Source organism: Pseudomonas sp. NY8896, from assembly GCF_039634505.1.
In genome coordinates this window covers 1,461,882-1,516,728 of the sequence record NZ_CP132350.1, presented here as the reverse complement: position 1 = coordinate 1,516,728, position 54,847 = coordinate 1,461,882, and the positions used below count along the sequence as shown (strand labels likewise).

Genomic DNA, 54,847 nt, shown 5'->3' with positions numbered 1-54,847 from the left:
ACCCCCGGTGTGCGCTACGAGATGATCGACTCCGAGCAAAGCAACAAGCTCAACGGCCAGCGCTACCAAGGCAGCTACAACACCGCGCTGCCGGCGCTGAACGTGATGTACCACCTGACCGACAGCTGGAACTTGTACGCCAACACCGAGGGCTCGTTCGGCAGCGTGCAGTACAGCCAGATGCCCAACCGGGTCAGTAGCGGCGAAGTGAAACCGGAAAAGGCGCGCACCTGGGAAGTGGGTACCCGTTATGACAATGGTGACCTGCAGGCCGAGATTGGCGCGTTCCTGATCAACTTCGACAACCAGTACGAAAGCAACCAGACCAACGACTCGGTGATCGCCCGCGGCGAAACTCGCCACCAGGGCATCGAGACCAGCGTGCGCTACGCGCTCGACGGCCTGAGCCCCGCCCTGGCCGGTTTCGATGTGCATGCCAGCTATGCGTTCGTCGACGCCACTATCCGCGAGGACGGGCCGAACAAAGGCAACCAGGTGCCGTTCTCGTCACGCCACAAGGGCAACCTGGGCGTGGGCTACACCGATGGCCCTTGGCAGCTGAACCTGGACGGCAGCTTCCAGAGCAGCCAGTACGCAGACAACGCCAACACCAGCACCGAAAGCGCCGACGGCAGCACCGGGCGCATTCCGGGCTACATGCTGGTCAGCACCCGCGCCGGGTACGACTTTGGCCCGCAGCTGTCGAACCTGAAAGTGGCGGTTGGGGTGAAGAATCTGTTCAACCGCGAGTACTACACGCGCTCTTACGATGACAACAACAAAGGGAAGTACGTGGGTGAGCCGCGTACCTTGTATGTGCAGACGTCGGTGGAATTCTGATCGACTGCAAATGGGGGGCCGCTTTGCCGCCCCATTTGCAACAAGACATTTATTTTCAAAAAGGGCTTGAATTCGTTTCGTGGTTGCCTGACCTTAGAGTCAAGAGGCGCAGAAATTCCAAGGGTCTCAAGGGCCTAGGCGCGCCTCCATGCGAGCAAGCTGAATAAGGATTGAATCATGCAAATCCAGGTCAACAGCAGCAACCATTTCGAAGGCAATGCCCGGCTTGATCAGTGGGTCCGCAGCACACTGCAGAACTCGCTGGAACGTTACGAAGAAGACCTCACCCGCATCGAGGTTCACCTGCGCGACGAGAACGGCGCCAAGCCCGGACCGCATGACAAACGCTGCCAGATGGAGGCTCGCCCCAAAGGCCACCAACCGATTTCGGTGACCCACACCGCCACGTCGCTGGACCAGGCAGTGGACGGTGCAGCCACCAAGCTCAGCCACGCGCTGGAACACTTCTACGGCAAGCTGCGCAGCAAGCGCGGCGCCCTGGAACTGAGTGACCCAGACGCCTGATTGGCAATGCAAAACGCCCGGCCTAGAGCCGGGCGTTTTTATTTGCAGCGATCAACGGCACTGAACCAACCCGCCGTTTTGCCAGTCAACTTCTGCACTCATTCGCTGCAGAAGCCTGAACATGAACAACCCATTCGAACTCATCAGTGCCGCATTTGCCCCCGAATACCGGGTCAACCTGAGCATCGAAAACCTCGATGGCAGCATCATGCTGACCCTGTCCGACGACGCAGGCGTGGTCGCCAAGCGCCTCATCACCCAGGCCCAGCGCAACGACCCGGTGCGCCTGCAACGGGTAATCGACAGCATCCGCCTGGGCCTGGCCATCGAACTCAGCCAGAACCCCATGCAGGTGCTGGCCGCATTGACCCGCGATGCCCGCCACCACCCACGCCATGTCGTGGCCAACTGAAGGCTACTTGCCCTCCTCCACTTCCTTGCCGTTGGCATCCAGCACCTTGGTCGAGGGGTAGCGGTACGAGGCGTAGCGCACCACCAGAATCGAGAAGGCCAGCAACAAGATGCCGCCGCACAGGTACAACAGCCCTTCGTCCGGCGCCTTGTGGTGCGAGACATCGCCGATCAGCAGACGGGTCAGCGCGGTAATCGCCACGTACAACAGGAAGCGGATCGGCATGTGGTTGGTCTTGAAGTAGATACCGACCATCGCCCCCAGCTCCAGGTAGATGAACAGCAGCAGGATGTCATCGACACTGACCCCACCCTTGCCAAGCATGTCCAGGAAGGTCACCACTGCCGCATAGGCGGTAATCGCGCCAATGCCGAACAGCGCCAGGTAATGGAAGGCCTCGACGCACAGGTTGCCCAGCGAGTCCGCCGAGCCGTGCAGGCCCTTGCGCAGCTTTTCTGCCCACTTGATGTTCACGATGTTCCATTCCCCGATACGTCTTTAAGGATGATGCGTCACCGATGTGACGCTTGTGCCATGCAGTTAAAGGGCCAGGCCCTTGGCTTGGAAGGCGACCGATTGCCGCAAGGCACCTGTGTACTAGGCTTTTGCCGTGAGAATCTGGTTGCGTGGTGATGGCAAATGCCATTACTGTATATAGATACAGTAACCAGCAACACAACCAGCAAAAAGGCATAGAGGTGATGAATGGCCGTCGAAGTGGTGTACCGCAGCAGCCGCGACCCGGAGCGCTTGTTCATGGATAAGGCCGAAGCAGACCGTCACGACAAGATGCTCGAACTGGCCGAGCGCCTGGCCGAAGTGCTGCACAAGGCAGTGCCGTCGCTGAGCGAGCAACAGGTCGAGGAAGCCGGTATCTACATGGCCAAGAACCGCGATGTGTTCGCTCGGGCCTTCAAAAGCCAGCCGGATGCCCTGGCCGAGTTGCTAGAGGGTGGCGCTGCCGAGTGATAGCGACGTTGCTGCTTCGCGGGTAAACCCGCGAAGAGGCCAGTAGAGCCAACATCAACAGTCAGCCGTAGAGCAACCGCTCCGCCAACATCTGCGCCACCCGCGCCGGCGAACGTTTTTCCGCCTGCGCATGGCCAAACACTTCGGTCAGCCGTGACGGTATCCGCGCCAGGTGCGCGGTGATGGTGCCCAGGTCCTCGCCACGATGGGTCAGCGCCACGTAGATCAGCCCACCGGCATTGATAACGTAGTCAGGCGCATACAGTATCCCCCGCGACTCCAGCTGGTCTGCCACCTGCAAGGTGGTCAGCTGGTTGTTGGCCGCCCCCGCCACTGCCGCGCAACGCAGTTGCATCACGCTCTGCCCGTTCAGCACCGGCCCCACACCGCAGGGGGCGAAGATGTCGCAAGGGGTACTGATCAGTGCATCGTTGGTCACAGGCTTGGCATCGAACTGTTCCATCGCCAGCCGCACCCGCCCGGGGTCCAGGTCGCTGACCAGCAGTTCCGCGCCCACCGCATGCAGTTGCTCGGCCAGTGCATAACCGACATTACCCAACCCCTGCACCGCCACCCGCAGGCCCCTGAGGTCATCGCTGCCCAGGCGGAACGAGGTCGTGGCGCGGATGCCAGCGAACACCCCCATCGCCGCATGCGGCGAAGGGTCGCCCGAGGCAGTGGTGCTGGTCACATGGGGAGTACTCTGGGCGATGCAGTCCATGTCCAGGGTCGAGGTGCCGCTGTCCACGGCGATGATGAAGCGCCCATGCAAGGTATCGATGAAGCGGCCAAAGGCCTCGAACAGCGCGGCACGGTTTTCCACGTGCGGGTTGCGCATGATCACCGCCTTGCCGCCACCTAGCGGCAAGCCGGCCAATGCCGCCTTGTAGCTCATGCCTTGGGCCAGGCGAATGGCGTCGGTCATGGCACTTTCGTCATCGGCGTAAGGCAGGTAGCGGCAACCGCCCATGGCCGGGCCCAGGTGCTCACTGTGGATCGCCACCACCGCCTTAAGGCCCGTAGGTGGGTCGTTGAACAAATGCAGTGACTGGGTCCGGGTACTTTGCATCAGTGCGAACATCGACAGGCTCCCCCACGAGGTGCTCCTTCCAGTATAGGCACGGCCCCGGCATTGACGCCGCTGCCGGACCACTGGACGAAACCACGCGTCACAGCTAATACTCAAACGTGTGTGGAGATGCCCCATGAAGCCACGTCAAGCCTGCCTGGCCTGCCTGGAACGCGAGCCTGTCGCCCTGCTGGAAGCCGCATTGTGGATTGCCGCCGAGCACGATCGTAGTGTCGAGCCCGCGGCCAGCCTTGCCACCCTGAACGAGCTGCAGCGCGAGATAAGCGCCAACCTGCCGATGCTGCCAGTGTGCGAACTGGCCCAGCCACTGCTGCGCCAACTGATTGCGCTGGGCTTTCAGCAGGATGAATACCACCCGTTACGCCCGCATGCGGCGATGATGGACAAAGTACTGCAGCGCCGCCGCGGCCAACCGCTGACCCTGGCCATTCTTTCCCTGGAGCTGGCCCGGCGCTTGTCCATACCGCTGGAGGGCGTGGGCTTTCCTGGCCATTTCCTGCTGCGCGTGCCGGGTGCCGACCACCTGCTCGACCCCTGTGGCGGTCGGCGCTTGTACCCGAGTGACTGCCGCGAACTGCTGGCACGCCAGTTTGGCCCACATGTGGCGCTGACGGCAGAGCACATGCGCAGCGCTACGCCGCTGCAGATGCTGCAACGCCTGTCGCGCAACCTGCGTCAACTGCACATCAGCAACGATGACCACCTGGCCGCGCTGATCGACGCCGAGCGGGTCATGCAGTTGGGCCCGGTGCAAGTCAGCGATTACGTGACCCGCGCTTCGCTCTACCAACAACTGGATTGCCCGCAGGCCGAGCGCTTCGACCTGGAGCATGCGTTGCTGCTGACGGAAGACCCGGTCCAGCGCCTGAAGCTGTCCGAGCGAATCGGCAAGCTTCCGGCGGCGAACCGTTCACTTCACTGAGCCGGGCTGTCCGGCTGCTGGGCGGGGTGGGCCTTGGCGAACGCCGGGTGCGCGGCCGCCAGTGCGGCAACCCGCAGGATGCGCGGGAAGCTGTCGAGGTCGATGTTGAAGCGCTCGGCCGCATACAACTGCGGGATCAGGTACACATCCGCCAACCCAGGCGTATCGCCAAAGCAGAAGCCGTGATCGCCAATCAGTCGCTCCACTGCTGCCAGCCCCTGGCTTATCCAGTGACCGATCCACTGATTGACCTGCCCTTCGTCCTGACCCGCCTGGCGCAGCCGGTTGAGCACGCTGACGTTGTGCAACGGGTGAATGTCGCAGCCGATGATTGCCGCCACACCACGCACCTTTGCCCTTTCCACGGCCGTGGTCGGTAGCAACGCAGGTTGTGGATAAACCTCTTCCAGGTACTCGATGATGGCTGGCGACTGCACCAGCAACTCACCGCCGTCAGTGCGCAAGGCTGGCACGCGGCCCTGCGGGTTGACGGCGGTATAGTCCGCACCGCGCTGCTCCCCCTGCAGCAGGTTGACTGGCAGGGACTGGTAAGCCAGCCCCTTCAATGCCAAGGCAATGCGCACCCGGTAGGACGAGGTGGAACGGTAATAGGTGTACAGCTCCATGCCCCTGCCTCCTTAGTTGGCCGCGATGACCGTGCCACGGCATTCGCCGAAGCCGATGCTGGCTACGCCGTCACGCGTGCAGCGGGCACGCAGGATAATTTCGTCGCCGTCTTCGAGGAACTTGCGCACCTCGCCGCTGGCCAGCTCAATCGGCAGCTTGCCGCCTTCGGTGATCTCCAGCAGGCTGCCGAACGAACCCGGCGTAGCACCCGACAGCGTGCCCGAACCGAACAGGTCGCCCGGCTGCAGCTGGCAGCCGTTGACGCTGTGGTGCGCCACCAACTGCGCCACGGTCCAGTACATGCTGCGGGTGTTGCTCAGGGTCAGGCGGTGCGGGGCAACACCTTGCTCGCGCATGCGCTCGGTCAGCAGCAACACTTCGAGTTCAATATCGAATGCACCGGCGGCCTGGTCACGCTTGTCCAGCAGGTACGACAGCGGCTGCGGGTCGCCTTCCGGGCGTGCAGGCTGGGCGCAGCGGAACGGCTCCAGCGCTTCGGCGGTAACCACCCAGGGCGATATGCTGGTGATGAAACTCTTGGACAGGAACGGCCCCAATGGCTGGTATTCCCATGCCTGGATATCGCGCGCCGACCAGTCGTTGAGCAGGCACAGGCCCGCTACGTGTTCGGCGGCATCGCCAACCGGGATCGCCTGGCCCATGTCATTGCCCTGGCCAATCCAGATGCCCAGTTCCAGTTCGTAGTCCAGGCGTGCGCATGGGCCGAAACTTGGCTCGGTGTGCCCAGCCGGGAGGGTCTGGCCTTTTGGCCGGCGTACATCGGTGCCGGACGGGCGAATGGTCGAGGCACGGCCGTGATAACCGATCGGCACATATTTGTAGTTGGGCAGCAGCGGGTTGTCGGGGCGGAAAAGCTTGCCCACGTTCTTGGCGTGCTCGATGCCTACGTAGAAGTCGGTGTAGTCCCCGACCTGCGCTGGCACATGCAGTTGGCAGTCGCTGGCTGGATACAGTGCCGGCTGCAGAGCAGCCTGGTGCTCGCTGTGCTCGCCAAGCAGCACCTGCAGACGCTCGCGCAGGGCGACACGGGCGCTGCGGCCCAATGCGAAGTAAGCGTTCAGTGCCCCACCCCGAGTAGCCTCGACGGCGGCCTTGGCTTCCCCCGCGAACAGGCCGGCGGCCAACACCGCTTCCAGGTCGAGGATCGCGTCGCCGATGGCCACGCCACAGCGCCGGGCTTCACCCGGCCGGCTGAAGATGCCCAATGGCAGGTTCTGCAGCGGGAAGTCGCTGTGCCCGTTGGCGTGCTCGACCCAGCTACGGGCATTGGCAGTGTGGTTCATCGGTTATCTCCGGTTCGGGTTGAAGGTGCTTGGCAAGGTTGCCCAGCAACTATCGTAGTCGGCCTGCAATTGCGGGCATTCAAGGGCTTGCAGGCTCGGGCGCAGCACCTGGCTGGTCTCGAACATGAAGGCCATGGTGTTGTCGATCTTGTGCGGCGCCAGGTCGGCGGCAATGGCTTTTTCGCAGGTTTCGGCGTCGGGGCCGTGGGCGCTCATCACGCCGTGCAGCGAGGCACCGCCAGGCAGGAAGCCCTCGGCCTTGGCGTCGTAGGCACCATTGATCAAGCCCATGAACTCGTTCATCAGGTTGCGGTGGAACCATGGCGGGCGGAAGGTGTTCTCGGCCACCATCCAGCGTGGCGGGAAGATCACGAAGTCCATGTTGGCCAGGCCATGCACGCTGGTCGGCGAGGTCAGCACGGTAAAGATCGAAGGGTCCGGGTGGTCGAAACTGACCGTGCCGATGGTATTGAAGCGGCGCAGGTCGTATTTGTACGGCACGTTGCTGCCGTGCCAGGCCACCACGTCCAGCGGCGAGTGCTGCAGCTCGCAAGCCCAGTGTTCGCCCAGGAATTTCTGCACCAGTTGCACCGGCGCTTCGGCCTCTTCGTAGTGCGCCACCGGGGTGAGGAAATCGCGTGGGTTGGCCAGGCCATTGCTGCCGATCGGGCCCAGGTCTGGAATACGCAGCGGCGCGCCGTGGTTTTCGGCGATGTAGCCACGGGCCTGGCCGTCGAGCAGTTCCACACGGAACTTCATGCCACGCGGGATCACCGCAATTTCAAGCGGCTCGACTTCCATTACGCCCAGTTCAGTGGCAATGCGCAGGCGGCCCTGTTCCGGTACCAGCAAAAGTTCACCGTCGGCGTTGAAGAACACCCGCTCCATGGAACGGTTGGCGCGGTAGATGTAGATGCTCACGCCAGCCGGTTTTTCCGCTGCGGCGTTGGCCACCATGGGCAACCAGCCCTCGATGAAATCGGTCGGTTCGGCGGGAATCGGCTGTGGGCTCCAACGCAGGCGGTTGGGGTTGATGCCCCCCAGCGGCCCGCTCAGCGGCTGACGCGCCAGGCGCTCGAAACGAGGGTGCAAGGCAGACGGGCGAATGCGATACAGCCAGGTGCGACGCAGCTCGCTGCGGGCCATGGTGAACGCCGTGCCCGAGAGCAGCTCGGCATACAGCCCATAGGGTGCCTTCTGTGGCGAGTTCTGCCCGACCGGCAAGGCCCCTGGCAGCGCTTCGCTGGCAAACTCGTTGCCGAAGCCGCTGAGGTAGTGAAGGTCGGGTGAGGTGTCGCGATTCATCGATGCCTCCGGGCTCTGGCCGAGCCGTTGCGGGCAGCTGGCTGCTGGCCCGATGTGGGGTGGCAGCGCGTCTGCATTGTTTTTATCGTAATCAGATTACGAATAACGTAATTTGCTCCACGCATGGCGTCAAGCTATAAAGGCCCGACTTGAAGAATCCAGAAGAAGATGTCCATGACCAAAGCCAGCTCCCCCGCCGACAACGGCAAGCAGAAAGTCCGCTCGGCGGAGGTCGGCACCGACATCCTCAAGGCCCTTGCCGAGTTGTCCCCGTCCACCTCGCTGTCACGCCTGGCGGAACATGTGCAAATGCCGGCAAGCAAAGTGCACCGTTACCTGCAAGCGCTGATCGCCAGCGGCTTTGCCGAACAGGATGCCGCCACCAACCATTACGGCCTGGGACGCGAGGCATTGCGGGTGGGGCTGGCGGCGCTGGGCAGCATCGATGTGCTGAAAACTGCCGCACTGCCGCTGTCGCAACTGCGCGACGAACTTAACGAGAGCTGCTTCATTGCCGTGTGGGGCAACCAGGGCGCGACCGTGGTCAGCATTGAACCGGCGGTGCGTGCAGTTACCGTGGTGACGCAGATGGGCTCGGTGCTGCCGCTGCTCACCTCCTCCACCGGCCTGGTGTTCGCCGCCTACCTGCCCGAGCGCGAAACCGTCGAGTTGCGTGACCGCGAACTGGCCGCCCTGCAGCACCACGCCGATGATTACCAGCCGGTGCTGGCAGGCATTCGCGAACGTGGCCTGCACCATGTGCACGGCCTGCTGATGCCGGGCGTGGATGCCCTTTCGGCGCCGGTGTTCAATGCCATGGGGCAGGTGGCGGCGGTGATGACCGTGGTCGGGCCGACTTCGATCTTCCACGCCGACGAACATGGCCCAGCGGCGCAACGGCTACTGGCGGCAGCGCGGGAAACCAGCTGGCGCATGGGCTATTCTCCCGCTACCTGAGCGCTAGCGACACTATTGCCCGATACGTAAAGGTGAATGTCATAAGCAGCTATTTTTCCCAGCGGATCAAGCGCTTATTCTTAACTCACTGGCCGGCATGAAGGGCTCTCCCCCCCGCCTTTCAGGCCTGCGAGGTTCACCGACGTAGATTTTGAAGCTCCTTGATCTAACGTCTCGATTGGCCGCTGCGGCTTGCAGCGGCCTTTTTTATTTGAGCGGATAAATCTTCAGCCCAGCGGGTATTTCTGCAGGTTCGCCATCATCTGCTGCAATGCCTGCAAACTGTCCTGAGGATGCACCGCCCCGTCAAAGTCGCCGATTTGCGCCCAGTGCTCCGCCACCTGCTCCGGGGTAAACCCCTCGCGCGGATCAAAACCCACTCCCAGGCTGCGCTCCCAACGCACCTTGCCCACCCAGCCGCCGCCCACCTCGAACAGCTCCCCCGTGCCCTGGCACTGCTCGCTGCCCAGGTAAACCACCAGTGGGCTGACCAGCTCGGGCTTGAGCCGCTCGAATACCTGGGGTGGGATCAGCCCCTCGGTCATGCGGGTACCGCCCGTGGGAGCAATGGCGTTGACCAGGATGCCGTGCTTGCGCCCTTCGATGGCCAGCGTGCGGGTCAACCCGTACAGGCCCAGCTTGGCCATGCCGTAATTGGCCTGCCCAAAGTTGCCGTAGATACCCGAGGTGGAAGCCGTGAAGATCACCCGCCCCCAGTTTTGCTCGCGCAAGTGTGGCCAGGCGGCGCGGGTGACTTTGAAGGCCCCTTCGACATGCACCTGGTACACCTGCTCCCAATCGCTGTCGTCCATCTTGTGAAAGGTCTTGTCGCGCAGGATGCCAGCGTTGTTCACCAGCACATCGACCCGGCCGAACGTGTCCAGCGCCTGCTCGACGATACGTGCACCGTGGCTGACCGAGTCATGGTTGGCGATGGCGCTGCCACCGGCGGCGCGGATCTCCTCCACCACCCGGTCGGCGGCCGAGGCGCTGGCACCTTCCCCGTGGGTAGAACCGCCAAGGTCGTTGACCACCACCCTGGCACCCCGCGCGGCGAACAGCAGCGCGTGGGCGCGGCCCAGGCCGCCACCGGCGCCGGTGACGATCACCACGCGATCTTGCAAATGGACGGGCTCGCTCATGCTCATGGCTCCAGGCAGGTTCAGGTCAGCCGAGTGTCCGCCGCCAGCGGCAGGCGGACAATCAAGCTCACGCAGGCTGAATGCCTGGCAATAACGCAGGGCGATGAGGCCCCGTCAGGACCACGCCACTTTCGGCTGGTAGTAGCTGGACGGTTGTTCGCGAAAGGCCAGGTAGTGGCGCAGCACCTGCATCGGCGCTTCGGTATGGGGGTAATGGCCAATGCCGTGCAGCTGCACGGTGTCCGGCTCCGGCACCAGTTGCCGGTAACGCTCGAGCATGTGCCCGCCGGACAGTGGGTCGACCACGCCATTGATGAAGCGCAGTGGTACGCCTTTGCGCTGCATCGCCCCGACCCAGCGTTCACGGTGCAACCTGCGCTCGGGCATGTAGCCCACCAACTTGTGCAGGATGCGTGTACCCCGGTTGGTAGCGATCAGGCTCCAGAAGTCATCCAGCGCGCTCTCACTGGGGTGAGTGCAGGGGCCATAGACCTGGGTCACATTGCGCACCAGGTCGTCACGCCCGAACGAACGCCCCACCAGCCAGCCAAAGCGGCTGAGCAGCAGCTTCTGGATCAGCAGCATGCGGCAGCTTTCGGGGAACAGCCCGCTGTTGAGGAACACGCAACTGGCGATGTCGGCGCGCTGCTCATGATGGCGCGCCAACAATTCCTGGGCCACGCTGCCGCCATAGTCATGGGCCAGCAGATGCACCGGCTGCTTGACCTGCAGGTGGGCAAGCAAGGCCTGCTGCAGGTCCGCTTGCTCCATCAGGCTGTAGGCATGATCAACCGGTTTGGCCGAATCGCCAAAACCGAGCATGTCGCACGCGATCACCCGGAAACGTTGGGTCAAAGGCCCCCACAGGTAGTGCCAATCCCAGCTGGCAGTGGGAAAACCGTGTAACAGAAGCAGGGGCTCTCCTTGCCCTGCGGTCCAGTAGCGGATGCTCTGGCCCCGGAAGATGAAACTCTGTCCCCGGGTACGCCAGACGCACAATGGAATTTCGGCCATAGGCATCAGAGCGGTCCCGGAGAAGTGGTGTTGACGGAATAGGGCAAGGCTGCGGTCATTGCATGTCACCTCGGCACATACATGTGCTCTCTATGTCGAGGCAGAGTCTAGCCAGCAGCCCGTTGGCTGGAACTTGCGTTGCCAGCCAGCTTGATGACTGAGCGAGTCAGTGGCACGAACGGTCAGAGCAGCATGGCCAGCAGCGGCGCTGCGAACAGGTTGAGCAGCCCAGTCAGGACCATGACCAGGCCGGCCACCGAGCCTTCTTCGCGGCCCACCTCCTGCGCCCGGCTGACCCCGGCGCCATGCGCGCCAACACCAAACAGCGCACCCCGTGCCAGCGGTGTACGCAGCGGCAACCAGCGCAGCAGCACGCCGCCGAACATGGCGCCGAGCACGCCAGTGAACATCACGAACACCGCCGTCAGTTCCGGCACGCCACCCAGGTCGTGGGCCAGCGGCATGGCGAAGGGCGTGGTGATCGAACGCGGCACCAGCGACAGGCTGGTTGCGCTGTCCAGCGCCAGCAGGTGCGCCAAGCCCCAGGAGCTGGCAATCGAGGCACAGCTACCAGCCACCATGCCCACCATCAGGGCTGGCCAATGGCGCGCCAGCATGGCCCGCTGCTGCCAGATCGGCACCGCGAAAGCCACGGTCACTGGGCCGAGCACGCTCATCAACCAGTGGGTGTTGCGGGCATACTCGGCATAGGCTGTATGCAGCGGCACGGCCACCGCCAGCAGCAAAACCGGCACCAGGATCAATGGCGACAGCAGGTAGCGCTTGCTGCGCCGGTACAGCCAGCGGCTACCCAGGTAGGCCAGCAAGGTCAGCGCCAGCCAGAACAGCGGCATGGGTTCAAGGCTCATGGCGTAACCTCCAACGGCACACCAGTTCCACGGTCAATGCCGTCACCACCATCACCATCAACGTGCTCACAGCGATTACCAGCAAGATGCGCCAGCCCTCTTCACGGATCAGCGAGCCGTAGTCCAACAGGCTCATCAGCGCCGGGATGAAGAACAGCAGCATCTCGGCCATCAGCCAGCCGGCGCCCAATTGCAACATGGCCGGCTTGAGCACACCCGAAGCGAACAGTATCAACAGCAGGGCCAGGCCCATCACGCCGCCGGGAATCGGCCAGCCCAACCAATTGGCGAGCTGGCCGCCGAGCAGGAACAGGGCACAGAGGATCGCCAACTCGATGAGCAGGCGCAGGGCTTTTTTCAATAAGGCGGGTTTCATGGCGGGTTTCCTCGACAGGCCCTCATTTTAAGATTCGACTGCCTAGGCCAGAAGCGAATTGTTAGACTGATCGCCATTCCATAATGGAATCCAAGCATGGAATTCAAACAACTGCGCAGCTTTATCGAAGTGGTCCACCGGGGCGGTTTTACCCAGGCCGCACAGACGCTGCACATCAGCCAGTCGGCGGTGAGCAAGCAGGTAGCCCAGCTGGAGCAAGATGTGGGCCAGCCGCTGCTGGAGCGTCAGGCCTCGCAACTGCACCTGACCGCTGCCGGGCGCATCGTGCTGGAGCGTGGCGAAGCCCTGCTGCGTCAGCGTCAGGCGTTGCTCAACGAACTGGACGATCTCAGCCTGATGGAGCGTGGCGAACTGCGCTTGGGTTTACCGATGCTAGGCAGCGACGCCTTGTTCGCCGGCCTGTTCGCCGAGTACCGACGGCGCCACCCGAACATCGCCATCCAACTGCTCGAAGGCGGTAGCCGCAGCGTCGAACAGGCTGTCAGAAGCGGCGAGCTGGAACTGGGCGGCAGCTTGACGCCCAGTGACGAGGCATTCGACTACCAGCCGTTCTGCAACGAACCCCTGGACGCCTTGCTGCCGGCTGGGCATGCCTTGTCGGGCTTGGCCGGAGTGGACCTGGGGCAACTGGCCGATACGCCGTTCTTGCTGTACCAGCGCAGCTTCGTGCTTAACGATCGGCTGTTGAAGGCGTGTCAGCAGCAGGGCTTTACCCCGAAAGAAGGCGGGCGCAGTGGCCAGGCAGATTTTTTGGCGGCGCTGGTGGCGGCGGGCCAGGGTGTGGTGTTGCTGCCCCGGGTAGTGGCAAAAGCGCTGGAGCGCCCCGGGGTGGTGCGTGTGCCGCTGCGTTCGCCGGAAGACCTGCGGTGGGATATTGCGTTCATCTGGCGACGCGGGGCCTATCTGTCACGGGCGGCTCAGGCGTGGCTGGCCTTGTTGCGCGAGCTCAACGCCTGACACTGCCCCTGTAGGAGCGGCTCTACCTTCGGACTCAGGCTTTGAAGGCACTCGCCAACTCAGCCAACCACGGCTCGGCATCTGCCTCCGGGGTCACTGTCTCGCTCGCATCCAGGCGCAGCATCGGCTGCACTTCGCGCACGCCCAGCTCGGCAAACAGCTCGCGCATCTGCTCGCCACCACCACAGTAGGTGTCACCATAGCTGGAATCGCCCAGCGCAATCACTGCGCCCGGCAGGCCGCGCCAGGCCGCAGGCAGGGTGTCACGAATGGCGCTGTACAGCGGCATGAGGTTGTCCGGCAGCTCGCCCATGCCGGTGGTCGAGGTCACGGCCAGCAAGGCGTCGGGGGCAAAGCCTTGAAGATCCTGAAGGGTGGCGCGGGCCGCATGCCAGGCCTCCAGCCCCGCTGCCTTGAGCAGCGATTCAGCGTGACGTGCGACTTCTTCGGCGGTGCCGTAGACCGATCCGGAAATAATGACGACTTTCATCGGGAAGAGGATTCCGAAACTGAGTGAAAACGTAGGATACTAGCATCCAGCGATGGCAAAAGGCCGCCTCTACCAAAGTCGCCGCCTTCAGCCCTGCTTCGCCCCTTCTTGCTCAATGGCCCGAACATGATCAACGCGCAATTGCTGCAATCGATGGTCGATGCGTCCAATGACGGGATCGTGGTCGCCGAACAGGAAGGCGACGACACTATCCTGATCTACGTGAACGCCGCCTTCGAACGCCTGACTGGCTACAGCCGCGACGAAGTCCTCTATCAGGATTGTCGCTTTCTGCAGGCCGACGACCGTGACCAGCTTGGCCGCGCGCGCATCCGCAAGGCCCTGGCCGAAGGCCGCCCGTGCCGCGAAGTGCTGCGCAACTACCGCAAGGATGGCAGCGCCTTCTGGAACGAACTGTCGATCACGCCGGTGAGAAGCGACGCCGACCAGCGCACCTACTTCATCGGCATCCAGAAAGACGTCAGCCGCCAGGTCGAACTGGAACGGGAACTGGCCAAGATGTGCGCTCGTCCGAAAACCGACGAACGCGCCTGAACCAAGTACGCCACGCACGGTCAACCCCGTTGAAGAAATCGCCACCACCGAGTTCGATCATGCAAGCAGACGTGCTCCTGACCCAGGACGAGCTGGACTTCATACAGAACATGCAACACTCGCCGCAATTGAACCTGGCCGACTCCATGTCGAGCCTGCTGGTCAATGGCGACCGCCGCATCCAGAACTTGCTCACCCAGCTGGTGGCCAACGAGCAAGTGACCTTGCAGGCCCAGTTCAATAACCAGCAGATCAGTTTCCCGCTGCAACTGGTCGAGGACGAGTTTCACGCCCTGCACTTGCAACTGGGCTCACCGGAAATCTACGAAGATGGCCCCATGCTGCGCCCTTGGCGTCTGTCGATGGACCAGCCGAGCGCACTGCTTGATGCCCATGACCAGACCAGCGGCCTGTGGGTGCGTGATATTTCCTTCAAAGGTGTGTTGCTGGAAATCCGTGATCTGCCAGCGGCACCCGCCCGCTTCGAGCTTCGCTTCGCCCCAGGCGGCATCAGCCCGATCGAACTGCATGGCGTATTGGGCCGGCGCATCGGTCCAAACCTGGCGGCCTACGACCTCAGCCAAAGCCCGGCCGAAGAAATCGAACGGTTGCGGGACTACATCCTCCAGGCCCATCGCCAGGCCCATCCCGAGCTGCACACTCAGGTATCGAGCTGACCGGCCAGGAACTGCCGCAAACGCTGGCGCATCACACTACCTTGCGCCCCCAGGCAAGCGACAAGGCTGCCAGCCAAGCTCTCCTGTGCCACTTCCGCCGCTTCGCCGGCCAGCAACAACGGGCATTCCAGCATCGCCGCCAGGCGCGTAACGTGCCGGGTAGTTTCTGCTGTCGGTGCCTGATGAGAAAACAGCACCAGAGCGTCCGGCCTCAGACGTTCGCAGACCAACGCCAGTTCTCGCAGCGGCTGCCCGCTCGCCAGTAGGGTCACACCTGTTTCCTCGCTGCTCAGGAGCAGGCTGGTTACCAGCAACTCAAGTTCATGACACTGCCCCGGCAATGGCGCCAACAACACGTTACGGCTGCGCGGCACATGGGCAAGCTGCAGACGGGCGAACACCCGACCGCGCAGGAACTGGTCAAGGAACAGCCATTCACTGGTCTGCCCGTAGCCGCCTTGCCGCACGGCCATGTCGTGCCACACAGGCATGAACACTTCGGCGAAAACCTGATCCAGGGTGCTGGCGGCAAATACCATCTCGTAAAGGCGATCCAGGCCTGCCAGATCGAAGCTCTGCACCGCTAGACGAATCTGGTGCTGCCAACGCTGCCAGGCATCTGTCGCGCCACCCGCCTGCCCGGCAAGGGCATGGCCTCGCGCGAGAATACTACCCACCTTGCTGACCGACACACCGCGCTCCAGCCAGCCAAGGATACGGCGGACCTCGTCGATGTCGGCCTGTGAGTACAGGCGGTGGCCACTGTCGGTGCGAATTGGCTGGATCAGGCCATAGCGGCGCTCCCAGGCACGCAGGGTCACGGCGTTGACGCCAGTCAGGCGGGAAACTTCACGAATCGGAAACAGCTCCTGCTGCTCGAAGCTGGCATCGATAACCGGACTACGTCCCTGTTCGTTCATCTGCACGGTGTACCCTGGGTGCGGAAGTTGAACACATAGTCTACTACGACAGCACCCGCCGCAGGGTGCAGCCATTTGCCGGCTGACATTTGCCGGTGATCGCAACTGCGCGATAATCCGCGCCCGATTCTTGCATGCACGCCTGCGTCGCCCACCACCCCGGGCCACGCAGCCAAAGGGGCCAGCTACCCGCCAGCCCCGTTGCCAGGAGATACACGATGTCTACCCCACCCGTCACCTTGATGGTGTCGCGCCGCGCCGCCCATGGCCGCTACCAGGACCTGCTGGCCTGGCTGCACGAAGGCGAGCAGCTGGCCACCGACTTCCCCGGTTACCTCGGCTCGGGCATCCTCGCCCCGCCACGCGATGGCGACGAATTCCAGATCATCTTCCGTTTCAGCGACGAGCCCACCTTGCATGCCTGGGAACATTCCGCTTCGCGGCGGGCTTGGCTGCAGCGCGGCAACGGCCTGTTCGAGCGCCCCAAAGAGGCGCGCGTAAGCGGCATCGATGACTGGTTTGGCACCAACATGGTGCAAAAACCACCGCGCTGGAAGCAGGCCGTGGCCATCTGGCTGGCGTTCTTCCCGGTATCGCTGGCATTCAACCTGCTGTTCGGCCACTGGTTGTCGGCACTCGACCTGATACCCCGCGTACTGCTCAGCACGTTGGCCCTGACGCCGCTGATGGTGTACCTGTTCATCCCGTTGTCCACCCGCTTGCTAGCCAGTTGGCTGCTGGCCTCCCCGGCCACCACTGGCGCCTTGCGCAGCCGCTGAGGCCAGGCCATACAACAGGGAAACAGTTCGGGTATGCTGGGTGGCAACCAAAGGACAGACAAGTTGACCGCCCCGAACATGAACAGCCCCATTCTCGTTACCGGAGCCAGCCAGCGCGTCGGGCTGGCCCTGGCCCTTGAACTGGCACAGGCCGGCCATACGGTGGTCAGTGCCAGCCGCAGCATCCAGCCACAGGCGGCCCACCCGAACATCGTGCAGTTCCAGGCCGACCTGTGCCAGCCAGCCGACCGCCAGGCCCTGATCGACCACCTGCACACCCATTACGACGGCTTGCGCGCCATCATCCATAACGCCTCGCTGTGGCTCGACGATGGCCTCGACAACCTCGACACCATGTTCCGCCTGCACGTCGAAGCGCCCTACCACCTCAACCTGGCCCTGGGCGACCTGCTGGCCAAGGTGGAAAAGGCCGACATCATCCACATCTGCGACGAAACCTCTTCGCGCGGCAGTAAAAGCCACATCGGCTACGCCGCCACCAAGGCCGCGCTGCAGAACATGGTGCTGTCATTTGCCGAAAAATATGCGCCCAAGGTGCACGTGAACGGTATCCTGCCCGGGCTGCTGATCCTCAAGGAAGGGGGTGACGAAGCCTACCGCCAGCAAACCCTGAAAAAGGCCCTGCTGGAATTCGAACCCGGCGCCGGCCCGCTGATCGAGACAGTCAAGTACCTGCTCGCCAGCCAGTACAGCACCGGCAGCCAGGTGGTCATCAACGGTGGCCGCCACCTGAAGAACCGCATGACTTGAGAGACACCCATGACGCCACAACAACAGCTCGAACTTGAGGCCGCCGCGTTCCGCCGCCTGGTCGAACACCTGCAAAAGCGCACCGATGTACAGAACATCGACCTGATGAACCTGTCCGGTTTCTGCCGCAACTGCCTGTCCAAGTGGTACAAGGCCGCGGCTGACGAGCGCCAGCTCGACCTGAGCCTGGATGATGCCCGCGAAGCGGTGTACGGCATGCCCTACGCCGAGTGGAAAGCCCAACACCAGAAAGAAGCCAGCGCCGAACAACAAGCGGCGTTCGAAAAAGGAAAACCTCGTGACTGATCTGAACACCCTGCGCGCCAGCCTGGCCAGCGGCCAACATGTCTTTGCCGATACCCTGGCGTTCATTGCCGACAACTACAGCTACCAGCCTCAGGCGTTCAACAATGGCGGCGTGGAGAATGCGGCCGGGCAAAACGAAGGTTCGTGCAAAACCCTGGGCCTGGCTTTGCTGGAAGGGCTGAGCGACCAGGAAGCGCTGCTGGCCTTTGGCGAGCACTACCGTGACGTGGTGGCCACGCCCGAGGGCAGCGACCATGGCAATATCCGCGCGCTGATCAAGCAGGGTCTGGCGGGCGTGAAATTTGCCGGGCAGCCCCTGTCGCGCAAGGCTTGAGATAGCCCGGGCCACTCCCATAAGGGGCGCATACCTCCTGTGGGAGCGGCCTTGTGTCGCGATGGGCTGCAAAGCAGCCCCAAAATATCGATCCCACCCTCAATCCATGATGGTTCCAGGCCCCCCTTCTTTCAGCTCTCCCTGCTGCAGCCACTGCAAGGCCACCGGCCACAAGCTTTCGCGAAACCGGTCATGGAAAAACGCGAAATGGCCAATTTCGTCGACCGAGATATCCACAGGCGCGATACGCAGGTGCCGGGCACCCTGTAGATAACCCAACAATCGCTCGGTCGCCGCCACGGTGCCAAACGGGTCGTCAGTGAGGCTGATGGCCAGCGTCGCCGCCCGCACCTGAACGAACGGAAGCGTCGCCAGCGCCCGAGCGCTGGGGCGATGCTCGTAACGTGGGGTACGTGTGGTCCAGTCGTGCACCACGCCGGATGGCGTGTCTTCAAGCCAACCCAGGCGTTTGCCGGGGAAGTAGCCGAATATCCGGGTCAGTAGCGGCATTACCACATGCCACTTGCCGAGCAGCTGCCAGCGCTGGCCGACCGCGTAGTCGCGCCAATAGGCAAACTGCGCGCCCACCATCACTACCCGGCGTACCTGGCCTGCCGACGCGGCCAGCCCTACTGCGCAGCCGCCGAAACTGTGCCCCACCACGTCTACTGGCTGACCGGGGAAATGCTCTGCCGCATGCGCCAGCATCGCTTCGAAATCCAGCCTGCCCCAATCGCTCCACGAGGCCTGGAAGCCGCGCAACGAAGCTGGGCGGGACTCGCCGATGCCACGGTAATCGTAGGTCAGCACATCGCAGCCCTGGGCAAACAGGTAGTCGGCAAAGCGGGAGTAATAGCGGCAGCGTACCGAAGTGGCAGCGTTGATGATCACCAGCGGACGCTGGGGGTCAGGGCGAGCGTGGCGCCAGCAGAAGCCGCCGAGGCTGTAACCGTCGGCTGTGGCCTGGCGAAAGGGGGCGGCGGGTTGGGTGAGGCTACTCATGGCGCATTCCCTGTTGTTGTGCGCCAAAGCTAGCAAAGATTTTATAGCCTGTACCGGCCTCTTCGCGGGTTTACCCGCAAAAGGGCCGGTGCAGGTTAACTACGGTTACAGCTCGATGCAGTCGAACTTGACATCGGTGGCCACGTCTTCGTCGTAGTTGACGTCAGCGCGCTCGAAACCGAACAGGTTGAGGAACTGCTTCTTGTAACCGGCGTAGTCGGTCAGCTCGAACAGGTTCTCGGTGGTCACTTGTGGCCACAGGGCCTTGCAGGCGGTCTGAACGTCGTCGCGCAGTTCCCAGTCGTCCAGGCGCAGACGGCCCTTCTCGTCAACGTCGGCCGGCGCACCGTCGGCACGGTACATACGGTCGCGGTACATGCGGTCGAGCTGGTTCTGAGTACCTTCGTGAATGCCTTTCTCCTGCATGATCTTGAAGACCATCGACAGGTACAGCGGCATCACCGGGATGGCCGAGCTGGCCTGGGTCACCACCGACTTGAGCACGGCCACGTTGGCGCCGCCTTTCACTTCATCGGCCAGTTTCTGGTCCAGACGCAGGGCGGTTTCGTCCAGGTCCTGCTTGGCCTGGCCCAGGGCACCGTGCCAGTAGATCGGCCAGGTGATATCGCTGCCGATGTAGCTGAAGGCCACGGTGCGAGCGCCTTCGGCCAGCACGTTGGCGCCTGCCAGGGCATCGATCCACAGCTGCCAGTCCTGGCCACCCATGACGGTGACGGTGTCGGCGATTTCCTGCTCCGTGGCCGGCTCGATGCTGGCCTCGATGATGGTGTCCTTGTTGGTGTCGATGGCGGTCGACTTGTACGGCTCGCCGATCGGCTTGAGTGCCGAGCGAATCACTTCACCGGTCTGCGGCAGCTTGCGCACAGGCGATGCCAGCGAGTAGATGACCAGGTCGACCTTGCCACCCATTTCGTTCTTGATCAGTTCGATGACCTTGGCACGGGCTTCGTCAGAGAAGGCGTCACCGTTGATCGACTTGCTGTACAGGCCTTCGGCCTTGGCAAACTTGTCGAAGGCTGCAGAGTTGTACCAGCCAGCGGTGCCGGCCTTGGTCTCAGTGCCAGGCTTTTCGAAGAACACACCCAGGGTGTCGGCCTTGAAGCCGAACGCCGCGGTGATGCGAGCTGCCAGGCCGTAGCCGCTGGAAGCGCCAATGACCAGGACCTTCTTCGGGCCATCCTCGCGCACGCCCAGCTTGCGGGTGGCTTCGATCTGGTCACGGACGTTGAGCTCGCAGCCCTTCGGGTGAGTCGTGGTGCAGATGAAACCGCGAACCTTAGGATGAATGATGGCCAATGTCTGTACCTCGTCAGGTTTATGCCGGGGAAGCGCCGCTTGGGGCGATTCCGATTGATCAGAGGGTGAGACTACCCCCGCAGGTTATCCGACACATATTACGGGGTGATCATGGGGATGCAAAACCGAGGTTCTTGCGTGCCGGCATCAATCCAAGGCCAACGCGGCTCTCAACCAGTCCAGAAACTGCCGGGCCAGCGGATCCTCCTGACTCTCCCGATGCACCAGGCAAGCCCACGCAGGCCCCCGCACCCGCTGCGCCGACAACGCCTGCAAACGCCCCTCTTGCACGGCCCGACGCGCCAGCAACTGGCTGACCAACGCCACCCCCAACCCCTCGCTCGCCGCATCCAGCAACAGCCCCGGGTCGGAAAAATTCAGCCCCTTGCCCTGCTGCCCAACATCCTCGCCGCCCTCCAGTTGCCAATGGCTCCAGTCCATCTCCCGTTCGCCGTGCAAGGTCGTACGCGCGGTTGCAGTCGCCAGGGAAGGATGGCAAGCCGGGTACAGCTGGTCCTGATGCAGCACGCTGAAGCTGCACTCAGCCTGGGCACTGAGATCATCGCGGATAGCCAGGTCGATGGTCTCGGTGGCCATGTCCGGCACCTCGAAACTGGTAAACAACCACAAGTCGACCTGCGGACAGCGCTGGTGAAAGTCCGCCAGCCGCGGCAGCAGCCAGTGCCTGGCAAAAGCCGGGCTGGTGTTCACCACCAGCTGATTGGGCTTGCGGTACTGGTCTAGCCGGCGAATGCCTACGGCCAGGTGCTGCAACAGCGATTGCGTGGTGCTGAGCAGGTCGTGCCCGGCGTCGGTCAGGCTCACGCTACGGCCACTGCGATGAAACAGCGGCTGCTCCAGGTAGGTTTCCAGGCTGCGAATTTGTTGGCTGATGGCCGACTGGGTCAGGTTCAACGCCTCGGCGGCCTTGTGGAAGCTGCCTAGCCGCGCAGCGGCCTCGAAGCCGCGCAGGGCATTAAGGGGTGGCCAGTGTTTGAGCATGATTGATAAGACCCGCTAATCAGATATGCGCTAAATCTATCGTTTGTCGCCAGCCAAACCTAGCCATAGCATGGACACCAACACCCGCGACGGCGGGCTTCGTTGATAAAAATCCTTAATAGATCGGAGTTCACTATGCACCTGTCCCTCAACAGCGGCTGGCGTATGCCTGCCGAATGGGCCCGCCACGCGGCAACCTGGATGGTCTGGCCACACAACCAGGCCGTATGGGAAAGCGGCTGGCACGTGCGCCTGGCCGATGTACAACAGGACTACGCCCGTGTCGCAGCGGCCATCGCCCGTTTCGAACCGGTAAAGATGGTGGTCGACCCCTCCGCCATGGCCAGCGCCCGCGCCTTGTGCGGCGCCAATATCGAGCTGATCGAACTGGCCGTGGACGACAGCTGGTGCCGTGACAGCGGCCCAAGCTTCGTCTGCCACCCACAGCATGGCCTGGCCGGCCTGAGCTGGCGTTTCAATGCCTGGGGCGGCAAGTCGCACCACAGCCTGGACCGCAGCCTTGGCCGACGCATGCTCGACCAGCTGGGCCTGGACGGTTTCAGCACGTCCCTGTGCAACGAAGGTGGGGCGATCCATGTGGATGGCGAAGGCACACTGATCACCACCGAATCGGTGCTGCTCAACCCTAACCGTAACCCAGGCATCAGCAAGGCTGAATTCGAGGCCTGTTTCGCCCGCTACCTGGGCATCAGCAAGACCATCTGGCTGCCGGGTGACCCGCAGTACGTCACCAGTGACATGACCGACGGCCACGTCGATGGCGTATGCGCCTTCGCCCGCCCAGGCGTGCTGCTGGTCGACGCCACCCATGAGCAACACTCGGTGTACGCCGAGGTGGTGCGGGAAAACCGCCGCGCCCTGGAACTGGCCACCGACGCCCAAGGCCGCCATTTCGAACTGCTCGACCTGTACGAGGCCAGCGCCGCCGTCGATCAGAATGCCGAGGTGTTCTGCGCGTCCTACACCAACTTCTACATCGCCAACGGCGCGATCATCATGCCGGCCTATGGCATCGCTGCCGACCAGGAGGCCGCTGCGCAGCTGGGCCACGCCTTCCCAGGCCGGGAGATCGTGCCGGTGCGCATTGACCACATCGCCTACGGCGGTGGCGGCATTCATTGCATCACCCAGCAGCAGCCCGAGGTGCAGCCATGAGCCAGTTGCGTATCGCCACCACGCAGATGCCGTGCAGTTGGAACCTGCCCGACAACCTCGACCGCGCCGAGCAACTGGTACGCCAGGCCGCTGCCAAGGGCGCCCAGGTGATCCTGCTGCAGGAGTTGTTCGCTACCCCGTACTTCTGCATCGAGCAGAATCACCAGCACCAGGCCCTTGCCCAGCCCTACCCCGACAGCCCGATCCTGCAGCGCTTCGCCGCGCTGGCCGGCGAGCTGGGCGTGGTTCTGCCGCTGAGCTGGTACGAGCGCGCCGGCAATGCCTTCTTCAATTCGCTGACCGTGGCCGACGCCGATGGCCGCCTGCTCGGTGTGTACCGCAAGACCCACATCCCCAACGCCATCGGCTACCAGGAGAAGGAATACTTCAGCCCTGGCGACACCGGCTTCAAGGTCTGGGATACCGCCTTCGGGCGCTTGGGCATCGGTATCTGCTGGGATCAGTGGTTCCCCGAAACCGCTCGCTGCCTGGCCCTGATGGGCGCCGAGGTGCTGCTGTTCCCCACCGCCATCGGCTCCGAGCCGGGCTGCGCCGAACTGGACTCTCGCGACCATTGGCAGGTCGCCATGCGCGGCCATGCCGCCGCCAACCTGCTGCCGGTGGTGGCAGCCAACCGCGTGGGCGAGGAAGTTGCCGCCAGCGATGCAGCGCTAGCCATGCGCTTCTATGGCTCATCGTTCATCTGCGACCACAAGGGCGCCATGCTCGCCGAAGCCGACCGCGACAGCAGCGGCATCTGGCTGCATGACCTGGACCTGGCCGGCATGCGCGAAGACCGCCTGAGTTGGGGCATCTTCCGTGATCGCCGCCCGGAAATGTACGCAACGCTGCTGACCCTGGACGGTACACACCCACACAGCCTGAGGGCCTGAGCATGAAACACCACGTTCTAGCCGCATTGGCACTGGCCGCCTGCGCTGGCCAGGCACTGGCCGAACAGCCGGTGCTGCGCCTGTACAACTGGGCCGACTATTTTGCCGAGGACACCCTCAAGCAGTTCACGGCCGAAACCGGTATTCAGGTGATCTACGACGTGATGGACGGCAGTGAAGTGCTCGAAGCCAAGCTGATGTCCGGGCGCAGTGGTTACGACCTGGTGTTCCCCGGCGATACCGTTGCAGAGCGTTTGATGCGCGCTGGCAGCCTGCAGCCACTGGACCACAGCCGCCTGGAGGCGCTCGACGATATCGAGCCCGGCCTGCGCAAGCTGCATGCCCAATACCCCAAGGCCAGCCAGGCCACGGTGCCCTACACCTGGGGCACCATCGGCCTGACGGTGAACGCCGACAAGGTTCGCCAGCGCATGCCTGGTGCACCGCTGGACAACCTCGACTTGCTGTTCAAGCCGGAGCTGGCGGCCAAGTTCGCTGACTGTGGTATCTCGGTCATCGACTCGCCCGATGAAGTGCTGGCCGTAGTACTCAACTACCTGGGCCGCGAACCACGCAGTGCCAAGCGTGAGGACCTGGCCGCCGCCAGCGAACTGCTCAAGGCGATACGCCCGTATGTGCGCAAGTTCCAGTCCCAGCCGGTGACCGAATTGGTCAACGAGAACTTGTGCCTGTCACTGGGCTACAGCGGCGATGTGATCCAGGCCCAGCGTACCGCCGAGTCCGCTGGCAAGCACCTCGACTTCCAGTACCGCGTACCGCGCCAAGGCACCACGGTGTGGATGGACACCATGGCCATTCCGGCCGATGCCAGGCACCCGGAATACGCCTATCGTTTCATCAACTTCGTCATGCGCCCGGCGAACATGGCTGCCATCAGCAACTTCACCGGCTACCCCACGGCCAGCGCCAAAGCGCGCCAGGCGGTGGACCCACGCATGCGCGACAACCCCGATATCTATCTCGACGAAGCCACCTATGCCCGGCTGATTCCGGGCCGGGATATTCCACAGGCCGACATGCGGGCACGCATGCGTGTGTGGACGCGCTTCAAGACTGCACAGGACTGAACCATGCCAAGCCGTAGAACCTTCCTGCAACTGTCGTTGGCCGCCGGCCTCGGCGCTGGCCTTGGCCTGCCCCTGGGGCTGGCCCGTGCCGAAGAACCGGGGCGCTGGTTCATGCCTGACGAGGGCGAATTGCAACAGCGCGCCTTCATCGCCTTTGGCGCCCAGGATGCGATCTGGGAGGACTTCACCGCCGACGTGCAAGCCGCACTCGGTCGCATTAGCCAGGCCATCGCGCGTTATCAGCCGGTGACCGTGTTCTGCCGCGCCAGCGAGCGCCAGCTGGCCGAGCAGCACTGTGGCCACCACAACACACATTTTGTCGAATGCCAACTGGATGACATCTGGATGCGCGACATCGGTGCCAATTTCGTCGTCGACGATGACGGCGCCCTGGCGGCGGTGGACTTCAACTTCAATGGCTGGGGCAACAAGCAGCGCCACCGTAACGATGCCCAGCTGGCCAAACGCGTTGCCACCCTGGCCAACGCGCGCTACCAGCGCAGCGAGCTGGTGGGGGAAGGGGGCGCCATCGAGGTGGACGGGCACGGCACCGGCATCATGACCGAGAGCAGTTGGGTCAATGCCAACCGCAACCCGGACTGGAGCAAAGCCGAGGTCGAGGCCGAGCTGAAGGCGCGGCTGGGCCTGAGCAAGATAATCTGGCTGCCGGGCATCGCCGGGGAAGACACCACTGATGGGCATGTGGATTTCTACGCCCGCTTCGTGCGGCCGGGTGTGGTGATTGCCAACCTGGACAACGACCCGGACTCCTATGACCACGCCGTGACGCGTAAACACCTGGAAATCCTGAAGCAGGCCACCGATGCCGAAGGCCGTAAACTGCAGGTTCACGTGGTGTCACCGCCGCTGCGCGGGCGGCGTAACAAGTTCAGCAAAGGTAATGACGACTTTGCAGCGGGGTACATCAATTACTTCGTGATCAACGGCGCGATCATCGCACCGCAGTTCGGTGATGCGCAGGCGGATGAGAAGGCCCGAGCACTGCTGGCGGCGTTGTATCCAGGGCGGGATATCGTGCAACTGGACATCGATGCCATCGCGGCTGGAGGTGGGGGGATTCACTGTGTGACCCATCAGTGCCCGGCCGTTTGAATGAGGTTGCCTGGCCTGGCCTCAATCACGACGCCGCCGGCGCCCGGTGATCATCGACAACGGCAAGTTTTCGCGCAGCAGCACGCTTTCGTAGATGGCCGCCAGCACATGCACACACACCAGCGCCAGCACCGCATTGGCCAACCAACCGTGCAGGTCGGTCGGCCAATCGGCGCCCCACAGTGCATCCACTTCCTGCGACGCCCAACCAGTCAGGCCCAGGCCAGCGATACCCGCCAGCATCAACAGCATCACCAAGGCGCCAATCGGCGAGTGCCCCAGACGATGGCAAGGCTCCCCACGCAGCACCTTGCGCGCGTGCCCGGCCACGCGTGCCGGGGTTGGCCAGAAGTCGGCCCAGCGCGCACTGGCTGGCCCGACAAAGCCCCAGACCACGCGCACCACGACGCACGCCAGTGCGTAGTAGCCCAGCCACTGGTGCCAGTCATCGCCCTCTTCGTTGAAAAAGTAGTTGGCGAAGAACACCGCTGCGATCGACAGGTGGCACAGCCGCAGGAGGGGATCCCACAGCCGCACCATGCCGTCGCTGTTCAATCGTGGTACTCGGACTTGACCGCTTTGCCGGTCACCGGGTCATGATAAATCTCGACCTTGCGACCGTCCTTGTCGAACCCATAGATCTCGTAGCAATTGCCCTTGGTAACCTTGAACTTGTTGATCTTGTAGCCCTGCTCCTTGAGCTGGGCCTGGAACTTTTCCTGGTCTTGCCAGGTGCTTTTATCCGCGGTGGTGCATTGGGTGGCGGCGAATGCTGTGCTGCTGCCGATCAGGAGGGTCAGTGCGATCAGGATGCGCATGGGTATGGGCTCCATTGGGTTGAGTGAAACAGCACGAAATTCAGCTTAGTTGGGGAGGACGCCAAGTGCCCATTGATTTGTTTTTCATATCAATCCGAAAGAAAAACAAACTTAACAAATAAGCCAAACCCGCCGATGCTGGTGGCACTACGCCTATTGCCCGGAGAACAACAACATGAACGACGTGGTTATCGTCGCCGCAACCCGTACCGCCATTGGCAGCTTCCAGGGCGCCCTGGCCTCCGTGCCTGCGGTCGACCTCGGCGCCGCCGTGATCAAGCGGCTGCTGGAGCAGACCGGGCTGGACCCGGCGCAAGTCGACGAAGTCATCCTCGGCCAGGTGCTCACCGCCGGCGCCGGGCAGAACCCGGCGCGCCAGGCTGCGATCAAGGCCGGCCTGCCCTTCAGCGTACCGGCCCTGACCCTGAACAAGGTCTGCGGCTCGGGCCTCAAGGCCCTGCACCTGGCCACCCAGGCCATCCGCTGCGGCGACGCCGAGGTGGTGATTGCCGGTGGCCAGGAGAACATGAGCCTTGCTCCCTACGTGATGCCCTCGGCCCGTACTGGCCAGCGCATGGGCCATGGCCAACTGATCGACAGCATGATCACCGATGGCCTGTGGGATGCGTTCAATGACTACCACATGGGCATCACTGCCGAGAACCTGGTGGACACGTACAGCCTCACCCGCGAACAGCAGGATGCCTTTGCCGCCGAATCGCAGCGCAAGGCGGTGGCGGCGATCGAGGCCGGCCGCTTCGACGCGGAAATCACCCCCATCCTGCTGCCACAGAAAAAGGGCGAGCCCAAGGTCTTCGCCCGTGACGAGCAGCCACGCCCGGACACCACCGCCGAGTCCCTGGGCAAACTGCGCCCGGCCTTCAAGAAGGACGGCAGCGTCACTGCGGGCAATGCCTCCAGCCTGAATGACGGCGCCGCCGCCGTGTTGTTGATGAGCGCGGCCAAGGCCAAAGCCCTGGGCCTGCCAGTGCTGGCGAAGGTCGCCGCCTATGCCAGTGCCGGGGTAGACCCGGCGATCATGGGTATCGGCCCGGTTTCGGCGACCCAGCGTTGCCTGGACAAAGCCGGTTGGCAGTTGGCCGAACTGGACCTGATCGAAGCCAACGAAGCCTTTGCCGCACAGGCGCTGGCCGTGGGCAAGGCGCTGGAGTGGGATGCCGCGCGGGTCAACGTGAATGGCGGAGCGATTGCCCTGGGCCACCCGATTGGTGCTTCCGGGTGCCGCGTGCTGGTGACCTTGCTGCACGAGATGATCAAGCGCGATGCCAAGAAAGGCCTGGCGACCTTGTGCATTGGCGGTGGGCAAGGTGTGGCACTGGCGATCGAGCGCTGATCTCAGATTGAGTAGAACAGGCTAGGCCCTTTCGCGGGGTTACCCGCGAAGAGGCCGGGCCTGCTTGAACACCACTCTCAGGCTTCAGAACCGCTCATCGGCAATCGCCGGCAAGGTCAGCTCCCGCACATAACTGGCCGCCGAAAGCTCCAGCAGCGTGCGCACCATCAGCACCACATCGTGCAGCGGTATCAGCCCCCCTTCCCCACGCGCGGCAGCCTCTTCCACCGGCACATCCAGGCCGTCTTCGGTATTGAGGTACCCAAGGTTCAGGCACGTCACCCCAAGGCCTTGCCCTCGATAGCCTTCACGCAATGCTTCGGCGATGCCGCGCAGGCCGAACTTGGAGGCAGCGAAGGTCACTTCTGGGCGACCGCTTTGGGGCAGGCCGGAAGTGGAACCGGTCAGGATGATCCGTGGTTTTTCGCTTTCGAGCAGCAGCGGCAGCAGCCGTTTGACCAGCAGGATGGTGGCGGTGATGTTGCAGTCGACCATGCGCTGCAGCGCTGCGTCACAGTCATCAAGGAAGCTGTAGTGGTCTTCGAACGCTTCGGCCTCCCACAGGCCGAGGTTATAGATCAGCGTATCCACGCCACCCTCAGCCAGCACTCGGGCTATCGACTCTACTGCAGCGGCAGGCTGGCCTAGATCGGCCTCGATCCACTGGGCGTCAATACCCTTGCCGACATTCACTGCCGCGGGTTTGCTGCGCGACACCCCAATCAACGTATCGCCGGGTTTGCCCAACCCTTCCATGAAAGCCTTGCCCAGGCCTTTACTGGCGCCGACTACCAGAACACGCATCGCATCACTCCCTGTCGATTTGATCGGAGTCGGCATTCTAGGGGGTTTTAAGCGCCCGTGGCGATGATCAAGCCGCAGCTCGGTTTTCGTCCAGCGCAGCTGCCAGCACGGCCACTTCCTGGCACTTCTGCACGGCCACTTCCACCGGGCTGCGCGACAACGAGCAGGCCGGCGCCAGCCATAGCCGCTCCCCCAGACGCTCATGGGCATCGTGCAGCAGGCCCAGGGTTTCTCCCAAGTCGCAAGCAGCTGCAGTGCGGCCGTCGACCAGGCCCAGCGACAACACCTTGTAGGTCGGTAGGCGGTCCAGAAGGGTCTGGTACTGCTCGGGTGCCTGTACCAGGTCGACATGCAGGCCATCGACAGGCAGGTTCACGGCCAGGCCGAGGTTGCCGTCAAGGCCACCGTAGTAGGTGGCAATCAGCTTTTTCAGCGGCGCGCGCTGAAGAATGTTGTAGACGCGCTCGTAAGCGTTTTTCCAGTCCTGCGGCAGGTCTTCGGCGAGAATCGGTTCATCGATCTGCACCCACTCCACGCCCATTGCAGCCAGGCGGTTGAGGTACTGATCGTACAGCGGCAGCAGGCGCTCGAGCAGTTCCAGCGTTTCGATGCTGCCGTTGTTTTCGCCCTGCCACAGATAAGTCAACGGGCCGATCACCACTGGCTTGACCGCATGGCCCAAGGCCTTGGCTTGTGCCACTTCATCAAAAAGCTGCGCCCAGCTCAGGTCGAACGGTTGATCATGCCAGGCAAAGTCACCCACTGGCAGCAATTGGATGCCGGCATCACGCTGAGCCTGCCAGTGACGGGCACGCGCCTCGCGGTCACCGCTGATGTGTGGAAAGCCCAGGTTGTGTGCCAGTGCCATGTTTTGTCCCTTAACCTGCATAAATGAATGAGAGGGATTTTCCGGCGGATAAACGCTTGAGACAAACTCATTAAATTTGAGATGAACCCAAGATTTCTTCATGATCATGCTGATGTCTCATTCAGAGCATCACCCTGCGCATTCGGACATGACCCCGCCCGCCTTCTGCCGCACAATGCCACCCTGACCACACCGGGTGCCCAGCCACATGAGCCTGCTGAAAACCGCGCTGCGCGAAAAGAACTTCGTCTGCGTCATGGAATTCGTCCCCAAGCCTTCGGCTGAACGCTTCGCCGCCATGGAAGCGATCTTGGCCCGTGCGCACCTGTGCGGCTGGCCGATGACCGTGGCCATCGGCGATCGCGTCGGCAGCCCGCTGGACATGTCGCCGCTGGACGCCCTCGCCTCGTTCGCCAACCCTGTGCCTGCCCTGCCGCATTTTTCCGGCAAGGATCGCGAACGCCATCACCTGCTCGCGCAACTGCAGCGTATGGACGCCGCAGGCCTCGATCAGCTGTTGCTGCTTACCGGCGACCGCCTGCCCGGCCATGAACCAGGCCTGCGCCCGGTGCGCTACCTGGAATCGGTCGCCGCCCTGCAGATTGCCCGCCAAGCCTGTCCGCACTGGCTGCTGGGCGCGGCACTGAACCCGTTCAAGTACCACGAGGAAGAAGGCGGCGCCCAGTATTTCAAGGCCGAGAAAAAGCTGGCGGCTGGGGCTGACTTCTTCACCCTGCAACTGGGCTTTGATGCCGCCAAGCACCAGGAAGCCATGCTTTGGATGCGCCGCCAGCCCACGCCCAAGCCCATGCTGGCCTGCCTCATGAGCCTCACCCACGGGCGCGCGACGATGCTCGACCATGTGGCCGGCGTCACCGTCACCCCGTCCATGCGCGACATGCTCGAAGCGGAGACCGCGCTGTCCAAGGTATTTGCCCAGGCGCGCAGTGTTGACCGCCTGGCCTTGCAGATCATCGGTGTAAAGCTGATGGGCTACGCCGGTGTGCACCTCTCAGGGGTGCACGAACTCAAGCAGTTGCTGGCCCTGGAAGCCCGTATCGAGCACTGGCAAACCCGGGTTCACACGCTGGAGCAATGGGCGCCCGCCTGGCAGGCCAGCTGGCAGATGCCCGGCCTGCCGGCAGTGATCTTCCATCCGCCGCAGGCGAGCTGGCGCCAGGGCGAGTCACAGGTCGATGCCACGTTCAAGGAGAAAGCGCGCTATCACCTGATGCACGGCATGCATTCACTGCTGTTCAGCCGCCGCAACGGCCTGAGCAAGGCATTTGGCTGGGCGGTGCGCCAGCCTCTATGGGCTACGCGCCTTGGCGCACTGGTGCTGCACAAGGTGGAGCGTGCTGTGAAACGGCCACTGGTGGGTTGCGATACCTGTGGCCGCTGCCGCCTCGAAGATACCTTGTACGTCTGCCCAGAAACCTGCCCCAAAGGCCTGGCCAATGGCCCCTGCGGTGGAACCGCCCTGAACCGCTGCGAGTTCGGCGACCGCGAGTGCATCCACAGCGTCAAGTACCGCACCGCCAAAGCCGTGCGGCAAACTGCCGTGCTGACCGAGCGGCTGATCCCGTGCATCGAGGTCGAAACCCGCCACCGCAGCTCCTGGCCGCAGTGGTTCGCAGCGCAGACGCCGCGGCGGCTCAGCCCGCAGCCAACGCCTCGAAGCCAGCCCGAATCGTAGCTTCGGGTAATTCATCGGCGATGAACACCATCACACTCTCGCGCGTTTCGCCAGCGCCCCACTCGGCGTCCCAATCGAAGCCATAGAGCTTGAGCACACCTTGGAATACCAGCTTGCGCTCTTCGCCGGCAATGTTCAGCACGCCCTTGTAGCGCAACAGTTGTGTGCCGTGGGTTTCCAGCAGTTCGTTCATGAAGCCGCTGAGGCGATCGATATCCAACGCAGTGTCCGTGCGCAGCACCATCGTGGAGATACGGTCCGGCGTGGCGGGTTTGAGCACCGGGCGCAGTGTCAGTTTCAAGTTCGCACCCAGGTCAGGGTTGAGGTTGAAACCTCGCACATCCAGTAGTTCAGCCAGGTCGATGCATCCGTGTTCAACCACCCGGATCGCGGCCCGACCATTGATGCGGGCCAGGCGCTCGCGCAGCGCGTCTACCGCAGCCGGCTCGACCAAGTCTGTCTTGCTCAGCAGCAAGCGATCGGCAAAGCCGACCTGGGCCTGAGCGATGGTCTGGGTCAGGTGCAGTTCGGCATGCGCGGCATCGACCAGGGTGATGATGCCGTCGAGGATGTAGCGCTCACGCAGTTCCTCGTCGATGAAGAAGGTTTGCGCTACCGGCGCCGGGTCGGCCAGGCCGGTGCATTCGATCACCAGGCGGTCGAAGGCGATTTCCCCGGCATCCAGGCGCTCGAGCAGCAGGTACAGGGCGCGGGTCAGGTCGCCATGGATGCTGCAACACACACAACCGTTGGCCAGGGTCATCACCTGCACCGGCTGGTCGCCCAGCAATTGGCTGTCAATGCCGGCCTCACTGAATTCGTTTTCGATCACCGCGAGCTTCAGGCCGTGCTCGGCCTTGAGCATGTGCTTGAGCAAGGTGGTCTTGCCGGCACCGAGGAAGCCCGTGAGGACGGTTACGGGAATAGGCGTCTGCACGCAGAAAGTCTCCTGAATCTGAAAATGACTGTGGGAGCCGGTTACCCAGGCTCCCACAGGTTCACACGTGTCGCAGGCTCAACAGCACTTGGGCCCGGACTTGCCGCCGTAACGCGCTTCTTGCCGTTCGCGGAAGAACGCTTCGTAGCTCATCACCGGCTTGTCCGGGTGCGTCTTCTGCATGTGCTCGACATAGTTGTCGTAGTCGGGCATGCCGACCATCAGGCGGGCTGCCTGCCCCAGGTATTTTCCCAGTCGACCCAAGTCGTTGAACATAACTGCAGTCCTCTCGATTACGCGTCAGGCAACGCCTGGAACGGGGTTTCCTTGTCGGTGCGCTCCTTGCGGCCCAGGGCGGCGTAGCCGACCTTGATGGCGAAGAACAGGATGCTGAAGACCACCAGCAGGAACAGAATCGTCAGGCCCGCGTTGGTGTAGGCGTTGAAGATCACGTGCTGCATCTGCCCGATGTCCTTGGCCGGGGCCAGCACTTGGCCTGCGTCCAGCGCGGTGCTGTACTTCTTGGCCAGGGCCAGGAAGCCAACCGCCGGGTTCGGGTCGAACAGCTTGATCAGGCCAGCAGCAGTGGTGCAGATCAGCAGCCAGACGGCCGGCAGCAGGGTGACCCAGATGTAGCGCTGACGCTTCATCTTGATCAGCACCACGGTACCGAGCATCAAGGCGATACCGGCCAGCATCTGGTTGGAGATGCCAAACAGCGGCCACAGGGTGTTGATGCCGCCCAGCGGGTCGATCACGCCCTGGTAAAGCAGGTAGCCCCAGAGTGCCACGCAGCCAGCGGTGGCGAGCAGGTTGGCACCCCACGATTCAGTGCGTTTGAGTGCTGGCACGAAGCTGCCCAGCAGGTCCTGCAGCATGAAGCGCCCGGCTCGGGTACCGGCGTCCACTGCGGTGAGGATGAACAACGCCTCGAACAGGATCGCGAAGTGGTACCAGAAGGCCATGGTGTTTTCACCTGGCAACACCTGGTGCAGGATCTGCGCGATACCGACCGCCAAGGTAGGCGCACCACCAGCACGGGCCAGGATGGTGTGCTCGCCGATGTCACGGGCGACGGCTTCAAGCTGCTCGGGTGTAATCAGGAAGCCCCAGCTGCTGACTGTCTGCGCCACCGACGCTACGTCTGCACCGACCACGGCAGCCGGGCTGTTCATGGCGAAGTACACGCCAGGCTCGATCACCGAAGCGGCGACCATGGCCATGATGGCGACGAACGATTCCATCAGCATGCCACCGTAGCCGATGTAGCGGGCGTTGGTTTCGTTATCCAGCAGCTTGGGGGTGGTCCCCGAGGAAATCAGCGCGTGGAAGCCGGACACCGCACCACAGGCAATGGTGATGAACAGGAACGGGAACAGGGTGCCCTTCCACACAGGGCCCGTGCCGTCGGTGAACTGGGTCAGCGCCGGCATTTTCAGCTCGGGGGCAATGATCAGGATACCGATGGCCAGGCCCACGATGGTGCCGATCTTGAGGAAGGTCGACAGGTAGTCACGTGGTGCCAGCACCAGCCAGACCGGCAGCACGGCGGCGACAAAGCCGTAGCCCACCAGCATCCAGGTGATCTGCACCCCGGTGAAGGTGAACGCCGGGCCCCATACCGGGTCCGCAGCGATCACGCCGCCCAGCCAGATAGACGCCAGCAGCAGCACTACGCCAACCACCGAGATCTCGCCAATGCGGCCCGGGCGGATGTAGCGCATGTAGATGCCCATGAACATCGCGATCGGGATGGTCGCCATCACCGTGAACATGCCCCACGGGCTTTCGGCGAGGGCCTTGACCACGATCAACGCCAACACCGCGAGGATGATGATCATGATCAGGAAGCAGCCGAACAGGGCGATGGTCCCCGGAATGCGGCCCATCTCCTCGCGCACCATGTCGCCCAGCGAGCGACCATTGCGGCGGGTAGACATGAACAGGACCATGAAGTCCTGCACCGCACCGGCCAGCACCACGCCGGCAATCAGCCACAACGTGCCGGGCAAGTAGCCCATTTGCGCGGCAAGTACCGGGCCGACCAAGGGGCCTGCGCCCGCGATGGCGGCGAAGTGGTGACCGAAAAGAATGTGTTTGTTGGTCGGAACGTAGTCCAGACCGTCGTTGTTGAGCACCGCCGGGGTGGCACGGCGAGGGTCGAGTTGCATCACCTTGGTGGCGATGAACAAGCTGTAGTAACGGTAGGCAACCAGGTAAATGGCCACCGCCGCGACCACGATCCACAAGGCGTTGATTGCCTCGCCGCGACGCAGGGCAACCACACCCAGCGCGCAGGCCCCTATGACTGCCAGCGCCAACCACGGAATGTGGCGTAGCAGGCTATTATTGTTGTTCATGGTTAGCTTCCAGCTGGTGGATTGGAAAGACCGCCCACCGAGTCTAGGGCGAGTCATCGCGCATTGCCACACTTGCTTTGGTCTAGAGCCTCTGCGGCCAGATTGCGGTACCTGATGCACATAACATTCTAACTATAGTCAGGATGTCACCTTAGGACCTACCCAAGGATCCATGCCATGAGCGATCACGACGAACGCCGCCGTTTCCAGCGTATCCAGTTCGACGCCCCGACCAGGCTTTGCCAGGGCGAACGTTGCTGGGAGGTGAAACTGCTCGACCTGTCCCTCAAAGGCCTGCTGGTCGAAAGCCCGAAAACCTGGGATCCCGACCTGAGCCAGGATTTCGAAGCCTACATCGTGCTCAACGACGAAGTGACCGAGGTGCAAATGCAGGTCGAACTGCGCCACGAAGAACCGAGCCGGCTGGGCTTCATCTGCCTGTACATCGACATCGATTCGATGAGCCATTTGCACCGTCTTGTGGAATTGAACGTGGCCGACAGCACCGAAATGATGCGCGAGCTGCGCGAACTCATCGAATAATGAAATCTCTTAGCTAGCTAATATCATTCCCACCGAGTGTTTCCTGTCTACCCAGACAGCTTTAAGCCTGGGTAGCAGAACTTTGTACACAGCTTTCCAATACAGCTTCTGACAAGTTGGTACGCCTTCTGCATTGGGATTTAGCACCCCATGCGGTCGTATCTGTGCGCGCTCCGATCAAAATATTGTATACAATTCTTGTGGCAATCATTTGAGGTAAGTGTCTACAGTAGCGGCACAACAATAAACAGAGAGCCTGCTCCATGACTACGTCCCCTAGCACGTCTCCCGCCAAGCGCCCCGAGGATGAAAACCTCGGCCTTGGTGCCAACCTGGCTTATGGTCTGCAGCATGTGTTGACCATGTACGGGGGGATCGTCGCGGTACCCCTGATCCTGGGGCAGGCCGCGGGCCTGAACGGTGCCGAAATCGGCATGCTGATCGCCGCCTCGCTGTTTGCCGGTGGCCTGGCCACCCTATTGCAAACCCTTGGCCTGCCGTTCTTCGGCTGCCAGTTGCCGCTGGTGCAGGGCGTGTCGTTCGCCGGTGTGGCGACCATGGGTGCGATCCTCAGCAGCGAGGGCGGCGGTGGCCTGCCTGGCGTGCTTGGCGCGGTCATGGCGGCGTCGCTGATCGGCTTCCTGATCACCCCGGTGTTCTCGCGCATCACCAAGTTCTTCCCTCCCCTGGTGACCGGCATCGTCATCACCACCATCGGCCTGACCCTGATGCCAGTGGCCGCACGCTGGGTGATGGGTGGCAACAGCGCCTCGCCAGAGTTCGGCAGCGTGGCCAACATCGGCTTGGCCGGGTTGACCTTCGCCATCGTGCTGCTGCTGAGCAAGCTGGGCAGCGCGACCATTTCGCGCCTGTCGATCCTGCTGGCCATGGTGATCGGCACACTGATCGCCTGGTCGCTGGGCATGGCCGACTTCAGCAAGGTCACCGAAGGCCCGATGCTGGCCTTCCCCACGCCGTTCCACTTCGGCATGCCGGAGTTTCACATCGCCGCGATCCTGTCGATGTGCATCGTGATCATGGTAACCCTGGTGGAAACTTCGGCCGACATCCTCGCCGTGGGTGAAATCATCGACACCAAGGTTGACTCCAAGCGCCTGGGCAACGGCCTGCGTGCCGACATGGCATCGAGCATCCTGGCGCCGATCTTCGGCTCGTTCACCCAGAGCGCGTTCGCCCAGAACGTCGGCCTGGTGGCCGTGACCGGGGTCAAGAGCCGCTACGTGGTGGCCACCGGTGGTGTGATTCTGGTGGTACTCGGCCTGCTGCCGATCATGGGCCGGGTGATTGCCGCCGTGCCTACCCCGGTACTGGGTGGCGCTGGCATCGTGCTGTTCGGCACCGTGGCGGCCAGCGGTATCCGTACTTTGTCCAAGGTCAGCTACAAGAACAACGTCAACCTGATCATCGTCGCGGCCTCGCTGGGCTTCGGCATGATCCCGATTGCCGCGCCGACCTTCTACCACCACTTCCCGAACTGGTTCGAGACCATCTTCCACTCGGGCATCAGCTCGGCGGCGATCATGGCCATCTTGCTGAACCTGATCTTCAACCACTTCACCACCGGCAACTCGGAAAACCAGTCGGTGTTCGCTGCGGCGTACGAGCGCACCATCCAGTATTCGGACATTTCCGCGCTGCGTGATGGCGACTACTTCAAGGACGGCAAGCTGTTCGATGCCGAGGGTAACGAAGTGCCGATGCTGGAGCTGGACGAGCATGGCAATGAAACGGTCAGGCGCGCAGCGGTTGCCGAGCATTGACTGCTGACTGAGCGGTGAGGTGGAGGGGGCCGATGCGCATCATCGGCCCCTTTTTCGTTTGCCTGTTCTGGCCTATCGCCGTCGATAGGGCCAGAACAGGCTACAAGTTACTCGAACAATGCATCCAGGGCTTGCTCCAGCCGGGTCACGGCAATCACCTGCAACCCCGCCGGTGGCTCTTTCGGCGCATTGCCCTTGGGCACGATGGCCCGCTTGAAGCCGTGCTTGGCCGCTTCCTTCAAGCGCTCCTGGCCACTGGGCACCGGCCGCACCTCACCCGACAGGCCGATCTCGCCAAACACCAGCAGACCATGGGCCAGCGGCCGATTGCGCAGGCTGGACATGACCGCCGCCAGCAGCGCCAGGTCCGAAGCCGTTTCCAGCACCTTCACCCCACCCACCACGTTGAGGAACACGTCCTGGTCATGGGTAGGAATACCGCCATGACGGTGCAGCACCGCCAGCAACATGGCCAGGCGGTTCTGGTCCAGGCCCAGGGTTACCCGCCGCGGATTGGCCAGATGGCTATCGTCGACCAGCGCCTGCACTTCAACCAGCATTGGCCGGGTGCCCTCCCAGGTAGCCATTACCACGCTGCCTGGCACTTCTTCCTGGGTACGGTTGAGGAAGATCGCCGACGGGTTGGACACTTCTTTAAGACCACGGTCGGTCATGCCGAACACGCCCAGCTCGTTGACCGCGCCAAAACGGTTCTTCACCGCCCGTAACAAGCGCAGACGGCCATCGGACTCGCCTTCGAAATACAGCACGGTATCGACCATGTGCTCCAGTACCCGCGGGCCGGCCAGCGAGCCTTCCTTGGTCACGTGGCCGACCAGGAAGATCGCCGTGCCGCTCTGCTTGGCGTAACGCACCAGCAACGCCGTGCTTTCGCGCACCTGGGCCACGCCGCCGGGGGCCGATTGCAGCTGCTCGGTGAAAATCGTCTGGATCGAGTCGATCACCATCACCCTGGGTTTCTCGACGCGTGCCGTAGCGATGATGGTCTCGATGCAGGTTTCGGTCATTACCTTGAGCTGGTCCTGGGGCAGGCCCAGCCGCCGTGAGCGCATGGCAACCTGTTGCTGCGACTCCTCACCGGTGACATACAGCGCCGGCATGCCGACGGCGATGTTGCACAACGTTTGCAACAAAATGGTCGACTTGCCGATACCGGGGTCACCACCAATCAGCACCACAGAGCCATCCACCAGGCCACCGCCCAGTACGCGGTCCAGTTCAGTACTGCTGGTGGTGAAGCGCGGGATTTCTTCGACGCTGACTTCGGCCAAGGTCTTGATCTGTGCCTGCTGCCCGGTCCAACCCGCGCGGCCGCTGCTGGGCGCTGCGGCGCCGCCGCTTTCGATCATGGTTTCGACCAGCGTGTTCCAGGCCCCGCATTCGCCGCACTGGCCGGCCCATTTGGGGAAGGTCGCGCCGCACTCGGTGCAGCCATACAAGCGCTTGGCCTTGGCCATGGGTGGGGTCTCCTGGAAAAAATCGCCATGATAGCCGAGCAGGACGTGTCTCGAACGCTTCGGGATGCGACAAAACTATTCGTTCTAACTGCAGTCAGTAGCCCTGAACACAACGCATGAAGCGTTTTAGTGGCTTACACTGCGTTAACCTTACCTTTTGTTACAAGGAACCAAACATGGGCATGCTCAACGAGTTCAAGGCTTTCGCGGTCAAAGGCAATGTCGTCGACATGGCGGTCGGTATCATCATCGGCGCGGCCTTCGGCAAGATCGTCTCGTCCTTCGTCGGTGACGTGATCATGCCACCACTGGGCCTGCTGATCGGTGGTGTGGACTTCAGCGACCTGGCCATTACCCTGAAGGCTGCCGAAGGTGACGTACCAGCGGTAGTGCTGGCGTATGGCAAGTTCATCCAGACCGTGATCGACTTCGTGATCGTGGCCTTTGCCATCTTCATGGGGGTGAAGGCGATCAACAGGCTCAAGCGTGAGGAAGCCGTGGCGCCGACTACGCCGCCGGTGCCTTCGGCTGAAGAGACACTGCTGACCGAGATTCGCGACTTGCTCAAGACGCAGAATCAGAATCGCTTGCCGTGAGGTAGCAGGGGGCTGCCTTGCAGCCCCCTGGCCTTACCAGTAGTTTTCGACCGCTACCTGCCCTGGCCGCTTGCTCAGGCTCAGTTGCAGGTCACGCGCTTTCAGCACTTTACGGGTTTCGTCGATCATTTCCGGGTTACCGCACAGCATCACCCGTGAATGCTCTGGCGACAGCGCCAGCCCCGCCGCCTTCTCCAGTTCACCATTCTCGATCAACGTGGTAATGCGCTGGTTCAACGCCCCTGGGTGTTGTTCACGGGTCACCACCGGAATGAACTGCAACTTGCCCGCATGCTCCGCCAGGTACTCGCGTTGCTCCAGCCCGGCGATTTCATCTACGTAGGCCAGCTCTTTGGCTTCGCGCACCGAGTACACCAGCTTGATGTTGTCGAAACGCTCCCAAGCCTCGAAGTCCTGCAGGATCGACATGAACGGCGCAATGCCCGTACCCGTGGCCAGCAGCCACAGGTCGCGACCACCGACGAAACGGTCGAGGGTGAGGAAACCGAAAGCCTGACGGTCGATCAGCAAGGTATCGCCCGCACCCAGCCGGCTAAGCTCGCTGGTGAACTCGCCACCGGGTACCACGATGGAGAAAAAGTCCAGATGCTCATCATGGGGCGCGCTGACCATTGAATAGGCGCGCCACACCACGCTGCCATCGGCCTTGGTCACGCCAAGGCGGGCGAACTGACCGGAACGAAAGCGGAACCCCGCATCGCGCGTAACCCGCAGGCTGAAGAGGTTCGGCGTCAGCGGCTGAACATCGAGCAGGGTCTGGCGGGTGAACTTTTCGGCGCTAGCGGTCATATCGGGCTCCAGGGTTGGCGTGTGCACAGTGTCGCTTAAAGTGGCTTGGATAAAAACCACCGCTTTGTAGGGCCTCACCAGGGGGGATCGTGCCGAACTGGCAGAAAACCCTAAGTGCTATAACAAAAAAATCCCAACACTAAGGTAGGACTTTCCTACAATCATCGGGTACCCAAATGGATTGGATCCTACGCCCCGAGGAATGTCTCGATGCTTCACTGGAAACCCGAGCATCTTCATGCGTTCGTCAGCGAGCGCAACCCGCAGAAGCTGTTCGACATCGCAGTCCATCTGGCTCAGGAGCTGGGCATGGATTACCTTGGGCTGAATATCCGCATCCAGATCGCCACGCAAACACCAAGGCTGTACCTCTACAGCAACTACCCAAGTGAGTGGATCGAGCGCTATCAGCGCGACGATTTCTACAAGCAGGACCCGGCAGCGCACATGAGTCACAGTTCGACCACCCCCGTACTATGGACTGACGACCTATACCGAGACGCCCCTCAATTTCGCGAAGCGGCCTGTCAGCACGGCTTGCGTCACGGCTGGACGCAATCACTGCACGACCTGCAGCACAACGAAAGCCAGATCAGCGTGGCCAGACCTGCCGAAAAGATCGACATCGTCGAGCTTTATGACAAGGCCGGCAGCGTCCAGTGGCTGTGCCATACCCTGCATGCCGTGCTTGGCGAACACCACCTGAACGCACTGTGCCCACCTCAACCAAGAATGAGCGAGCGTGAACTAGAAGTGCTGAAATGGTCGGCTGCCGGCAAGACCGCTGCCGACGTTGCCTGCATCCTGTCGCTTTCGCAAAGCACGGTGAACTTCCACATCCGCAGCGTGATCACCAAGACCAACGCTGCCAACAAGGCTGGCGCCATCGCCATCGCCGCCCTGCGTGGCTGGATCTGACCTTCACACCTGCGACCTTGGGCAAAGCCCTGTAGAATCGCCCGGCAAAGCCCGGAGCGAACCGCAACGGGCAGTTTCGTACCCGAGCCAGACGCCATGCCCCTGTTGACCACCCCCTACGCCGAACTCGACCTGATCCGCCAGCCGGAGCAGGCCAACGACCCGCTGCAGGCCTTCGATGCCGCCGACGAGTACCTGCTTGCGCAGTTGCACGAACAGGCCCCTGACGCCAACTGCCGGGTACTGGTGCTCAATGACAGCTTCGGCGCCCTGGCCGTCAGCCTGGCGGGCCGCCTGCAGGTGGTCAGCAGCGGTGACTCACATCTGGCGCACCTTGGCCTGGAAAAGAACCTGACGCGCAACGGTTTGACGTTCGATAGCGTGCCGTTCGTGCCCGCCAGCGAGCACTGGCAAGGCCTCTTCGACCGAGTGCTGGTGCGCGTGCCCAAGACCCTGGCCCTGCTTGAAGAACAACTGATCCGCCTGCAGGGCCACCTGGCGCCTGGCGCGCAGGTGATTGCCGGGGCCATGATCAAGCACCTGCCACGGGCGGCCGGTGACCTGATGGAGAAGTACATCGGCCCTGTGCAGGCTTCGCTGGCACAGAAGAAGGCCCGCTTGCTGACGGCAACGGTGGCCGAACGCCCGCTCGCCCGCTCACCCTACCCTAGCCGCTACCACCTCGACGCGCCGGCGCTGGAGTTGGTCAACCACGCCAACGTGTTTTGCCGTGAGGGGTTGGATATCGGCACAAGGGCGTTCCTGCCCCACTTGCCCCGCGACCTGGGCAACGCGCGGGTAGCGGACCTGGGCTGCGGCAACGGCGTGCTGGCGATTGCCAGCGCCCTGGGCAACCCGGACGCTGAGTACACCTTGGTCGATGAGTCGTACATGGCCGTGCAATCAGCGCAGGAGAACTGGCGAGCTGCACTGGGCGAACGTGCCGCCAATTTCGTCGCGGCCGATGGGTTGGCCGGGGTAGAGAAACAATCGCTGGACGTGGTGCTGTGCAACCCGCCGTTCCACCAGCAGCAGGTGGTGGGGGACTTCCTTGCCTGGCGCATGTTCCAGCAGGCGCGAGAAGCGCTGGTGGTGGGTGGGGCGCTGTACATCGTGGGCAACCGCCACCTGGGCTATCACAGCAAGCTGGCGCGGTTGTTCCGAGGGGTTGAGCAGGTGGCGGCTACGCCCAAGTTCGTCATTCTGAAAGCCCGCAAATAAGAGCCCGCGCCGCCCCTGTGGGAGCGGGCTTGCCCGCGAACACCGGCGAAGCCGGTGCCATCTATCGCGATGCCTGCTTCGCGGGCACGCCCGCTCCCACAGGCGCCCCCGCTGCTCTCAATGGGTGGTCAATCCCGCAGCCCCCATGAACAGCCGCATCACCCATGCCGCCACGCCCAGCGCGGCAACACTCATCGCCCAAATCAGCAGTAGCCAACCCAGCCGCTGCCACAGCGGTTTCTTGTCTTCCAAGCCATGTTTGCCCGTCATCATGCGGCCCTCCTAGTGATAACCGTCTTCGTGGGTCACCTTGCCGCGGAACACGTAGTAGCTCCAGAAGGTGTACATCAGGATGAACGGCAGGATGAACAGGGTGCCCACCAGCATGAAACCTTGGCTTTGCGGGGGCGCTGCGGCCTCCCAGATCGAGATCGACGGCGGGATGATGTTCGGCCACAGGCTGATGCCCAGGCCACTGTAACCCAGGAAGATCAACACCAGGGTGAGCAGGAACGGCGTGTAGTGTGCATTGCGCGCTACCGCCTTCAGCAGCCCGTAGAAGGTCACCAGCACCAGCAGCGGCACCGGCATGAACCAGAGCAGGTTTGGCATGCTGAACCAGCGGTCGGCGATTTGCGGGTAGGCGATGGGGGTCCACAGGCTGACGATACCGATCACCGCCAGCAGCACCAGCGCCAGCGGCCGGGCCATGTCGTGCATCTTCTGTTGCAGCGGCCCTTCGGTCTTCATGATCAGCCAGGTGCACCCCAACAACGTGTAGGCAACGATCAGCCCCAAACCACAGAACAGACTGAACGGGGTAAGCCAGTCGAGTGTGCCACCGGCGAAATGGCGGTCGACCACTTTGAAGCCTTCGAGGAAGGCACCCAACGCCACACCCTGGAAGAAGGTGGCGACCAACGACCCCCAGATGAATGCCTTGTCCCAGATATGCCGCTTGTCGGCCTTGGCCTTGAAGCGAAACTCGAAGGCCACGCCACGGAAGATCAAACCGATCAACATCAGGATAAGCGGCAGGTACAAGGCCTCGAGAACGACCGCGTAAGCCATCGGGAAAGCCCCGAACAGCCCCGCCCCGCCCAGGATCAACCAGGTTTCGTTGCCGTCCCACACTGGCGCGACAGTGTTCATCATCACATCACGGTCCTGCTCGCCCTTGACGAAGGGGAACAGCATGCCGATGCCCAGGTCGAAACCGTCCATCACCACGTACATCATGACGCCGAAAATGATGATCACGGCCCAGATCAGCGGAAGGTCGATACCCATGGCTCAGTTCCCCTTGTTCAGGCTGGCAGAGGTGGCCTCTCGGCCATCATCGGCGGCGGACAACGGCCGCGCCGGCGTGCGTTTCTGGCCAGGGCCACCCGGTGTGTGCTCGTCACCTTCCCCGGTCTGCGGCCCTTTGCGCACCAGGCGCATCATGTAGCCAAGGCCGGTGCCGAACAGGGCGAAATACACCACCACGAAGGCCACCAGGGTGAAACCAAGCTGGGCGTAGCTGTGGTTGGACACGCCGTCAGCCGTGCGCATCAGGCCATACACCACCCAAGGTTGGCGGCCGATTTCGGTGGTGAACCAGCCGGCCAGCAGCGCGACCAGCCCAGATGGGCCCATCCACAGGGCCACATGCAGGAACGGGCGCGAGCTGTACAGCGTGCCGCGCTTGCGCAACCACAGGCTCCACAGGCCGACGAAGATCATCAGGAAGCCGAGCCCGACCATGATCCGGAACGACCAGAACACGATGGTCGAGTTAGGCCGGTCCTCGGGCGGGAACTCCTTCATCGCCGGCACCTGCTTGTCCAGGCTATGGGTCAGGATCAGGCTGCCCAGCGCGGGAATCTCGACCTTGAAGCGGGTAGTCTCGGCCTTCATGTCGGGGATGCCGAACAGAATCAGCGGGGTCGGCTCGCCGGGTACGTTCTCCCAGTGGCCTTCGATCGCGGCAATTTTCACCGGTTGATGCTTGAGCGTGTTGAGGCCATGGAAGTCGCCAATCACCGCCTGGATCGGGGCGACGATAAGCGCCATCCACATGGCCATCGACAGCATCTTGCGCACGGCCGGGTTGTCACGCCCGCGCAGCAGGTGCCAAGCCGCCGAAGCACCGACGAAGAACGCGGTGGAAACGAACGCGGCTGTGGCCATGTGCATCAGGCGGTAGGGGAACGAGGGGTTGAACACCACTGCAAACCAGTCCACCGGCACCACCCGGCCATCGATGATCTCGTGGCCTTGTGGGGTTTGCATCCAGCTGTTGGAGGCAAGGATCCAGAACGTCGAAACCAGTGTGCCGAGCGCCACCATCACCGTGGAGAAGAAGTGCAGGCCACGGCCGACGCGGTTCCAGCCAAACAGCATGACACCCAGGAAGCCCGCCTCGAGGAAGAACGCAGTGAGAACTTCGTAGGTGAGCAGCGGGCCGGTGACGGCGCCGGCAAAGTCGGAGAAGCGGCTCCAGTTGGTGCCGAACTGGTAGGCCATGACCAGGCCAGAGACCACGCCCATGCCAAAGTTGACGGCGAATATCTTCGACCAGAAATGATAGAGATCACGGTAGACCTGGTTGTGGGTCCTCAGCCAGAGGCCTTCGAGGACTGCCAGGTAGCTCGCCAAGCCAATGGTGATGGCCGGGAACAGGATGTGGAACGACACGGTAAAGGCAAACTGCATTCGGGCGAGCTCTAAGGCCTCTATTCCGAACATGGTGCTTCCTCTTCAGATAATCCGGCGTCCGGGCTTGTGGCCCCAGTCGCCCACTGCCCCCACTGGGTCGAGTACGGCGCGTTGGAATTGTTCTGTTCGATCGCAGGGATTTCGGCCCAAGGGCCCGATCGTTACATCTGGAACGATTGATCCAGATCAACGACTGCTAGGAAGCATAGTCCCGAATGGCCTGACGGGCCGTGTGGTTGATTGCCGCGTGACCGGTTGCCCCACCCTCTTTCATAAACCGTGGAAAAGTGCCGACCTGGGCAAACAGTAACCGTTTGTTACAAACAGATGATACGCTGCGCACCCCTCTACTGCGCCGAGGCCCCTGGTTTCCGATGTCCGATTCCGCACCGCAGTTGTTGCGTCACCACCGCCCTTTCCTGGCCTTCTGGCTGGCCCGCGTGTTCACCGCCAGCGGCTTCCAGATGCTCACCGTGGCCATTGGCTGGCACCTCTACCAGTTGACCGGCAATGTGCTGGACCTGGGCCTGGTCGGTCTGGTCGAATTCGCCCCACGGGTGTTGTTCATGTTGCACACCGGGCATGTCGCCGACCGCTATGACCGGCGCAAGGTCGCTGCCTTGTGCCAGAGCCTGCAGGGGCTGATTGCCCTGGCGCTGGCGGTGGGCAGCGCGACCGACAACGTCACCCGCGAACTGATCTTTGCCCTGGCCTTCCTGCTCGGAGCCACGCGCTCGTTCGAAATGCCGGCAACCCAGGCCTTGTTGCCCAATGTGGTGCCACCTGGGCTGTTCCCGCGGGCGGTGGCGGCTTCGGCGTCGGCCACCCAGTCGGCCACCATCGTGGCGCCGGCTGTGGGCGGTTTCCTGTATGCGTTCGGCAGCATCTGGGTGTACGGCCCGACCGTTGCCCTGTACGCCATTGCCTGTGTGCTGACCCTGAGCCTGCAGGCACGCGGCCAAGTCGCCCAACGTGGGCGCGCCAGCATCGAATCGCTGCTGGCCGGCATCCGCTTCATCCGCAGCCGGCCCGATATCCTCGGCGCCATCTCGCTGGACCTGTTTGCAGTGTTGCTGGGCGGGGCCACCGCGCTACTGCCGGTGTTCGCCAAGGACATCCTGCTGACCGGCCCGATGGGCCTTGGCCTGCTACGTTCGGCACCCGCGGTGGGGGCGTTGCTGATGTCGCTGTGGCTGGCACGCTTCCCGTTCGAGCGCAAAGTCGGGCGGACCATGTTCACCGCCGTTGGCGTGTTCGGCGTGGCGACCATCGCCTTCGGCCTGTCGACCTCGTTCTGGTTCTCGCTGGCGGTGCTGGTGGTGCTGGGCGCGGCGGACATGATCAGCATGGTCATTCGCAGCTCGTTCGTGCAACTGGAGACACCGGATGAAATGCGCGGGCGGGTGAGTGCAGTGAACGGCTTGTTCATCGGTGCCTCGAACCAGCTCGGTGAGTTCGAATCGGGGGTGACGGCGCACTGGTTTGGCACAGTGCCGGCGGTGGTGATGGGCGGGGTGGGCACCTTAGTGGTGACCGGGGTATGGATAAAGCTGTTCCCGACCCTGGCCAAGCGCGATCAACTGCACAGCAAGCCCACCAACTGAACGCCGTGGCCCGATCGCAGGCCGCTCAGAGCATCAAGGTCATGCAACGTTCATGGCCGCTGCGGGCCGTGTAGCCATCGCCACTGTCCATCCAGCCGGTGGCGCGGTACAAACCCAACGCCGCATGGTTGTCGCGGTCCACTGACAATTGCAGGCATTCGACATCCGGCCACATCGCGCGCACCACTGCCGGCAAGGCCTGCATACACCCACGGCCCAAGCCACGCCCCTGCAAGCGTTTGTCGACCTGCAAGGCCGTTATCATCGCCGCACCAGGCTTGGCCCAGGCGGGTAGAAATGCCCCGCACTGAAGCAACAGCAACCCCTGCGGCACGCTGTCGAGCACAATCACCAGTGCACGCCGTTGATCGCTTTTGCAGTTGAGCAGCAGATACAACGCACTGGCCACATCACCGGCATGGCGTTGCTGCGCTGGGTGCAGCTGGATATCGAGCAATTGGGCGCGCTGGGCCTGGTTCAGGTCACGGTAGTCAATCAACTGCACAGCGCTGCTCCCACGAGGCCGCATGCCGCGCGGCGCAGAATCGGCAGTATATCGCGACATTGATTACCGCTCACCGAGCATGCTGGTATGATGCGCGGCTTTTTTCCTCCCCACACAAAACCACGGCAACCGGTACGGTCTGTGCTTTGCTGATGGGGTCGATACATTCATGGCGCCGGGGGCGCCTTGGGGAGCGGGCATGCTGGAAAGGCTGTTTCAACTAAAAGCACACAACACCAACGTGCGCACCGAGATTCTTGCGGGCGTTACCACCTTCCTGGCCATGGCCTACATCCTGTTCGTCAACCCGAGCATCCTCGGCGAGACCGGCATGGACAAAGGGGCGATCTTCGTCGCCACCTGTCTGGCTGCAGCCATCGGTTCCACCACCATGGGCCTGATCGCCAACTACCCGATTGCCCTGGCACCGGGCATGGGCCTGAACGCGTTCTTCACCTACACCGTGGTGCTGCACATGGGCCACACCTGGCAGGTGGCGCTGGGGGCGGTGTTCCTGTCGGCGGTGATGTTCTTCCTGCTGTCGATCTTCCGCATCCGCGAATGGATCGTGAACAGTATCCCGTTGCCGCTGCGTTCGGCGATTGCCGCCGGTATCGGCCTGTTCCTCGCGCTGATCGCCCTGCATAACGCTGGCATCGTCGTCGATAATCCGGCCACTCTGGTGGGCCTGGGCGACCTCAAGCAACCCGCACCGATCCTCGCCACCCTGGGTTTCTTCCTGATCGTCGGCCTGGAATCGCTGAAAGTGCGCGGCGCCGTGTTGATCGGCATCCTGGCGGTGACCATCGCCTCGATCGTGATGGGCGTGACGCCGTTCGGTGGCATCGTCTCCATGCCGCCGTCGCTGGCCCCAACCTTCTTGCAGCTGGACATCGCTGGCGCGCTGGACGTCGGCCTGGTCAGCGTGATTTTCGCCTTCCTGTTCGTCGACCTGTTCGACAACTCCGGCACCTTGATCGGCGTGGCCAAGCGCGCCGGGCTGATGGGCAAGGACGGCCACATGCCGAAGATGGGCCGCGCCCTGATCGCCGACAGCACCGCCGCCATGGCCGGTTCGCTGCTGGGCACCTCGACCACCACCAGCTACATCGAATCCGCTGCGGGCGTGAGTGCCGGTGGCCGCACCGGCCTGACCGCCATCGTGGTGGCCGTGCTGTTCCTGCTGGCGTTGTTCTTCGCCCCGCTGGCCGGTAGCGTACCGGCATTCGCCACCGCCCCGGCCCTGCTGTTCGTCGCAGTGCTGATGGCCTCTGGCCTGGCGGAAATAAACTGGGACGATGTCACCGAAGCCGCACCGGTGGTGGTGACCGCCCTGGCCATGCCGCTGACCTACTCGATCGCCAACGGCATTGCCTTCGGCTTCATCTCCTGGACCGCCGTCAAGCTGATTTCCGGCCGCCACCGCGACCTGAACCCGGCCCTGGTGATCCTTTCCATCCTGTTCGTCATCAAGCTGGGCTGGTTCAACGCATGAGTGCTGCTTTCGACCCCTCCTCCTACGCCACCCAGCTGGACGCCAAGGTGGCCCGGCTGCGCGAGCTGCTGGCGCCGTTCGGCGCGCCGGAGCCGGCCGTTTTCGACTCGCCGCGCGAGCACTACCGCCTGCGCGCCGAATTCCGCCTGTGGCGCGAGGATGGCCAGCGCCACTATGCCATGTTTGCCCAGGGCGATAAGCACAAGGCGATCTTGATCGACGATTTCCCCATTGCCAGCCAGCGCATCAATGCCCTGATGCCGCGCCTGAAGGCGGCTTGGCAGGCCAGCGAGGAACTGGGCAACCGCCTGTTCCAGGTGGAGTTCCTCACCACCCTGGCTGGCGATGCGATGATCACGATGTGCTACCACCGCCCGCTGGACGAGGCATGGGAAGTGGAAGCGCGGCAACTGGCTGAAGCGCTGGGCGTAAGCGTCATTGGCCGCTCCAAGGGCAAGCGCCTGGTGATCGGCCGCGACTACGCGATTGAAGAACTCGACGTGGCCGGCCGTGTGTTCAGCTACCGCCAACCGGAAGGCGCGTTCACCCAACCCAACGGTGCGGTGAACCAGAAGATGCTCAGTTGGGCCTTCGAGGCCATCGGTGAGCGTGAGGACGACCTGCTGGAGCTGTACTGCGGCAACGGCAACTTCACCCTGCCGCTGGCTACCCGTGTGCGCCAGGTGCTGGCCACCGAAATCAGCAAGACATCGGTCAATGCCGCGTTGAGCAACCTCGACGAGAACGCTGTGGATAACGTGCGGCTGGTGCGGTTGTCGGCAGAGGAGCTGACCCAGGCGCTGAATGAGGTGCGACCCTTCCGTCGACTGGAAGGCATCGACCTGAAAAGTTATGAGTTCGGTACCGTGTTCGTCGACCCGCCGCGGGCGGGGATGGACCCGGATACCTGCGAGCTGACCCGGCGCTTCGAGCGGATCCTGTACATCTCGTGCAACCCGGAAACGCTGGCGGCAAACATTGCCCAGTTGCAGGACACGCACCGTATCGAGCGGTGTGCGTTGTTTGACCAGTTCCCCTATACCCACCATATGGAGAGCGGGGTTCTACTGGTCAGGCGCTGACCGTCGCACCTTTGGGGCCGCTTTGCGGCCCCAAAGGTTTGAATCAGAAGTCGAAGAAGACTGTCTCCCCTTCCCCCTGAATACGGATATCAAAGCGATATGCCGTCTTCCCATCCACTTCGCAACGCTTGGCAATCAAGGTTTCACGCCGCTGTGGCTGTTCGATCAGGTTGAGCACCGGGCATTTGGCATTGGCCTGGGCCTCATCATCGAAATACAGGCGCGTGTGCAGGTGAATGTTGATGCCACGGGCAAACAGGCTGATGTTGATGTGCGGCGCCATTGGCACGCCAGCAGCGTTGTTCACCACACCCGGCTTGACCGTGTGCAGCGTCCACTCACCGGCATCGAAGGTGGTAGCGGTGCGGCCAAAGCTGTTGAAGGCGTTTTCCAGGTTGTAGGCATCCTGGTACTCGCCGTTGGCATCTGCCTGCCACACTTCCAGGAACGAATCGCGCACCAGGTGGCCGTTACCGTCGTACACCTGGCCGATCAGCAGAATGTGCTCGCCCGGCGCGTCAGGCTTGGCCAGGCGGTTCCAGATTTCCTGGTCGCGGGTCGGGTTGCCGGCCGCTTCCAGGGCCAGGCCGATGTGCACGTAGGGGCCGGCAGTCTGCGAAGGGGTTTCCGGCAGCAGTTCGATTGGCATGGCGGGTTCCTCAGCAGTTTTCGAAGTGGGTCTTGCGCTGGCCACGCAGCACGATGTCGAAGCGGTAGGCCAGGCAGTCCATCGGGTTGGCGTTGCTCATGTCGAGTTTGGCGATCAACTGCTGCACAGCTTCAGGGTTTGCGATCGACTTGACGATCGGGCACATCGGGATCAGCGGGTCACCCTCGAAATACAACTGGGTAATCAGCTTGGTGGCGATCGACGGGCCGCTGATGGCGAAGTGGATGTGCGCCGGGCGCCAGTCGTTGGGGCCATTGCGCCATGGGTACGGGCCCGGCTTGATGGTGCGGAAACTGTAGTAGCCGTCACGGTCGGTCAGGCAGCGGCCAACGCCACCGAAGTTCGGGTCCAGCGGCGCCAGGTAACGGTCGTTCTTGTGGCGATAGCGGCCGCCGGCGTTGGCTTGCCACATCTCTACCAGGGTGTTCGGTACAGGCTTGCCGTACTGATCGACGACACGGCCGGCGACGATGATGCGTTCACCGATCGGCAAGCCACCGTTGTTGAAGTTCAGCAGCAGGTCATGGTCGTGGGTACCGAAGCCCAAGTGGGAAAAGTCCGGACCAGTGGTTTCGCTGATCGACTGCGGAATGCTGACCAGTGCCTGGCGCGGCGAGCGGGCGATGGACGTTTTGTAGTCAGGCGTAAGGGCTTTGGGGTGCCAGTTGCGATCACGGATCACGAAGCGGCTGTTGTCCTGTGCGGGCATGCCGGTTTCCTCTCTTGGAATTATCTGAACGCCTGGGCGTGGCAGGCGGACTTACAGTTTCCGACAGGTCGCGCACGATGAATATTGAAATCAACCACACGAAACATAACCAAATGGTTATGCATAAACACTTTGCCCTGACACTCGCCGCTGTCGTGAACTAATCTTTGTCTTCTTGTTTCACGCTCGGGAGAGCACTCATGGAATGGCGAAAAGGCCGACGCAGCGACAACGTGGTCGATGCCCGAGGCGAGGGTGGCGGTGGCGGCGGCATGCGTTTCGGCGGCGGCAAAGGGCTGGGGCTCGGGGCGATTCTGCTGATCGTCGGTATCGGCTGGCTTACCGGGCAGGACCCGTTGCAGATTCTTGGCCAGCTCACCGGCCAGATGGAACAGCAGCAGCAACAAACGGCGCCCAGTGGTGCGGGCGGCAAGGCGCCGCCGGCCAACGACCAGCAGGCCGATTTCGTCGCCTCGGTACTGGGCGATACCGAAGACACCTGGAAGGCCCTGTTCGCCGAGGCCGGCAAACAATACCGCGACCCCAAGCTGGTGCTGTTCAGCGGCCAGGTCAACTCGGCGTGTGGCTTTGCCTCCGCAGCGGTCGGGCCGTTCTATTGCCCGGCGGACCAGCGGGTGTACCTGGACATGTCGTTCTTCCGCGAAATGGAAACCCGCTTCGCTGCGGCCGGCGACTTTGCCCAGGCTTATGTGATCGCCCACGAAATCGGCCACCACGTGCAGACACTGCTGGGCGTTTCGGCAAAGGTCGATGCCGCACGTCGCAGTGGCCAGCGGATGGAGGGCGACAACGGCTTGCTGGTGCGCCAGGAGTTGCAGGCCGACTGCCTGGCCGGTGTTTGGGCCTACCAGGCCCAAAAGCGCCTGAATTGGCTGGAGCCAGGTGACGTCGAGGAAGCGCTGAATGCGGCCAATGCCATTGGCGATGACCGCCTGCAACAGCAGGGCCGTGGGCGTGTGGTGCCGGACTCCTTCACCCATGGCACTTCGGCGCAGCGGGTGCGCTGGTTCAAGACCGGGTTTGCCGAGGGTGAAGTGAACAGCTGCGATACCTTCAGTGCACGTAACCTCTGACACGGATTGGGGCCGTTTGGCGGCCCCAATCATCCAGTTACAAATCTGCTGAAAAAGCGTTTCAGCTTCCCCCATCATTGCCGATAACTCCTGCACGAGTCAGCGGGCATCCAGAACAACAACGCCTGGCGATCGAAGATCAAAAGAGCGAAATCAACTTCTGGAGAGCGTGCATGAACAGCTGGTTCGCCAACATCAGCGTCAACCTCAAACTCGGCCTGGGCTTCGGCCTTGTGCTGGTCCTCACTGGCCTGCTGGCCCTCACCGGCTGGACCAGCCTGGGCAGCCTGATCGACCGCAGCAACTGGATGGGCGATATCGGCCAGTTGAACAAGGATCTCACTGACCTGCGCATTGCGCGCCTGCAGTACATGATCGCCAACGGCGACGATACTGCCGCCGCCAACACCCAGGCCAAGCTGGACGCCTTCAGCAAGCAGCAAGCCTACCTGGCCACCACGTTCAAAAGCCCGGAAAACATCAAGCTGCTGGGTGAGCTGGGCGACACCATCAGCGCCTACAAGCTTTCGCTGAACAAGATGCGCCAGGGCTACGACGCCACCCGCAGCGCACGCGTTACCATGGACAGCTCGGCCACCCGTGCCGACCAGGCCATGGACGCCCTCAGCCAGGAAGTGATGGCACGCCCCGAGGCGGACAGCGTGCGCCTGGCCCAGTACCAACTGATCAGCAAGGCCCGCCAGCAACTGCTGCAGGTACGCATCGATGTGCGCGGCTACATCGCCGACAACAGCAGCGCCAACGAGCAGGCCGCCCTGCGCCAGCTGGATGCAGCGCTGGCCGACATCGACAACCTCAAGCGCCAGCTGCCCGCCGAAGACGCCCGCCTGCAACAGTTCGAAAGCTCGGTACTGGCTTACCGTGACGCCGTGCGCCAGTTCCGCGATGCGGTCGCCAACATCACCACCTCACGTGCCGAAATGACTGTGCAGGGCGCCGATATCGTCAAGCGAAGCGATGCGCTGTACCAGATCCAGCTGCAGCGCCGTGACATCGAGAGCACCCAGGCCCGCAGCCTGCAGGCCATCGCAACGTTGCTGGCGCTGCTGGTCGGTGTGCTGGCAGCGGTGCTGATCACCCGCCAGATCACTCGCCCGTTGCACGACACCCTGGTGGCCGTGGAGCAGATCGCCAGCGGCGACCTTACCCAGCACATGCGCGTCACCCGCCGCGACGAACTGGGCGTACTGCAGCAAGGCATCGCGCGAATGGGCACTACCTTGCGCGAACTTATCAGTGGCATCCGCGATGGCGTCACCCAAATCGCCAGCGCCGCCGAAGAGCTGTCGGCAGTAACCGAACAGACCAGCGCCGGCGCCAACAGCCAGAAGGTCGAGACCGACCAGGTAGCCACCGCCATGCACGAAATGGCCGCCACCGTTCAGGAAGTGGCGCGCAATGCCGAGCAGGCCTCGCATGCCGCAACCGGTGCCGATGACGAAGCCCGCGCCGGTGACCGCGTGGTGGGCGAGGCGATTGGCCAGATCGAGCGCCTGGCCGAAGACATGCACCGCTCCACCGAGGCCATGACCCTGTTGCAGCAGGAAAGCCAGAAGATCGGTAGCGTGATGGACGTGATCAAGTCAGTGGCCGAACAGACCAACCTGCTGGCACTCAACGCGGCGATCGAGGCGGCGCGCGCCGGCGAGGCCGGGCGTGGCTTTGCCGTGGTCGCCGACGAAGTGCGCGGCCTGGCCCAACGCACGCAGAAGTCCACCGAAGAGATCGAAGAGCTGATTGCCAGCCTGCAGCAGGGTACCCAGCAAGTGGCCAGTGCCATGCAGGGCAGCCGTAGCTTGACCGACAGCAGCGTCGAACTGGCGCGCAAGGCCGGGGCTTCGCTGGAGAGCATCACCAGCACGGTGTCGAGCATTCAGTCGATGAACCAGCAGATTGCCGCGGCGGCAGAGCAGCAGAGTGCGGTGGCTGAAGAGATCAGCCGCAGCATTCTGAATGTACGTGATGTGTCGGAGCAGACGGCGGCGGCCAGTGACGAGACGGCGTCGGCGAGCGTTGAGCTGGCGCGGTTGGGTGGGCAGTTGCAGACACTGGTCAGCCAGTTCCGCGTCTGACTTGAAGCCCCTGGGGCCGCTTAGCGGCCCATCGCGACGCAAGGCCGCTCCTACAGGAAATCGCGTTCCCCTGTAGGAGCGGCCTTGTGTCGCGAAAGGAGGGCGAAGCCCTCCCAGCGCCCGAACAGGCTTACTTGACGATCATCCCCACCCCACGCCCACGCGGATCGGAAGCGGTCTCAAGCTTCGCCCCATCCACCCGGATCGCCTGGATATCGCCCATCTCCCAACCCTGGTCCTCCAGCACGTAACCCATCTTCTTCAGTTCATCAGCTACCGGCCCGGTCAGGGGCGCATAGCTGTCAAAGTAGATGGTGTCCTTGGGCAGCAACTGATGGTGCACCCGCTGCGCCGCCACCGCCTTGTCCAACGGCATGCCGTAGTCGTACAGGTTGTTCATCACCTGGAAGATCGAGGTGAAGATCCGTGAACCACCCGGGGTACCGATCACCAGCTCGACCTTGCCATCGCGGGTCATCAGGCTAGGGCTCATCGATGAAAGCATGCGCTTGCCCGGTTCGATGGCGTTGGCATCACCGCCGACCACACCAAAGGCGTTAGCCGCACCCGGTTTGGCGCTGAAATCATCCATCTCGTCGTTCAGCAGGAAGCCCGCGCCCTTCACCACCACGCCACTGCCGTAGTCGAGGTTGAGGGTGTAGGTATTGCTGACCGCATTGCCTTGCTTGTCGACGATCGAGAAATGCGTGGTCTGGTGCGGCTCCAGCCCTGGCTTGACCTTGTCGGTGTCGGAAATGGCCTGCGGGTTGACCTGCGCGGCGCGCTTGGCCAGGTAATCCTTGGCCACCAGCTGGTCCACCGGCACCTTGGTAAAGGCCGGGTCGCCAAGGTAGTCGGCACGGTCGGCGAACACCCGCTTTTCGATCTCTGCCAACAGGTGGATGTACTGCGCCGAGTTGTGCGCCACCCCTTTGAAGTCCGCCGCGCGGTCTTCCTT

At 62.8% G+C, this 54,847-nt stretch carries 59 protein-coding genes (2 of these 59 only partly in view); 29 read left to right on the top strand and 30 right to left on the bottom strand.

Going from position 1 to position 54,847, the window contains the following annotated elements; all coding sequences use genetic code 11:
* From fecA to Q9451_RS06735, 3 genes are all read left to right on the top strand, one after another.
* On the top strand, nt 1-840 hold the final stretch of the coding sequence (fecA, locus tag Q9451_RS06745; protein WP_012274134.1) for a TonB-dependent Fe(3+) dicitrate receptor FecA. It extends 1,485 nt beyond the left edge of the window; only the last 840 of its 2,325 coding nucleotides appear in the window; the start codon falls outside the window, past its left edge; the stop codon is at nt 838-840.
* A 177-nt stretch (nt 841-1,017) separates the two neighbouring features.
* Nucleotides 1,018-1,365: an HPF/RaiA family ribosome-associated protein gene (locus tag Q9451_RS06740; RefSeq protein WP_012274135.1), complete on the top strand. Its 348-nt coding sequence runs from the start codon at nt 1,018-1,020 to the stop codon at nt 1,363-1,365.
* Between the two features lie 121 nt (nt 1,366-1,486).
* Nucleotides 1,487-1,777: a DUF3509 domain-containing protein gene (locus Q9451_RS06735; protein WP_012274136.1), complete on the top strand. Its 291-nt coding sequence runs from the start codon at nt 1,487-1,489 to the stop codon at nt 1,775-1,777.
* A 3-nt stretch (nt 1,778-1,780) separates the two neighbouring features.
* Here Q9451_RS06735 and Q9451_RS06730 read toward each other — a convergent pair whose 3' ends face one another.
* Nucleotides 1,781-2,251, bottom strand: coding sequence for a phosphate-starvation-inducible PsiE family protein (locus Q9451_RS06730; protein WP_012274137.1), 471 nt, complete (start codon nt 2,249-2,251; stop codon nt 1,781-1,783).
* Nucleotides 2,252-2,482: 231 nt separating this feature from the next.
* Between Q9451_RS06730 and Q9451_RS06725 the strand changes: the two genes are divergently transcribed.
* The gene (locus tag Q9451_RS06725) at nt 2,483-2,746 is read left to right on the top strand and encodes a YebG family protein (protein WP_012274138.1); all 264 of its coding nucleotides are present in this window, start codon (nt 2,483-2,485) and stop codon (nt 2,744-2,746) included.
* Between the two features lie 61 nt (nt 2,747-2,807).
* Here the strand turns inward: Q9451_RS06725 and Q9451_RS06720 are convergent, their stop codons facing one another.
* The gene (locus tag Q9451_RS06720; RefSeq protein WP_012274139.1) at nt 2,808-3,827 is read right to left on the bottom strand and encodes a Glu/Leu/Phe/Val dehydrogenase dimerization domain-containing protein; all 1,020 of its coding nucleotides are present in this window, start codon (nt 3,825-3,827) and stop codon (nt 2,808-2,810) included.
* 124 nt (nt 3,828-3,951) lie between these two features.
* Here Q9451_RS06720 and Q9451_RS06715 point away from each other — a divergent pair, with 124 nt between their 5' ends.
* A complete protein-coding gene (locus Q9451_RS06715) occupies nt 3,952-4,758 on the top strand; it encodes a tetratricopeptide repeat protein (RefSeq protein ID WP_012274140.1) in 807 nt (268 codons plus the stop codon).
* On the opposite strand, the gene maiA is transcribed toward Q9451_RS06715, so the two are convergent.
* From maiA to hmgA, 3 genes are read right to left on the bottom strand one after another with little or no spacing between them, the layout of a single operon-like run.
* Nucleotides 4,752-5,384, bottom strand: coding sequence for a maleylacetoacetate isomerase (gene maiA / locus Q9451_RS06710; protein WP_012274141.1), 633 nt, complete (start codon nt 5,382-5,384; stop codon nt 4,752-4,754). The two genes, Q9451_RS06715 and maiA, sit on opposite strands and share 7 nt — an antisense overlap.
* 12 nt (nt 5,385-5,396) lie before the next feature.
* Nucleotides 5,397-6,689: a fumarylacetoacetase gene (fahA, locus tag Q9451_RS06705; RefSeq protein WP_012274142.1), complete on the bottom strand. Its 1,293-nt coding sequence runs from the start codon at nt 6,687-6,689 to the stop codon at nt 5,397-5,399.
* Nucleotides 6,690-6,692: 3 nt separating this feature from the next.
* Entirely contained in the window at nt 6,693-7,994 is a 1,302-nt protein-coding gene (gene hmgA, locus Q9451_RS06700) for a homogentisate 1,2-dioxygenase (RefSeq protein WP_012274143.1), read from the bottom strand.
* Between the two features lie 174 nt (nt 7,995-8,168).
* Between hmgA and Q9451_RS06695 the strand changes: the two genes are divergently transcribed.
* Nucleotides 8,169-8,951 carry an IclR family transcriptional regulator gene (locus Q9451_RS06695; RefSeq protein WP_041166588.1) on the top strand — a complete coding sequence of 261 codons (783 nt, stop codon included), beginning with the start codon at nt 8,169-8,171 and terminating at the stop codon, nt 8,949-8,951.
* A gap of 227 nt (nt 8,952-9,178) precedes the next feature.
* Here the strand turns inward: Q9451_RS06695 and Q9451_RS06690 are convergent, their stop codons facing one another.
* From Q9451_RS06690 to Q9451_RS06675, 4 genes are all read right to left on the bottom strand, one after another.
* Entirely contained in the window at nt 9,179-10,093 is a 915-nt protein-coding gene (locus Q9451_RS06690; protein WP_012274145.1) for an SDR family oxidoreductase, read from the bottom strand.
* Between the two features lie 114 nt (nt 10,094-10,207).
* Nucleotides 10,208-11,113, bottom strand: coding sequence for an alpha/beta hydrolase (locus tag Q9451_RS06685; RefSeq protein WP_012274146.1), 906 nt, complete (start codon nt 11,111-11,113; stop codon nt 10,208-10,210).
* 176 nt (nt 11,114-11,289) lie between these two features.
* Entirely contained in the window at nt 11,290-11,976 is a 687-nt protein-coding gene (locus Q9451_RS06680; RefSeq protein ID WP_012274147.1) for an LrgB family protein, read from the bottom strand.
* Complete coding sequence (locus tag Q9451_RS06675) at nt 11,966-12,352, bottom strand: CidA/LrgA family protein (RefSeq protein WP_012274148.1); 387 nt, start codon at nt 12,350-12,352, stop codon at nt 11,966-11,968. Before Q9451_RS06675 ends, Q9451_RS06680 begins: the two co-directional genes overlap by 11 nt.
* Before the next feature lie 96 nt (nt 12,353-12,448).
* On the opposite strand from Q9451_RS06675, the gene Q9451_RS06670 reads away from it, so the two are divergent.
* Nucleotides 12,449-13,330 (top strand): LysR family transcriptional regulator, encoded by an 882-nt coding sequence (locus Q9451_RS06670; protein WP_012274149.1) that lies wholly within the window; start codon nt 12,449-12,451, stop codon nt 13,328-13,330.
* 34 nt (nt 13,331-13,364) lie between these two features.
* Here Q9451_RS06670 and Q9451_RS06665 read toward each other — a convergent pair whose 3' ends face one another.
* Nucleotides 13,365-13,820 (bottom strand): flavodoxin, encoded by a 456-nt coding sequence (locus Q9451_RS06665; RefSeq protein WP_012274150.1) that lies wholly within the window; start codon nt 13,818-13,820, stop codon nt 13,365-13,367.
* Nucleotides 13,821-13,946: 126 nt separating this feature from the next.
* Here Q9451_RS06665 and Q9451_RS06660 point away from each other — a divergent pair, with 126 nt between their 5' ends.
* Together Q9451_RS06660 and Q9451_RS06655 are read left to right on the top strand one after the other, a co-directional pair.
* On the top strand, nt 13,947-14,375 hold the full coding sequence (locus Q9451_RS06660; RefSeq protein ID WP_012274151.1) for a PAS domain S-box protein: 429 nt from the start codon (nt 13,947-13,949) through the stop codon (nt 14,373-14,375).
* A gap of 59 nt (nt 14,376-14,434) precedes the next feature.
* On the top strand, nt 14,435-15,052 hold the full coding sequence (locus tag Q9451_RS06655; RefSeq protein WP_012274152.1) for a hypothetical protein: 618 nt from the start codon (nt 14,435-14,437) through the stop codon (nt 15,050-15,052).
* On the opposite strand, the gene Q9451_RS06650 is transcribed toward Q9451_RS06655, so the two are convergent.
* Nucleotides 15,037-15,972: a MerR family transcriptional regulator gene (locus Q9451_RS06650; RefSeq protein WP_012274153.1), complete on the bottom strand. Its 936-nt coding sequence runs from the start codon at nt 15,970-15,972 to the stop codon at nt 15,037-15,039. The genes Q9451_RS06655 and Q9451_RS06650 overlap by 16 nt on opposite strands.
* Before the next feature lie 218 nt (nt 15,973-16,190).
* Between Q9451_RS06650 and Q9451_RS06645 the strand changes: the two genes are divergently transcribed.
* The 4 genes from Q9451_RS06645 to Q9451_RS06630 are packed head-to-tail and all read left to right on the top strand — an operon-like array spanning nt 16,191 to nt 18,162.
* Complete coding sequence (locus tag Q9451_RS06645; protein ID WP_012274154.1) at nt 16,191-16,751, top strand: antibiotic biosynthesis monooxygenase; 561 nt, start codon at nt 16,191-16,193, stop codon at nt 16,749-16,751.
* Nucleotides 16,752-16,784: 33 nt separating this feature from the next.
* Nucleotides 16,785-17,522: a dihydromonapterin reductase gene (gene folM / locus Q9451_RS06640; protein ID WP_012274155.1), complete on the top strand. Its 738-nt coding sequence runs from the start codon at nt 16,785-16,787 to the stop codon at nt 17,520-17,522.
* A 9-nt stretch (nt 17,523-17,531) separates the two neighbouring features.
* A complete protein-coding gene (locus tag Q9451_RS06635) occupies nt 17,532-17,828 on the top strand; it encodes a DUF1244 domain-containing protein (protein ID WP_012274156.1) in 297 nt (98 codons plus the stop codon).
* On the top strand, nt 17,821-18,162 hold the full coding sequence (locus Q9451_RS06630) for a HopJ type III effector protein (protein WP_012274157.1): 342 nt from the start codon (nt 17,821-17,823) through the stop codon (nt 18,160-18,162). The genes Q9451_RS06635 and Q9451_RS06630 overlap by 8 nt, the downstream gene beginning before the upstream one ends.
* 99 nt (nt 18,163-18,261) lie before the next feature.
* Here Q9451_RS06630 and Q9451_RS06625 read toward each other — a convergent pair whose 3' ends face one another.
* The 3 genes from Q9451_RS06625 to Q9451_RS06615 all read right to left on the bottom strand — a co-directional run bounded on the left by Q9451_RS06625 (nt 18,262) and on the right by Q9451_RS06615 (nt 21,483).
* Entirely contained in the window at nt 18,262-19,164 is a 903-nt protein-coding gene (locus Q9451_RS06625; protein WP_012274158.1) for an alpha/beta fold hydrolase, read from the bottom strand.
* Between the two features lie 105 nt (nt 19,165-19,269).
* Nucleotides 19,270-20,481 carry an enoyl-ACP reductase FabV gene (gene fabV / locus Q9451_RS06620; protein ID WP_012274159.1) on the bottom strand — a complete coding sequence of 404 codons (1,212 nt, stop codon included), beginning with the start codon at nt 20,479-20,481 and terminating at the stop codon, nt 19,270-19,272.
* A 147-nt stretch (nt 20,482-20,628) separates the two neighbouring features.
* Nucleotides 20,629-21,483, bottom strand: coding sequence for a LysR substrate-binding domain-containing protein (locus Q9451_RS06615; RefSeq protein WP_012274160.1), 855 nt, complete (start codon nt 21,481-21,483; stop codon nt 20,629-20,631).
* Between the two features lie 135 nt (nt 21,484-21,618).
* Here Q9451_RS06615 and Q9451_RS06610 point away from each other — a divergent pair, with 135 nt between their 5' ends.
* Genes Q9451_RS06610 through Q9451_RS06595 form a run of 4 tightly spaced genes read left to right on the top strand, consistent with a single transcriptional unit; the run spans nt 21,619 to nt 25,753 of the window.
* Nucleotides 21,619-22,659, top strand: a complete 1,041-nt coding sequence (locus Q9451_RS06610; RefSeq protein ID WP_012274161.1) for an agmatine deiminase family protein — start codon at nt 21,619-21,621, stop codon at nt 22,657-22,659.
* Nucleotides 22,656-23,552, top strand: a complete 897-nt coding sequence (gene aguB, locus Q9451_RS06605; RefSeq protein WP_012274162.1) for an N-carbamoylputrescine amidase — start codon at nt 22,656-22,658, stop codon at nt 23,550-23,552. The genes Q9451_RS06610 and aguB overlap by 4 nt, the downstream gene beginning before the upstream one ends.
* Nucleotides 23,553-23,554: 2 nt before the next feature.
* Complete coding sequence (locus Q9451_RS06600) at nt 23,555-24,640, top strand: extracellular solute-binding protein (protein ID WP_012274163.1); 1,086 nt, start codon at nt 23,555-23,557, stop codon at nt 24,638-24,640.
* Nucleotides 24,641-24,643: 3 nt separating this feature from the next.
* Nucleotides 24,644-25,753 (top strand): agmatine deiminase family protein, encoded by a 1,110-nt coding sequence (locus Q9451_RS06595; protein ID WP_012274164.1) that lies wholly within the window; start codon nt 24,644-24,646, stop codon nt 25,751-25,753.
* Between the two features lie 21 nt (nt 25,754-25,774).
* Here Q9451_RS06595 and Q9451_RS06590 read toward each other — a convergent pair whose 3' ends face one another.
* Both Q9451_RS06590 and Q9451_RS06585 read right to left on the bottom strand, forming a co-directional pair.
* Nucleotides 25,775-26,308: a cytochrome b/b6 domain-containing protein gene (locus tag Q9451_RS06590; RefSeq protein ID WP_080516267.1), complete on the bottom strand. Its 534-nt coding sequence runs from the start codon at nt 26,306-26,308 to the stop codon at nt 25,775-25,777.
* A complete protein-coding gene (locus Q9451_RS06585) occupies nt 26,305-26,571 on the bottom strand; it encodes a PepSY domain-containing protein (RefSeq protein ID WP_012274166.1) in 267 nt (88 codons plus the stop codon). The genes Q9451_RS06590 and Q9451_RS06585 overlap by 4 nt, the downstream gene beginning before the upstream one ends.
* Before the next feature lie 175 nt (nt 26,572-26,746).
* Here Q9451_RS06585 and Q9451_RS06580 point away from each other — a divergent pair, with 175 nt between their 5' ends.
* Nucleotides 26,747-27,925, top strand: a complete 1,179-nt coding sequence (locus tag Q9451_RS06580) for an acetyl-CoA C-acetyltransferase (RefSeq protein ID WP_012274167.1) — start codon at nt 26,747-26,749, stop codon at nt 27,923-27,925.
* An 84-nt stretch (nt 27,926-28,009) separates the two neighbouring features.
* On the opposite strand, the gene Q9451_RS06575 is transcribed toward Q9451_RS06580, so the two are convergent.
* Entirely contained in the window at nt 28,010-28,729 is a 720-nt protein-coding gene (locus Q9451_RS06575) for an SDR family NAD(P)-dependent oxidoreductase (protein ID WP_012274168.1), read from the bottom strand.
* 67 nt (nt 28,730-28,796) lie between these two features.
* Nucleotides 28,797-29,597: a 5-methyltetrahydropteroyltriglutamate--homocysteine methyltransferase gene (locus tag Q9451_RS06570; RefSeq protein ID WP_012274169.1), complete on the bottom strand. Its 801-nt coding sequence runs from the start codon at nt 29,595-29,597 to the stop codon at nt 28,797-28,799.
* A 208-nt stretch (nt 29,598-29,805) separates the two neighbouring features.
* Here Q9451_RS06570 and Q9451_RS06565 point away from each other — a divergent pair, with 208 nt between their 5' ends.
* Nucleotides 29,806-31,293, top strand: coding sequence for a methylenetetrahydrofolate reductase C-terminal domain-containing protein (locus Q9451_RS06565; protein ID WP_012274170.1), 1,488 nt, complete (start codon nt 29,806-29,808; stop codon nt 31,291-31,293).
* On the opposite strand, the gene yjiA is transcribed toward Q9451_RS06565, so the two are convergent.
* The 3 genes from yjiA to Q9451_RS06550 form a co-directional block, all read right to left on the bottom strand.
* A complete protein-coding gene (yjiA, locus tag Q9451_RS06560; protein WP_012274171.1) occupies nt 31,253-32,230 on the bottom strand; it encodes a GTPase in 978 nt (325 codons plus the stop codon). The genes Q9451_RS06565 and yjiA overlap by 41 nt on opposite strands.
* Nucleotides 32,231-32,308: 78 nt before the next feature.
* A complete protein-coding gene (locus Q9451_RS06555) occupies nt 32,309-32,506 on the bottom strand; it encodes a YbdD/YjiX family protein (RefSeq protein WP_003251633.1) in 198 nt (65 codons plus the stop codon).
* Between the two features lie 17 nt (nt 32,507-32,523).
* Nucleotides 32,524-34,590, bottom strand: coding sequence for a carbon starvation CstA family protein (locus Q9451_RS06550; RefSeq protein WP_012274172.1), 2,067 nt, complete (start codon nt 34,588-34,590; stop codon nt 32,524-32,526).
* Between the two features lie 177 nt (nt 34,591-34,767).
* Here Q9451_RS06550 and Q9451_RS06545 point away from each other — a divergent pair, with 177 nt between their 5' ends.
* Nucleotides 34,768-35,133: a PilZ domain-containing protein gene (locus Q9451_RS06545; protein ID WP_012274173.1), complete on the top strand. Its 366-nt coding sequence runs from the start codon at nt 34,768-34,770 to the stop codon at nt 35,131-35,133.
* Between the two features lie 263 nt (nt 35,134-35,396).
* Nucleotides 35,397-36,914, top strand: coding sequence for a nucleobase:cation symporter-2 family protein (locus Q9451_RS06540; protein WP_012274174.1), 1,518 nt, complete (start codon nt 35,397-35,399; stop codon nt 36,912-36,914).
* A gap of 107 nt (nt 36,915-37,021) precedes the next feature.
* Here the strand turns inward: Q9451_RS06540 and radA are convergent, their stop codons facing one another.
* The gene (radA, locus tag Q9451_RS06535) at nt 37,022-38,392 is read right to left on the bottom strand and encodes a DNA repair protein RadA (RefSeq protein ID WP_012274175.1); all 1,371 of its coding nucleotides are present in this window, start codon (nt 38,390-38,392) and stop codon (nt 37,022-37,024) included.
* 176 nt (nt 38,393-38,568) lie between these two features.
* On the opposite strand from radA, the gene mscL reads away from it, so the two are divergent.
* Nucleotides 38,569-38,988 carry a large-conductance mechanosensitive channel protein MscL gene (gene mscL / locus Q9451_RS06530; protein WP_012274176.1) on the top strand — a complete coding sequence of 140 codons (420 nt, stop codon included), beginning with the start codon at nt 38,569-38,571 and terminating at the stop codon, nt 38,986-38,988.
* A 33-nt stretch (nt 38,989-39,021) separates the two neighbouring features.
* Here mscL and Q9451_RS06525 read toward each other — a convergent pair whose 3' ends face one another.
* On the bottom strand, nt 39,022-39,798 hold the full coding sequence (locus Q9451_RS06525) for a ferredoxin--NADP reductase (RefSeq protein WP_041166589.1): 777 nt from the start codon (nt 39,796-39,798) through the stop codon (nt 39,022-39,024).
* Nucleotides 39,799-40,008: 210 nt separating this feature from the next.
* Here Q9451_RS06525 and Q9451_RS06520 point away from each other — a divergent pair, with 210 nt between their 5' ends.
* Nucleotides 40,009-40,716, top strand: coding sequence for an autoinducer binding domain-containing protein (locus Q9451_RS06520; RefSeq protein WP_012274178.1), 708 nt, complete (start codon nt 40,009-40,011; stop codon nt 40,714-40,716).
* A gap of 96 nt (nt 40,717-40,812) precedes the next feature.
* Nucleotides 40,813-41,937: a methyltransferase gene (locus Q9451_RS06515; protein ID WP_012274179.1), complete on the top strand. Its 1,125-nt coding sequence runs from the start codon at nt 40,813-40,815 to the stop codon at nt 41,935-41,937.
* 117 nt (nt 41,938-42,054) lie between these two features.
* Here the strand turns inward: Q9451_RS06515 and Q9451_RS06510 are convergent, their stop codons facing one another.
* The 3 genes from Q9451_RS06510 to Q9451_RS06500 are packed head-to-tail and all read right to left on the bottom strand — an operon-like array spanning nt 42,055 to nt 44,667.
* Nucleotides 42,055-42,210: a DUF2474 domain-containing protein gene (locus Q9451_RS06510; protein ID WP_012274180.1), complete on the bottom strand. Its 156-nt coding sequence runs from the start codon at nt 42,208-42,210 to the stop codon at nt 42,055-42,057.
* Between the two features lie 9 nt (nt 42,211-42,219).
* Entirely contained in the window at nt 42,220-43,227 is a 1,008-nt protein-coding gene (cydB, locus tag Q9451_RS06505; RefSeq protein WP_012274181.1) for a cytochrome d ubiquinol oxidase subunit II, read from the bottom strand.
* A gap of 3 nt (nt 43,228-43,230) precedes the next feature.
* Nucleotides 43,231-44,667, bottom strand: coding sequence for a cytochrome ubiquinol oxidase subunit I (locus tag Q9451_RS06500; protein ID WP_012274182.1), 1,437 nt, complete (start codon nt 44,665-44,667; stop codon nt 43,231-43,233).
* 344 nt (nt 44,668-45,011) lie between these two features.
* Here Q9451_RS06500 and Q9451_RS06495 point away from each other — a divergent pair, with 344 nt between their 5' ends.
* Nucleotides 45,012-46,241 (top strand): MFS transporter, encoded by a 1,230-nt coding sequence (locus Q9451_RS06495; RefSeq protein ID WP_012274183.1) that lies wholly within the window; start codon nt 45,012-45,014, stop codon nt 46,239-46,241.
* Between the two features lie 25 nt (nt 46,242-46,266).
* On the opposite strand, the gene Q9451_RS06490 is transcribed toward Q9451_RS06495, so the two are convergent.
* The gene (locus Q9451_RS06490; RefSeq protein WP_012274184.1) at nt 46,267-46,746 is read right to left on the bottom strand and encodes a GNAT family N-acetyltransferase; all 480 of its coding nucleotides are present in this window, start codon (nt 46,744-46,746) and stop codon (nt 46,267-46,269) included.
* Nucleotides 46,747-46,945: 199 nt separating this feature from the next.
* Between Q9451_RS06490 and Q9451_RS06485 the strand changes: the two genes are divergently transcribed.
* The gene (locus Q9451_RS06485; RefSeq protein WP_012274185.1) at nt 46,946-48,241 is read left to right on the top strand and encodes an NCS2 family permease; all 1,296 of its coding nucleotides are present in this window, start codon (nt 46,946-46,948) and stop codon (nt 48,239-48,241) included.
* Complete coding sequence (gene trmA / locus Q9451_RS06480) at nt 48,238-49,323, top strand: tRNA (uridine(54)-C5)-methyltransferase TrmA (RefSeq protein WP_012274186.1); 1,086 nt, start codon at nt 48,238-48,240, stop codon at nt 49,321-49,323. The genes Q9451_RS06485 and trmA overlap by 4 nt, the downstream gene beginning before the upstream one ends.
* A gap of 43 nt (nt 49,324-49,366) precedes the next feature.
* On the opposite strand, the gene pcaG is transcribed toward trmA, so the two are convergent.
* Entirely contained in the window at nt 49,367-49,972 is a 606-nt protein-coding gene (gene pcaG, locus Q9451_RS06475) for a protocatechuate 3,4-dioxygenase subunit alpha (protein ID WP_012274187.1), read from the bottom strand.
* Nucleotides 49,973-49,982: 10 nt separating this feature from the next.
* Entirely contained in the window at nt 49,983-50,702 is a 720-nt protein-coding gene (gene pcaH / locus Q9451_RS06470) for a protocatechuate 3,4-dioxygenase subunit beta (protein ID WP_012274188.1), read from the bottom strand.
* Between the two features lie 200 nt (nt 50,703-50,902).
* On the opposite strand from pcaH, the gene Q9451_RS06465 reads away from it, so the two are divergent.
* Complete coding sequence (locus Q9451_RS06465; protein ID WP_012274189.1) at nt 50,903-51,796, top strand: neutral zinc metallopeptidase; 894 nt, start codon at nt 50,903-50,905, stop codon at nt 51,794-51,796.
* A 173-nt stretch (nt 51,797-51,969) separates the two neighbouring features.
* The gene (locus Q9451_RS06460) at nt 51,970-53,889 is read left to right on the top strand and encodes a methyl-accepting chemotaxis protein (protein WP_012274190.1); all 1,920 of its coding nucleotides are present in this window, start codon (nt 51,970-51,972) and stop codon (nt 53,887-53,889) included.
* A 130-nt stretch (nt 53,890-54,019) separates the two neighbouring features.
* On the opposite strand, the gene ggt is transcribed toward Q9451_RS06460, so the two are convergent.
* Nucleotides 54,020-54,847 carry the 3' end of a gamma-glutamyltransferase gene (gene ggt / locus Q9451_RS06455; protein ID WP_012274191.1) on the bottom strand. The gene runs 840 nt beyond the window's last position, so the window shows 828 of its 1,668 coding nt (coding positions 841-1,668); the start codon falls outside the window, past its right edge; its stop codon occupies nt 54,020-54,022.

Bases quoted from the DNA above. Each gene is read 5' to 3' on its own strand.
- Q9451_RS06740 (WP_012274135.1), top strand. From the start codon at position 1,018: ATGCAAATCCAGGTCAACAGCAGCAACCATTTCGAAGGCAATGCCCGG.
- Q9451_RS06735 (WP_012274136.1), top strand. From the start codon at position 1,487: ATGAACAACCCATTCGAACTCATCAGTGCCGCATTTGCCCCCGAATAC.
- Q9451_RS06725 (WP_012274138.1), top strand. From the start codon at position 2,483: ATGGCCGTCGAAGTGGTGTACCGCAGCAGCCGCGACCCGGAGCGCTTG.
- Q9451_RS06720 (WP_012274139.1), bottom strand. From the start codon at position 3,827: ATGTTCGCACTGATGCAAAGTACCCGGACCCAGTCACTGCATTTGTTC.
- Q9451_RS06715 (WP_012274140.1), top strand. From the start codon at position 3,952: ATGAAGCCACGTCAAGCCTGCCTGGCCTGCCTGGAACGCGAGCCTGTC.
- maiA (WP_012274141.1), bottom strand. From the start codon at position 5,384: ATGGAGCTGTACACCTATTACCGTTCCACCTCGTCCTACCGGGTGCGC.
- fahA (WP_012274142.1), bottom strand. From the start codon at position 6,689: ATGAACCACACTGCCAATGCCCGTAGCTGGGTCGAGCACGCCAACGGG.
- hmgA (WP_012274143.1), bottom strand. From the start codon at position 7,994: ATGAATCGCGACACCTCACCCGACCTTCACTACCTCAGCGGCTTCGGC.
- Q9451_RS06695 (WP_041166588.1), top strand. From the start codon at position 8,169: ATGACCAAAGCCAGCTCCCCCGCCGACAACGGCAAGCAGAAAGTCCGC.
- Q9451_RS06690 (WP_012274145.1), bottom strand. From the start codon at position 10,093: ATGAGCGAGCCCGTCCATTTGCAAGATCGCGTGGTGATCGTCACCGGC.
- Q9451_RS06685 (WP_012274146.1), bottom strand. From the start codon at position 11,113: ATGCCTATGGCCGAAATTCCATTGTGCGTCTGGCGTACCCGGGGACAG.
- Q9451_RS06680 (WP_012274147.1), bottom strand. From the start codon at position 11,976: ATGAGCCTTGAACCCATGCCGCTGTTCTGGCTGGCGCTGACCTTGCTG.
- Q9451_RS06675 (WP_012274148.1), bottom strand. From the start codon at position 12,352: ATGAAACCCGCCTTATTGAAAAAAGCCCTGCGCCTGCTCATCGAGTTG.
- Q9451_RS06670 (WP_012274149.1), top strand. From the start codon at position 12,449: ATGGAATTCAAACAACTGCGCAGCTTTATCGAAGTGGTCCACCGGGGC.
- Q9451_RS06665 (WP_012274150.1), bottom strand. From the start codon at position 13,820: ATGAAAGTCGTCATTATTTCCGGATCGGTCTACGGCACCGCCGAAGAA.
- Q9451_RS06660 (WP_012274151.1), top strand. From the start codon at position 13,947: ATGATCAACGCGCAATTGCTGCAATCGATGGTCGATGCGTCCAATGAC.
- Q9451_RS06655 (WP_012274152.1), top strand. From the start codon at position 14,435: ATGCAAGCAGACGTGCTCCTGACCCAGGACGAGCTGGACTTCATACAG.
- Q9451_RS06650 (WP_012274153.1), bottom strand. From the start codon at position 15,972: ATGAACGAACAGGGACGTAGTCCGGTTATCGATGCCAGCTTCGAGCAG.
- Q9451_RS06645 (WP_012274154.1), top strand. From the start codon at position 16,191: ATGTCTACCCCACCCGTCACCTTGATGGTGTCGCGCCGCGCCGCCCAT.
- folM (WP_012274155.1), top strand. From the start codon at position 16,785: ATGCTGGGTGGCAACCAAAGGACAGACAAGTTGACCGCCCCGAACATG.
- Q9451_RS06635 (WP_012274156.1), top strand. From the start codon at position 17,532: ATGACGCCACAACAACAGCTCGAACTTGAGGCCGCCGCGTTCCGCCGC.
- Q9451_RS06625 (WP_012274158.1), bottom strand. From the start codon at position 19,164: ATGAGTAGCCTCACCCAACCCGCCGCCCCCTTTCGCCAGGCCACAGCC.
- Q9451_RS06615 (WP_012274160.1), bottom strand. From the start codon at position 21,483: ATGCTCAAACACTGGCCACCCCTTAATGCCCTGCGCGGCTTCGAGGCC.
- Q9451_RS06610 (WP_012274161.1), top strand. From the start codon at position 21,619: ATGCACCTGTCCCTCAACAGCGGCTGGCGTATGCCTGCCGAATGGGCC.
- aguB (WP_012274162.1), top strand. From the start codon at position 22,656: ATGAGCCAGTTGCGTATCGCCACCACGCAGATGCCGTGCAGTTGGAAC.
- Q9451_RS06600 (WP_012274163.1), top strand. From the start codon at position 23,555: ATGAAACACCACGTTCTAGCCGCATTGGCACTGGCCGCCTGCGCTGGC.
- Q9451_RS06595 (WP_012274164.1), top strand. From the start codon at position 24,644: ATGCCAAGCCGTAGAACCTTCCTGCAACTGTCGTTGGCCGCCGGCCTC.
- Q9451_RS06585 (WP_012274166.1), bottom strand. From the start codon at position 26,571: ATGCGCATCCTGATCGCACTGACCCTCCTGATCGGCAGCAGCACAGCA.
- Q9451_RS06580 (WP_012274167.1), top strand. From the start codon at position 26,747: ATGAACGACGTGGTTATCGTCGCCGCAACCCGTACCGCCATTGGCAGC.
- Q9451_RS06575 (WP_012274168.1), bottom strand. From the start codon at position 28,729: ATGCGTGTTCTGGTAGTCGGCGCCAGTAAAGGCCTGGGCAAGGCTTTC.
- Q9451_RS06570 (WP_012274169.1), bottom strand. From the start codon at position 29,597: ATGGCACTGGCACACAACCTGGGCTTTCCACACATCAGCGGTGACCGC.
- Q9451_RS06565 (WP_012274170.1), top strand. From the start codon at position 29,806: ATGAGCCTGCTGAAAACCGCGCTGCGCGAAAAGAACTTCGTCTGCGTC.
- Q9451_RS06555 (WP_003251633.1), bottom strand. From the start codon at position 32,506: ATGTTCAACGACTTGGGTCGACTGGGAAAATACCTGGGGCAGGCAGCC.
- Q9451_RS06550 (WP_012274172.1), bottom strand. From the start codon at position 34,590: ATGAACAACAATAATAGCCTGCTACGCCACATTCCGTGGTTGGCGCTG.
- Q9451_RS06545 (WP_012274173.1), top strand. From the start codon at position 34,768: ATGAGCGATCACGACGAACGCCGCCGTTTCCAGCGTATCCAGTTCGAC.
- Q9451_RS06540 (WP_012274174.1), top strand. From the start codon at position 35,397: ATGACTACGTCCCCTAGCACGTCTCCCGCCAAGCGCCCCGAGGATGAA.
- radA (WP_012274175.1), bottom strand. From the start codon at position 38,392: ATGGCCAAGGCCAAGCGCTTGTATGGCTGCACCGAGTGCGGCGCGACC.
- mscL (WP_012274176.1), top strand. From the start codon at position 38,569: ATGGGCATGCTCAACGAGTTCAAGGCTTTCGCGGTCAAAGGCAATGTC.
- Q9451_RS06525 (WP_041166589.1), bottom strand. From the start codon at position 39,798: ATGACCGCTAGCGCCGAAAAGTTCACCCGCCAGACCCTGCTCGATGTT.
- Q9451_RS06520 (WP_012274178.1), top strand. From the start codon at position 40,009: ATGCTTCACTGGAAACCCGAGCATCTTCATGCGTTCGTCAGCGAGCGC.
- Q9451_RS06515 (WP_012274179.1), top strand. From the start codon at position 40,813: ATGCCCCTGTTGACCACCCCCTACGCCGAACTCGACCTGATCCGCCAG.
- Q9451_RS06510 (WP_012274180.1), bottom strand. From the start codon at position 42,210: ATGATGACGGGCAAACATGGCTTGGAAGACAAGAAACCGCTGTGGCAG.
- cydB (WP_012274181.1), bottom strand. From the start codon at position 43,227: ATGGGTATCGACCTTCCGCTGATCTGGGCCGTGATCATCATTTTCGGC.
- Q9451_RS06500 (WP_012274182.1), bottom strand. From the start codon at position 44,667: ATGTTCGGAATAGAGGCCTTAGAGCTCGCCCGAATGCAGTTTGCCTTT.
- Q9451_RS06495 (WP_012274183.1), top strand. From the start codon at position 45,012: ATGTCCGATTCCGCACCGCAGTTGTTGCGTCACCACCGCCCTTTCCTG.
- Q9451_RS06485 (WP_012274185.1), top strand. From the start codon at position 46,946: ATGCTGGAAAGGCTGTTTCAACTAAAAGCACACAACACCAACGTGCGC.
- trmA (WP_012274186.1), top strand. From the start codon at position 48,238: ATGAGTGCTGCTTTCGACCCCTCCTCCTACGCCACCCAGCTGGACGCC.
- pcaG (WP_012274187.1), bottom strand. From the start codon at position 49,972: ATGCCAATCGAACTGCTGCCGGAAACCCCTTCGCAGACTGCCGGCCCC.
- pcaH (WP_012274188.1), bottom strand. From the start codon at position 50,702: ATGCCCGCACAGGACAACAGCCGCTTCGTGATCCGTGATCGCAACTGG.
- Q9451_RS06465 (WP_012274189.1), top strand. From the start codon at position 50,903: ATGGAATGGCGAAAAGGCCGACGCAGCGACAACGTGGTCGATGCCCGA.
- Q9451_RS06460 (WP_012274190.1), top strand. From the start codon at position 51,970: ATGAACAGCTGGTTCGCCAACATCAGCGTCAACCTCAAACTCGGCCTG.